Source organism: Clostridium sp., from assembly GCF_018372875.1.
Taxonomy (GTDB): domain Bacteria; phylum Bacillota; class Clostridia; order Clostridiales; family Clostridiaceae; genus Clostridium.
Window position 1 is genome coordinate 1 of the sequence record NZ_JAHAIF010000007.1, and the last position, 57,671, is coordinate 57,671.

Genomic DNA, 57,671 nt, shown 5'->3' on the forward strand with positions numbered 1-57,671 from the left:
GTAACTATGTCTGCCGCTGAAAGTGATCCACCTGGATGACCTGATGCTGATTCTGTTAACATTTCTACTATGTCTTTTCTAATTTGTTTAGAAATTTGGGTTAATTCATCTTTATTTTTTTTCATGATACACCTCTATTTATTTAATTGCTTTTGTACATAAATAACACACTTTCAACTGCGTTATCCCAACCTTTGCATAACTCTTTTCTATTTACTTCATCTATTTTAGGAAGGAATTCATCTTCCCCTCTATCTAAATTTATTATTTCATCTATAGACTCCCAAAAGCATGTTCCTAATCCACCTAAGTAAACTGCGCCCATAGCTGATAGTTCTTCAACTGAAGATCTTATAACCTTTATATCTAATAAATCGCATAAAAATTGCATTAAAAACTTATTAGTTGTAGCGCCACCATCAGCCTTTAGCTCTTTTATTTCAATCTGGCTTTCTTTGCTCATTTCTCTTACTACAGCATTAATTTGATAGGCTATACTTTCTAATGCTGCCCTCATTATATGTCTCTTATCTGAACTTCTTGATAATCCTACAATTGAAGCTTTTGCATTGTGACTCCAGTATGGGTATCCCAAACCTAAAAAGGCTGGTACTAGGTATACTCCTTCATTGCTATCTAAAGATTCTATCCCTTCTTGAAATTCATCAAAATTAGAAAACATATTTAAATTATCCTTAAGCCAATTTAAAGTATCTCCATTGCTATGAATTATTCCCTCTAAAGCATAGTTTGCTCCATCCTTTGTTTTCCATCCCAAAGCAGAAACCAATCCATTTTCAGATTTCATTAACTGACTTCCAGTATTCATAAGCACAGAACATCCTGTTCCAAAAGTTGCCTTAACCATTCCTTTTTCAAAGGCTCTTTGCCCAAATAATGCCCCTTGAGAATCCCCTATAACACCACATATAGGAATTTCTATATCAACTAATCCCTCAATATTTGTATACCCAAAAATATCATCACAATTTTTAAGTTTAGGCAACATTTCCTGGGTAATACCAAATATTTTAATAAGTTCTTTATCCCAAGATAAGTTATTTATATTTAACAACATTGTCCTACTTGCGTTAGTGTAATCTGACACATGAGCTTTTCCATAAGTAAGCTTCCATATTAACCAGCTTTCAATTGTTCCAAGTAATAGTTCTCCTTTTTCAGCCTTTTCTTTTGCACATTCAACATTATCAAGAATCCATTTAACTTTTGTTGCTGAAAAGTAAGGATCTAATACAAGTCCTGTTTTTTCCTTTATCTTCTCTTCTAACCCTAAATTCTTTATCTCCTCACAAATCTTAGTAGTTCTTCTACACTGCCATACTATAGCATTATGAACTGGTTCCCCAGTTACTTTGTCCCATACAACTACCGTTTCTCTTTGATTTGTAATAGATAGGGAAGATATCTCTTCACCCCTTAAACTGTTTTTCTCTATTAACTCCTTTAGTAAAGAAATTACATTTTCATATATCTCAATAGGATTGTGTTCAACATAATCTCTCTTAGGATATATTTGGTTGTGTTTTTTACTATTTTTATAAATAATTTTTCCTTCCTTATTTACTAAAAGAGCTTTAGAACCTGCTGTACTTTGATCTATTGCAATAATATACTTCTTCATAGCCTTGTACCTATCTAGTTTTTTCAATTAATTCTTTAGCCAACTTCACTAAGTTTTCTTTACTTAAGCCATAGTAATTAAATATTTCTTTACTTGTTCCTGTAATTGCTGCTTCGTCCTTAATACCAACAATTTTCATTGGAACTGGTGCATTTTGTACAACTACTTCTGATACAGCAGCTCCAAGTCCACCATAAATGCTATGTTCTTCCACAGTAATAATGTGCCCTGTTTCCTTAGCTGCTTTTATAATAGCTTCTTTATCAAGAGGCTTAATAGTATGCATATTTAACACTCTACATTTAATTCCTAATTCTTTAAGTTCATCTGATGCTTCAATTGCTGGTTTTACTGTTTCTCCTGTTGCAATAATTGTTATATCTTTTCCTTCTCTCATAACATTAGCTTTACCAATTTCAAATTCAAAATCAGTTGATTCATAAACATCATCTACAGGATTTCTTCCTATTCTTATATAAGCTGGTTTATCATATTTAGCTAATTCTCTTACAAGTTTTTCTGTTTCAAACCTATCTGCTGGTAAAAATATATCCATATTAGGAATAGCTCTCATTACAGCAATATCTTGAAGTGAATGATGGGACATTCCTAATGCACCATAGCTTACTCCTCCACTTATTCCTATTAACTTTACATTAGTATTTGAATATGCAACATCTACCTTAACTTGTTCTATACTTCTCATTGTTAAGAAACAAGCAGGTGATGCTGCAAAGCACTTCTTTCCTGTAGTTGCAAGTCCTGCTGCTATTCCAACTAGGTTTTGTTCTGCTATTCCAACTTCAACAAATTGCTTAGGATATTCATTTGCAAAGTTTGTCATTGATGCAGAACCTCTAGAGTCACTTGTTAAAACATATATATCTTTATCATCCTTTGCTAGTTCCATTAATGTATCACAAATTACTTGACGATTAGCTATCTTATTCATTATTAATCCCTCCTATAAACTATTAAGTTCTTTCATTGCAATCTTATATTCTTCTTCAGTAGGTACTCCATGATGCCACTTTGCAACATTTTCCATGTATGATACACCTTTTCCCTTTACTGTATTAGCTATTATCATAGTAGGCTTGTCCTTTTGAATTGAATCTTTTGAAAATGCTTTTAATAATGCTTCTATATCATGACCATTTAAAACAATTACATTCCAACCAAAACTTCTCCATTTATCTTCAAGAGAATTTAAAGCCATAACATCTTCTGTACTTCCTGATATTTGAAGTCCATTTCTATCTATAATTGCAGTTAAGTTATCTAGCTTATAGTGAGCTGCTGCCATAGCTGCTTCCCATACAGAACCTTCTGCTAGTTCTCCATCTCCTAATAATGTAAACACTCTATAATCTTTTTCATCTCTTTTGGCACCAAGTGCCATTCCTACAGATGCTGAAAGTCCATGACCTAATGCCCCTGTATTAATTTCAACTCCTGCATTTTTGTTATTTGGATGTCCAATTAAAGTTGAACCAAACTTACTATAACTCTCCAATTTCTCTTTTGAAAAATATCCTTTATCAGCAAGAACACAATATAATAACTCTGCTGCATGACCTTTGCTCATTATAAATCTATCTCTATCTTCATTTTTAGGATCTTTTGGATTAACATTCATAACTGAATAATAAAGTGTAGTTACTATATCTGCACTAGAAAGTGAACCTCCTACATGTCCAGCTTTTGCGCTGTAAACTAAATTAACTACATCTTTTCTAATTTCTCTAGCTTTTTCATTTAACTCTAATACTAAATTATTCATTACTTTCCCTCCCATATTTTATCCTTTACCCTTATTATAAATATTTAGTACATATTTTTCAATAAATTTAGTAAATATTTTAGTATTTTTAAATAAATTTTTAGTTCAGGCAAACAAAAAAGAGCTGACTTTATTAAATCAGCTCTTAAAACCTTTTATATAACACTTTTTCTTTCAACAATATCAGTAGATATTTGTACTTTTAGTTTTCCTTCATCCTCTTCTTCTATCTTTTCTATTAGTCTATTAATAGAAACCTTGCCTAATCTTTCAACATCTACTCTTACAGTAGTCATTGGAGGATTTATCATATCACTAAATGGAATATCATCAAATCCAACTATGGACACATCTTCAGGAATTTTAATTCCTTTTTCATTCATAGCTTTTATTGCACCTAATGCAATAATATCATTAAATGCAAACAATGCTTTTGGAAGTTTTATATTTTCATTTGATAATATCTCTTTAAAATCTCTATAGGCTCCATCTGTAGTTGGTTCTACCTTATACATATTCTCTTCATGAACCTCTAGGTTATGCTCTTTCATTGACTGAAAGAATCCTTCTTTACGACACTTAAAGTTGCTAATATCTACAGTACTACCTATATAACCAATATCCTTAATACCTCTATCAATTATATATTTAGTAGCTAAATATGCTCCTCTATCGTTATTAATAAGAACAAAATCACAATCCTTAGCTTTAAAATAAGTATCTACAACTACCATTGGAATATTTAGATTTTCAAACTCACTAAAATCTTCTTCTTCCATCTCAGTTCCTAAAAGCAATATTCCATCTACTCTCTTTTGAGTAAATATTTTTTGTATATCTTCCTTAGTATCTTTTCCAGCTTCAACTTGAGTAATTAAAAGTTCATACCCACTATTTCTGCAAGTTCTTTCACAAGATTCAATTAACTTTGAAAAGAATGGAGTATCTGATAATATATATCCATGTTTTTTGAATTTTATCATTCTAATTATTTTATCTTCACTCTTTTTTTGAGTTTTGAAGTATCCTAATTCTTCTGCTATCTTCACTATTCTCTCCTTCGTTTCTTTCCCTACTCCTTTTCTGTTATTAAGGGCATTAGAAACTGTTCCAGGAGATACTTGTGCTAATTTTGCAATATCTTGCATTATTGTCTTCATCTTTTTCTCCTTACCTTCTTATGCTAATTTCTTTTTATTCACTATTATAAGTATATCCTATTTTTAAATAAAAACAAACATATTTACTAAATATTTATCACTTTCATGTATATTTTTAGAGAAATAAAGAGATTTAACAAATGTTAAATCTCCTTTTCTAATATTATTAATCCATCCTGTTCAAAATTATGCATGTGAATAGTTGTTTTTCCATCTACAACTTCATAGTTAGGTATACAAATATTCTTATCTTCTAAATCCATAATTTTAATGTTATAATCCGATAAGTCTAAATCAACTTTAACAGTTGTATTAACTGGAACATAGATAAATATTTTATCTTTTTCTAATGTACCAGCCATTCTAATATCTTTAACTTCGTTTAATATTTTATCCATAGGAACAAGCTCTCCTATATTATACATTTCAAAAATATACTTTATATAGCCATAATCCCAAGCTCCTGGATACTTAACTGCATCGTTCCAAGGATTAGGGGCATCAAAACCTTCACCTATTCCAAGTCCAAAATTTTTATTTATTTTATGCCAGCTATAAATACCGTGGGCTCCATAAGTTACCCCTGCTGATGCACCAGAAAGTATGCTCATCCAAGCTGCTCTTCTAACATCATATCTATAAAACCTACCATACATTCTTCTACTAAATCCCATTTGTTCATAACATGGTTCAGAATTTAATAAAGGCTTTGCTGGATACTTTTTGTATAGAGTTTCTGCTAATAAATATGGCATAGCTAAGTTTTGCGCATTATGACCAGATTGGTACATATAAAAATCTATTTTATCAATAAACTCTTCTGGAATTTCATCTAACCTTCCTTTTATATGAAGTGTTTGCAACAAGTTTGGTGCAATCTTTCTTAATAAATTTGATGCCTTCATATAATACTTTTTAGTATCATCTGTATCAAAATCAGTATCTCCACTAATTACATACATAGGTTCTAAATCTGAGAAAGTACTATGTACTACTTCTACATATTTATCAATAAAATCATATGGCATTATATTTGAGCTATTCATATTGCTTGCCCATGTTCCAGGAACATAATTGCACCATAAAACCACTAAAGCTAATTCAAACCCTTTATCTTTAGCCATTTTGCACATAGTTTTTGCACGTTCAAAATATTCCATATTAAAATCAGTAAATTCAAAAGTCTTTTTATCCTTTGTAGGAAGAGGATAGTAATTAAGATCTGTACCACTAGCATCCCACTGTGGCATAATATTTATTTGTAAAACGTTAAACCCTTGCATCTTTCTTAGGTTTAAGTAATATTCCCACTCTTCAATTGTTATATTTGTAAATGCACTCCAACATGTATCTGCTAAATAAAAAAACTTCTTCCCATCCTTTATAAAGGTTCTTTTGTTGTCACTTACCTTTACAGCCATATTTTATTCACCTCTTAATTGCTCTTTTACTTTTTCTTCTATATTATCATAAAAATCAGGAGTTAAATATCCCAGATACTTACACGCTTCATATATTTGAGGAAGTATATCTGCATGAATTCCCACACAGTGATGAACATATGGACCACAAACCAACTTTTCTTCTAATCTCTTTAAGTTTTCCACTTCAATCCATACATAAGTTCCTTGGTTAAATGGGCCTTCTATACCCTTAGCATGTCCCATTAATAATGAATATTCTCCATTATCACCATCAAATCTAATTATAGACATATCTCCACCAATAAGTTCTCCATGTAAAGCTCCTGGATGAGAATGATTAAATGCAAACGGTGCACCAAAGCTTGGTTTTCCCTTCATTAATGAAACAGGCCATGGACCACAATGTTGTAATAGTTCTCCATTTGGATTTGTTGGATGTGGAACTGTCCAATCTGCAAAGAAAGGTTTAACTTTTCCCATAGTAGCTGCTTGAGCTATTACCGATGTAATAGCTCCATGAATATCTGTTTCACAAGCTACAGGAATTCCATCATCACTTAATAGAGAATTTGCAACGCAAGGGAATATTCCTAATGCATCTTGCATTGAGTTCCAGCATTGAATTGCAACAGCTTTACATCCATACTTGTTAGCAAAGTTTTTCATAGCTATTTTTAAAGCAGCTGTTTTTCTTACTCCATCCTCACTTACATTAATTATCATTTTTTCTTTCATATAATTAACTACATCTTGTAATTCTTGTCCATTTTCTTCTACTAATCTGTTCATTTCTTTTTGAACATCCACCATAGTTACAGGATGAACCTTAATATTAAACTTTTCTAACAACTCACCTTCATTAACCATCATTGTCCAGAATCCAGCTGGTCTAGTTGAAATTTGTAATACTGTTAAGTTTCTAATTTCCTTTACAATATTACTAGTTGCAATAAATCTATTAATTCCATCTTCAAATTGCTTATCTTCTACATCACACATTGTTAAATAAGAAAACTTTACTCTAAATCTTCTTAATATCTTTCCTGTTGCAAAAAGACCACATTGAGAATCTCTAAGTCTTGCTCCATTTTCTAAAGGACTTTCATCTTTAGGACCCCATAAAAGAACTGGAAGATTAAAGTTTTTAGCTACCTTTGCTACTAAATCTTCTGTTCCAAAGTTACAATGTGGGAAAAATAAAGCATCAACCTTTTCACTTGTTAGTTTATCAACTATAGGTTGAACATGACTTTCATCAAATAATAACCCCTCTTCATTTATATCTTTAATATCTACAATATCAATATTCATAGATTTTAATTTATCCAATATAATATCATTGTATTTTATAGCATCTTCTCTACTAAAAATATTTCTTCTTGTTCCTACAACACCTAATCTAATTTTACACTCCATAAATTACCTCTCCTCTATAATTAATAAGAGTTTTCAGCTAATGACAGCCTCAAACTCTTATTGTCTATTATTTTATATTTTGAACACTATTGTGCTAATGTTTCTTCTGATAAAACTTCTTCACTCTTTAAAGCTTGTTTATCTAACACTTTGAAGAATGGGAAGTATACTAACATACCTATAGCTATTAAGACAACTTGAAGAACCGCTACTTTCCACCCACCTGCAAGTACACCATTTACTAATATAGGCATACCAAAAGGAACTTGAACTCCATTCAATCTTGGCACTATATTAGCTGCAATTGCTAAGTAAGCTACTAAAGTTTGAATTAACGGAACAGTTATAAATGGTATTGCCATAATTGGGTTTAATATTAAAGGCAACCCAAATACTATAGGCTCATTAATTGTAAAACATCCAGGTCCAACAGTTAATTTTGCAATTGCCTTATGTTGCTTAGCTTTTGAAAATATAAGCATTACTAATATAAGAGATAAAGTACCACCAGCTCCTCCTATTCCTGCAAATAATCCATAGAAAGTTTTACCCATTATATTAGGTAAATCAGAATTTGCAACTCCTGCCATAACAGCTTCCATATTCATTGTATCCATTGGTAAGTATAAAGCACTTATAAAACTTCCTACAACTAAAGAACCATGTAGACCAAATACCCAAAGTATCATTTGAATTAATATAATAAATAATAATGACCATATTGATCCAGATAGATTTTGTAGTGGTGCTGCGATTATACCATATACAAAATCCGCAAAAGAACCATACTTAGTTAAAGAGAATCCAAAAGCAACAAATACAAATAAGAACCCTACTATAATCGCCGGAAACAGACCTGCAAAAGTATTTGACACTACAGGTGGTACACTCTCTGGCATTTTAATTATTATTTTCTTATCAAGGAATAAGCAATATAATCTACCTGCAATTAAAGCTACTATCATAGCTCCAAATAATCCCTTAGCACCAAGCCAACCAATATCTAAATAGCTACCAGTTTCAAAGTTAGCTAATGGAGTAATAATTAAGAAACAGAATGCTGATATACATCCAGCACCTATAGCTTTTTGCCCTAAGTTTTCAGCTAAACAGTAAGCTACAGTAAAAGATGCATATAAAGCAATAAGACTAGTTGTTAGTGTTGACGCCGCCATTAAATACGTTCTTATACCTGCATCAGTTAAAAATTGTTTCCATGCATCGATAGGTAATACAGCTAATAATAAAGCTATTGATCCAATCATTAATAAAGGCATCAACATCATTAACCCATTTGATATTGCAGAAAGGTAATTGTTAGTTTTCACCTTTTCAGCAAATAGCATAACCTTGTCCATAATTTGTTCTTTGTCTTTCATCTTAACCCCTCCAAATTTATAAATTAGTTCTTCTAATTTTTTAATTGATCAATTATTACAATACTAATTATAAATGGTATTTCTAAATTTGTAAACCTTTTTACAAATAAATATTTACTAAATTTAAACTAAATTTTATTAAATTTGTGCTATTTTCTTTTATTATCCCCTTTCAACTGAAAAAAAACTACATTTTAGTGCTAACACAACCATTTCTATCAACTTAATATTTAGTAAATACTGTATAAACTTCCCTTATCTGTATTTGTATAAAAAAAAGAGTGCTATTCCCTTATGTAATAACACTCTTTTTCTATAAAATATTTATTAATCTATATAATCTGAAAGCCACTCCATACACAAATCAAACCAACGTATTACATGATTATTAAAATGACTTTCCTTTCTAGCTGTTGTTCTATCACACAAAGCAAGTCCATGCTCACCCTTCTCAAAAATATGAAGTTCAAAAGGAACATTGTTTTCTCTTAAAGCTAGTGAATACTTAATTATTCCAGATACATCAACCAACACATCTTCAAATGTATGCCACATAAAAGTTGGTGGTACATCTTTACTTACTTTGTTTACTAAATTAAATTTAATCAAATCCTCTTCAGTTGGGTTATCAACCCCAAAAAATCTTTCATTTTGGCTATATCTTAAGTCAAATATTTTGCTACCAAAACCCTTCTCCCCTGGTTCTGCAGGATTTGCTTCCATTGCTGTGTAACATAAAATAGATGCACATAACTTTAAATCCTCTAGGGTAACATCCGCTTTATCTGCAAGTTCTTGATTTACCATATTTACACTTAAATTTGCAGCTAAATGCCCACCTGCAGAGAAACCACATACTATAACTTTTTCAGTATCTACTAGCCACTTGTCTGCATTTTCCTTTACTATCTTCATACATTTTGCAAGCTCTATTAAAGCATGTTCTGGTGTATTTTTATTTACATCTCCAGTAGTATACCAAAGTACAACACTATGCAATCCAACGCTATTAAATTTTAATGCTATTGGCTCTGCTTCTCTATCACTTGTAAATGCGTATCCTCCACCAGGACAAACAACCACTAATGGTCTTTTCTTACCAACATTATATTCTTGTGATTTATGAAGAATATATGTGTCTAAATAGGCAGTTTCATTAATTTTAATTCTCTCATTATTCATTTTATACTCCTCCTAGCATAACGTATATTAATATATTATCACTATTACAATCGCAAAGACAATATATATTTACTAAATATTTTCTAAATATAACTAAATTTTGTGCGAATTTATATATATATTTATTTACTTATTTTTTATTTTATGGTAATATTTAAAATGTAATCGATTATAAAGAATTCCTATATAGGAAACTAATTTATTTTAGAGTTTTAGGAGGGTAATTTATGAAAAAAAAATTATTTGTATGTATTTTTTCTATCCTTTTAGTTTTTTCATCCCTATCTCACGTTAGTGCTAAAGATAGTATTCAGGCATCCGGCACTTATAGTATGACAGTAGATGTATTTGATTGGGGTCCAAATGTTACTAAAATAATAGTATCTCTGGATACTCCTATTAATGAGATAGATAAATCAAAACTTAATATAAAAGAAAGTAAACAGGCAATGGATTCTACAACGATGACAGAGGGTGTATACGAATTTGATCGTAAAATTTCCGATGCATACTTAAGTGATGAAAAAGGAAATATGGTAGAGACTTCATCAAAATACTTTACTATAGAAATGGACCTACATCCTTCAAATGGCAGTATATTATACTATGATAAATCTACTGGACATAATATTTGGGCAGATCCATACGACTTTATTATAGATCTTAAAGAAGGTGAAGTATTAGAAAGTGGGAAAAATATTGTAGATAAACTTAATATTAATAAAACTGCAGTTAAAAAAATTTTTCCAAAAGCAAGCTTATTTAAAGAAAGTGCCTTTACTTATGGTGATGTAGAGCTAAAATATGGGGCTTATTCACCTCAAGACGATTCCAATAAAAATCCATTAATAATATGGTTACATGGAGCTGGAGAAGGAGGAACTGATACAACAGTAAATACATTAGGAAATAATGTTCCATCTTTAGCTGGGAATAAAATACAAAATTTCTTTAATGGTGCTTATATACTAGCGCCTCAAACTTCAACAATGTGGATGGATGATGGAACAGGAAACTATACAAAAGATGGGACAAGCATGTATACAGAACCATTAATGAAATTGATAGAAAACTATGTTAATAATAACCCAGATATAGATACTAACAGAATATACATCGGCGGATGTTCTAATGGCGGTTATATGACAATGGATATTATTTTTAATTATCCAACTTATTTTGCGGGTGCATTCCCAATTTGTGAAGCTTATAGTAATGAATGGATTACTGATGATATGTTAAACTCAATAAAGAACATTCCAATTTGGTTTACACATGCTGCTAACGACCCAATAGTAAATCCAGAAACAACTACACTTCCTACTTACGATAGACTAATTCAATTCGGAGCAAAAAACGTACACTTATCATACTTTGATGATGTTCACGATACAAGTGGTTTATATAAAGGGGAAGACGAATTACCATATCAGTATAACGGACATTTTACTTGGATATATGCATTAAATAACGAATGTATCGATAACAATGTATCAATATTTGAATGGCTTTCAAAACAAACTAAAGAAGTGCCCCAAGTAACTCCCAGCACCCCGGACTTAGAAACTCCTGGCGAATCTCAAGAAAATAATAATACAATTCCTAAAACAGGAGATAAAAGTAACTTAATCATTTTATTCTCATTAATAATTATATCTAGCCTATATATATACTCTTATTTAAATGAAAATTCAGATAGAAATAAAATTTAAACCAAATCTTTAATCAAGGTGTCGATATATTCGACACCTTTTACTATTTATAATTTGCACATAATGTATTTAAAATATATAACAAGGAATACATCCCTTCCCCATAGAAGGAATTCTCCCCACATAGAAGTATTAAATCAAAATACTTAGTAAATTCATTTTCCGTATTTTCTGTAATAAGAATAGTTTTACCCTTCATTTCAGATACCATTTTCAGATTTTCTTCAATTGTAAAATAATTTCCCTTGAATGAAATAAAAATAGCTAAATCATTGTTAGTTAAAGTTTTCGCTTCCTTTTCAACAGAACTTGTAGGAAAAACTTCAACATATTTTCCTTTCATCATCATTCTACATTGAAATTCTAATGTTATAGCTAGGTTATTTTCAAAACCAAAAATAATAACTCTTTTAGCATCCTTTATAAGCTTAATTGATTTCTCTATAATATCATTAGATAAATTATTCCTTGTAACCATTAGTCCATTTATTATCTTTTCATAATAACCTTCCTGACTAAAAGCCTCATATTTGTAAACTTCATTAGGCATTTCTAGAATTGCCTTTACATTTGTGAAATTCTTTAACCCAATTTCTCTAAAAAATCTTGTTGCTGTTGAAGGTGAACAAGCACATAATTCCGAAAACTTCTCTAAATTCATATCCTTTACTTTATCTATATTATTAATAAGTTTCTTTGCAATAATGATATTAGTATCATTATCTGAATGTTCCCTAATATATTGAAATAATACCATTAAAATATATTCCATAAAAAATAATCCTCCAATAAATTCTTTTGACATTATATCATCTAAACATCAAAAAAACAATTGAAGGACTATTGCAATATATCTTCTAATCTAAATCTGTTCCATTAGATGCGATTACTTTCTTATACCAGTTAAAGGACTTCTTTTCCTTTCTGCTGTAATCACCAGTACCATCATCATATTTATCAACATAAATAAAACCATAACGCTTTGCCATTTCTCCAGTTGATGCACTAACTAAATCTATACATCCCCATGGTGTATATCCCATTAAATCAACTCCATCAATGTTTATAGCATCATCCATAGCCTTTATATGTTTTCTTAAATAATCTATTCTATAATCATCGTTTATACTTCCATCTTCTTCAACCTTATCAAATGCACCAAGTCCATTTTCTACTATAAATAATGGAATTTGATACCTATCATATAGATAATTTAAAGCAACTCTCATTCCTGTTGGATCTATTGCCCATCCCCAATCAGACTCTTCTAAATAAGGATTCTTAAGACCACCCATTAAGTTACCAGATGATTTTTTAGTTCCATCCTCTGGGTTAGCTGATACAGTTAAGGACATATAATAACTAAAGGCTAAGTAGTCAACCTTTCCTTCCTTTAATATTTCCTTATCTCCATCTTCCATTTTTATATTTATACCTTCTCTTTCAAACTCTTTTAGCTTATAAGAAGGATAATATCCTCTACATTGAACATCTGTGTAGAAATAGTTACTACTTGATTTTTGCCAAGCTAATAAAACATCATCTGGATTACAGCTATATGGATAATTTAACATATATGCAAGCATACAGCCTATTTTAAATTCAGGATTAATTTTATGTCCAAGAATTACGGCTTTTGCACTTGCAACAAATTGATGGTGAGCAGCTTGCATAGTAGTTTGCTTATCTCTAGCAATAACACCACCTGCCATATAACTTCCAAGTTCTATACAGTTTATTTCATTAAATGTCATCCAATACTTAACCTTATCTTTATATCTATTAAAAATAGTTTCACAGTATCTTACATAACAATCTACAGTTCTTCTATCTGCCCATGAATTCCACTTCTTAGTTAATCCAAGTGGTGTTTCATAGTGAGATATTGTTACCACAGGTTCTATTCCATATTTTAATAATTCATCAAATACATCATCATAGAATTTTAGTCCCTCTTCATTTGGTGTTTCTTCATATCCAAGTGGGAATATTCTTGACCATGCTATTGATAATCTAAAACATTTAAATCCCATCTTTGCAAATAAAGCTATATCTTCTTTATAATTACTATAGAAATCTATTCCATCATGATTTGGATATAACTTATCATCAAGACAACAAAGTTCTGCACCTTCTGGAATATCTTTTATGTTAAACATAGGCACTCCGCCTGTTGTTCCATCTTGTAATTTATAAGTTACTAATCTAGGTAATGTATGTGTTCCATTTGTAATAACATCATCAGTAGATAATCCTTTACCACCTTTGTTCCATCCACCTTCAAATTGGTTTGCTGCTGTAGCTCCCCCCCATAAAAAGTCTTTTGAAAAAGCCATAATATCTCCTCCTTTTATTTTATATTTTTAGTCTATCACTAAAAGGTAGAAATTTTACCGTCAAAAAATGACGTGTACTTTTTATATTGGAGAATTACAGTATTCACATCTTCCTACACTACCCTTAACTATATTTCTAGCACCACAACACTTACAAATATTGAATTTATTCTATAACTATCTTTATACATATTCATTCTATCATGCCCTTTTTCAATATAATCACTTAATCTTTCTTCTATTGTATATATACTACATAACCAATAATGATATACTTAATATATACAGCTTTTTTAATAAGGGGGACTTTATGACACATGTATTTATTGTAAATCCATTTGCTGGTGGAGGAAAAAGTTTAAAAATACTAAATAAAATAAAAGAAGTATGCAATAAAGAAAATATAGACTACATTGTAAGGTTTACCAAAGCTCCTAATGATGCCACAAAAATAGCAAGAGAATATGAAAACTTAGGAGGTATAATCTATAGTGTTGGTGGAGATGGTACTATGAATGAAGTATTAAATGGTATTGTTGGCTCTAAGAATCTTTTTGGGATTCTTCCAGCTGGTAGTGGAAATGATTTTCATAGAGTACTTATGGCTATGGATGAGATTTCTCCAACTATTGATATAGGAAAAATTAATGATAGATATTTTATAAATATAGCTTGTATTGGAATTGATGCTGATGTTGCTAACAATGTAACCTTAATGAAAAAGACTAAAATTCCACCATCTCAAATTTATAACATTAGTATTCTTTATACTTTCTTTAAGTATAAATATAAGAATCTTGAGTTTAACTTAAATAACTCTCAAATAAAGGACAAGTTCACCTTGCTAGCCATATGTAATGGAAAATATTATGGTGGAGGTTACAAGATTGCCCCAAATGCAGAACTTAGTGATGGTCTTTTTGATATTTATTTTGCTAAAAAAATATCAAAATTAAGAATTCCTAGTCTTTTCTTAAAACTAATTAAAGGTAGCCATGAAAAATCACCAATTATACATAAAGGAAAAAGTGATTCATTAATAATAAAAACTAATGAAGATATTGTATGTAATGTTGATGGAGAACAATTAATAGATAGAAAATTTAATGTTCAAATTATACAAAATGCAATAACACTTTACAATAATAAGGAACTTACAGAACAATTTTTACAGGTAAATTAAAAATGTAGAATAGATACTTACTTTTCTCGTTCCGTCGCAGGCTCCAAGTCACAGAAAAATAAATATCTATTCCCTTTGTACTAAAGGTAAAAAAGATAGAGAAATTGCTTTGCAATTTCTCTATCTTTAAACCTTATTACCCTAATTAATATCCTAAAGTATCCTCATATTCTCTTAATATAGTAGCTTGATCCTTTAACCCTTCATCTGCTACTCCTTGACTTTGTAGCTCTTCCTTTACTTCACCATTTAATACTTGTTCATTTAACTTTTCATTTTTCTTCATATTATGTCCCTCCCATATTTATGATAACGTTTTCTCTTGCCCTCAACTTAATTTTATCATCATTTTAAAAACCTAGCAACAAGAGAATTTTTTTCTTAATTATTTATTAATAGGATTAACCAATGAAGAAAAAATTATTAATTATTATTACTTAACTAAATGAAAAAATACTAGCCACATCAGTTTGAGATAAAGGGATAATTAAATATAATTTGATAACTCTTAAGGTGTTATTTTTTCAAAAGTATTAGAATCAACCTTATATCTAGAGTAAAGTGTAGCATTATCCATAGGACCTATAATTTTATCATTACATATAACCCAATAGTTTGTTTTAGTGCCATCTCTAGGTGTTTGTTTTAAATAGATATTATATCCACTTATTTTATATGAATTAATATATTCAGAAATAACTACTTCTGAAGTTTCCTTTGTAATTACTTTATATTCTTTTGCAGAGGTATTAGTTAGTACATAATAAGAATTTAGTGTAATTGACTTGTCAAAGTTAGCTACTCTATTCAGAGTAACTGATATCATATATTTAACCGCTAAAAATCCTAATATAAAAATGAAGCTTATTATGAAAAATAAGTATTTTCTATTAAAGTGTTTCATATTTATCCTCCTATATATCTATCTCATTAAGATTTTTAGCAACATATATGTAAGATAAAATTCCTATGATAAATACAATAATTGGAAAAATAGTATTTAAAGTGCTTCTTGTTCCAAGCCTATCAGCATAACTTTTTCCAGATACTAAAAGAATAACTAATACAGTTAACAATGTGGACTTGCTCTTATATAATATAAATGTAGCTAAAAGCACAAAGCCTATAGCTGATATTATCCCCATAAAGCAAATAATTGGCCTGCTTATAATATAATTGTATCCTAAGCCTACATAAAAACTAAACACCTTATTACTTACTAAGAATAAAATTAGTTGCAATCCTAAGGTAAATATTATACTTAAAACAACAAAAGCTATAACAGTACAAACCTTAGCTAATAATATTCTTCCTCTAGCTTGAGGATATAAAAATAGAGTTTTTACTGTGCCATCATTAAATTCATCCCCTACTAAGTTACCCACTAGTATTGCACCATAAACAGAAAATATAACTACTGTTACCTGTACAATTTGTTCTATATGATAATAGATCACATTTTCCTGGGAAACATCCTTAAAACCAACTAATATAGCAGTAATTGTTGATGCAATAAATATAGCAATATTGGCTAAAACCACTCCAAAAATATCACTCTTCATTTTGTTCTTCTTAAATTCTATCTTCATTAAATTAAACATTTAAATCCCCCTTACCTTCCTTATGAAATATTCCTCTAGGGAGATTTGAACCATATTAAAGGATAATACCTCTACATCACTTTTTACCAAAGTACTTAATATCTTTTTTCTTTCCTCTAAAGCTTCATAAACTCTAATAGTCCCCTTATTTATAAGCTTCATATTTCTTATATTTAATTCTTTTTCCAAAATAGCTAAAGCCTTTGAAGAATCCTCAACTTCAATTTCAATATAAACTGAACACTTTTCCTTTATCTCTTCTAGTAATCCATCTTCAACTATTTCTCCATTCTTTAAAAACATTACCTTATTTACTAGTGTTTCAAGTTCATTAATAGCATGACTTGATATTATTATTGTAGTATTAAACTCTCTATTAAGTTTTAATAAAATCTCTCTTAGTTCAACTATTGCAATAGGATCTAGTCCGTTGGTTGGCTCATCTAAGATTAAAAGCTCTGGTTCTGTGATAAGTGCATAAGCAATAGCTAATCTTTGTTTTTCTCCAAAGGATAATTCTTTAATTTTCCTATCTTTCTTATTATGAAGACCTACCCTTCTTAATACATTTTCTAACTTTTCCTCATCATAAAACCCTAAGTATTCACAATGTACCTTAAAGTTTTCATAAAGAGTTAACTTTTTATAAAATACAGGCTCATCTATTAAAGCTCCAATATTTCTTAAATAATCATAACTATCTTTCTTAATCTCTTTTCCTAGCACTTGTATATTTCCACTTGTTGGCTTTAGCAAATTAACTATAAGCTTTAAAAGAGTAGTTTTACCTGCCCCATTTTCTCCAATTAAACCATAGATATCTCCTGCTTCTATATTAAAAGAAACACCCTTTAATACAGCTTTATTTTTAAATTCCTTTGTAACATTATTAAAAGAAACCCTATCCATAAAACTTCCTCCTTCCTATGGTTTAATTCTAAAATTAACTTTTAACTATTTTATCTCTTATTTCTTACATAGTTCTTAAGTTAAACAGTGAAGTTCTTAAGAGCAACCCTAAATACAGTTTCCTTCCACTCTTCACTTTCCACTTCTATAGCCCCTTCCATATTTTCAACTAGCTTTTTACTTATAGCAAGACCTAGTCCACTTCCTGAAGCCTCTTTATTTCTTGATGACTCTCCTATATAGCTTCTTTCAAACACTTTCTTCTGCTCTTCCTTTGAAATACCTTTACCTCTATCAATTACTTCTATAAATGTATTTTCTTCATCCTTAATTATGTTGAAACCTAAATACTTACCACTTCCCCCATACTTGTATGCATTATTGATAAGATTATTAATTACCCTCTCAATACCTTCTTTATTTCCTAGAACATAGGTTGCCTCCTCTGGCATATTAATATTAACCTGAAATTCTTCATTGGATAAAATATCATAATAAGATAATATAATTTCCCTGGAAATCTCTCTTAAATCAATTTTTTCAAGGTCTATTTTCTTATCTCCACTTTCAAGTTTTGCAAGAGTAAAAAATTTATTTACTAATTCTAATACATCCTTAGAACGAGTATTTATCTTATTTAAAATCTCATTTCTTTCATCTTCTGAAATAGTAGAATCCTTAATTAAAATTTCTATATACCCCATAATTACTGTTAAAGGAGTCTTTAAATCATGAGATACATTAGAAAGCATATTATTTATAGTAGTTTCCTTATTTATTCTTAAGGTCTTTTCTCTTCTATTAAAGTTGATTAAATCATTTATACCAACTAGTAACCTTCTAAGTTCTAATTTATCAGTAGGAAGCAATAAAGTTTTACACATTTCTTCTTCATTAAATTTATTTAGCTCATCTGAAATAAACTTAATATCCTTTGTTATTCTTCTTAACCTATATTTATCATAAATAATTATAGATAGGAGAATTACTATTACTACCCACAAAACTAAGTTCATTACTCTTTCCTCTCATACTTGTACCCTATTCCCCATAGAGTTTTTATATATTTAGGTTTTGATGGATCTCTCTCTACCTTTTCTCTTAATCTTCTTATGTGGACATTTATTATATTGTCATCTCCCATAAAGTCATCTTCCCATACTTGTCTATAAATCTGTTCCTTGGTAAAAACTATATTAGGATTAGTTAATAAAAGCTTAAATATTTCAAACTCCTTATTTGTTAACTTTAAATCCTCATCTCCTCTTTTTACTGAATAATTATTTATATCTATTGTTAAATCATCTAATTTAATTGTTTTCTCCTGATTTACTTCTTTCTTTGAATATTCAGTAGCTCTTCTTATTGCAGCCTTAACTCTTGCAGATAACTCAACCATAGAAAAAGGCTTGGCTACATAATCATCAGCACCAAAACCTAGACCTAAAGCCTTATCTATTTCACTATCTTTAGCTGATAAAATAATTGCTGGCACATTACTCTTTTCTCTTATTCTTTTTATAACCTCAATACCATCCATCTTTGGCATCATTATATCTAAGATAACTAAAGAATAATCCCTCTGCCTAAATTGAAATAGCCCCTCTTCACCATTAAAAGCAGTATCAACTATATATCCCTCCTTAGTTAAATAATTCTTTACCATTAAAGAAATCTCTTTTTCATCTTCAACTAACAAAATTCTCTTCATAAAATTCACCCTCCTTTATATATTTTACCAAAAAATGTAGCAACTTCATATTTAAAGTCAAATTAAGAATACTAAACTCAATTCTTTTACTTCGCAAAAATTTGTTAAATTTAAAATAAAAAGATGGTACAATTTATACAAAGTTAATTATTCAATTTTTGGTAATTAGATAAAGAGGTTATAGAGAGGAAGTGGTTTTTGTGGAAATAAATTACAAAATAACTGAAGAAGAATGTATAGAAGCAAGAAAAATACTAGATGTTAATAGATATAGAGTTTTTGCTAATATAATAAAGGGGCTTTTTCTTTTGTACTTAATTATAGATAATATATTGTATGAACAAAGTATTTTTAATAAGATTATAAATATAATATGGCCTATGGCTTTATTGTTAATACTAGAGTTTTTTGTATTAAATATAGTAGAAAAATTATCTAATAAATTGTTGGTTCAAAAAGCAAGAAGAGATTTGAAAATGGGAAAGCAAAAGTTAGTAATATTAGATAAAGAAATAAAATATTCAAATGATTGGGAAGAGTGTACTTTTTATAAGGGGAAAGATTGGATATATGTATATAATATCCCGAAGTATTTATATGTAGTTATAATTAGTGATAAATATAATCAAATAATCATTCCTAAAGAGAATTTATCTGAAGAAAGTATAAAATCTATATTAAATTCAGGTAAAGTTAAGTCTTTTGGAAAAAATCCATCTTGAAACCTATCAAGATGAATTTTTTTAATTAGCTGCTACAGAGTGAAGATGAAAGAAAAATTATTATTTCGGAACAATACATTAAATACTTTACTTCTGAAGGAAGTTATGAAGTATCAAAAGATAGAGTTCATGTATATGAAATAAAAGAATATATATATATTGAATTTAAGAAGAATAAGGTATTAATAATTCCTAAAAGTAGAATTTCGCAAGAAAATACAAAAAGAATTTTAAAAATAAATAGATAAAAAAATAAAACCATAATACTTATATTAGAATAAATATTATGGTTTATTTATATTAATTATTTAACCCAGTATCAATATATTTGATTTTAATTTTAGAAATTTCATTTGAATATGGATCTAGTTCATTGGTTGACCATGAAGTCTCTTGAAAAATAGTATTCCTAGAACTCTTAAAGTCATATTTAATAACTAGTGTATCATCATTCTCCCAATACATATCTATTTTAGTGTGATTATTATCTGTAACAAATATCCTATCAAAATATGGATTAAAGCTATCAATATCCTGCTTTATTATTTTCTTTATGCTTGTTCCAGTATTTTCTCTAATACAAAATTGATCATAGAATTTAACAGCCATTCCATCTTCTATATTGTAGTGAATAGCTATATAGTTATTATTTGGTGAAATAAGTTCTTCATATATAGTTATCTTGGGTAAACCTGAGGTTGAAAAAAATTTTATGATTTGTATTGATCCTAATATTAATAAAACAATGAGTATTACTGGAGTTAACAAATAATAATTTTTTGTTTTTTTTATTTTATGTATCATAGTCACCACCTAATAAACTAAGTATAGTATATGAAGATCAAAATAAAAAGATCGGTGCTTTTTATACGTTAAAAATACTTTTAACGAGGTCCTAATCTAATTAGTAATGTTTTCAATAAAGTTTTTATATTGTTCTTCAGAATTAAAAAGATTATTTGGAATCAGAATAGGATATAGAGCTTTTACAAACTTAGGAGATTTTTTTGGTGATATTAAAATAAAAGTGATTTCATTTAACTTTACAATTTCTAGTATTGTTATATCAGGATTTTTTGTTAGTTTTATACTTTTTGTATTATTTGAATAATAATATGAAGTATCTACTTTTTCAATCATTTGTTCACCATTAGAAATAATAGATTTTTTAAATCCACCTAACGATAGCTTTGGAAATAGAAAAAATGAAATTATAGTTAAAATAGCCCAAGTTAAAAAAGGCTTAATATATGAATCCTTCCATAACATTTTTGTAGAAAGGAACAATAATAAATAGCAGACTACTAAAAGAATAAATAGATAGCAAATAAAATTAGTTTTATTTTTATTTACTATCTTCTTGATAGTTAAATTATTATTTATAAAATTATCAATATCATTTAAATATAGTGTATCACTTGAACTGTATTTATAAACCATAATATCCCTCCTAATAATAATAATTTATTACCAATATTATACACTACTCCCCCAAAAATATAAATTATATTATTGTCTATAGCTGGGATAAAGGGCTGTATTTTAAATAATTCTTTTATGTTAAAGTATCATTATTGTAATGTTGGTATTAGGAATATGAACTTACTAACAAATGAATTTATTTTTATAGAACATACTTATTGTTGAATGAACTCAGAAAATAATGGTATAATGGTAAAAATTAGGTGTTAAAGGAGTTTTTCTTATGAAAAAGAAGATAGGAGTTATATTAGTATTTTTATTAATAGTTAGTAATATATTTTTTATTTCACATTCATATAAAGCTAATAATTTATTACAAGAAACTAATAAAGAAGTACTAAGTAATTCAATGGATTTGTTAAATTGCGTACTTGATACTGAGATTAAATATATTGAGAGTGGACAATTTAACAATGATATTAAGAAGGTACTTACAATAGAGATAAATATGATAGCCTTTAATATAGAGAGAATTGCTATTAACATTAAGTCTAAAGAATTACGTGAGCTAAGTATGCTTATTTTTCAGATTCCAGAAAAGCAAAATAATATTAATTATTTAAAAGAATTTCAAGTTAGGATAAGAGAACTTATTAGGATATATTCAGATTCGTTTTTTTCAATGAGTGAGAAAGAATTTTTAAATTTATTTATAGATAGCAATGGTGATGTTTATAAGCAATTAGAAAAGATAACACAAGATATGTAGAGTTGATTTTAATATATACTCTACTGAATGAAAATAAAATTGATGATCAAAGAATTAGATTATATTTTAATTAAGGGGGCTTACATTTTGAAGAAAAAAATATTTATAACCTGTTCTCTAATTTTCATAATAATATTTTTATTTGTTATAAAGACTCTTACTTTTTATAATAAATCTCTAAATTATTATTTAAGTAACAATTTAACTACTATCAGTGCACAATGTGAATATATAGATTTAAACTTTCCTTCTGATAAAAATATTGAACGTTCTAATTTAGAATCTATATTTATGGCATTTCATGATGTTATAAAAAACTATGGAGACTTATCAGAAATAGCATATAGAGCAAATGATGAAATATCCTTATCCTACCTTTCAACTCTTCACTCAAAGTTTAATTCAATTTTAAATGATAAACAAAATGTCTACTTATCAGAAGAAGAAATTAATACACTTAATGAAATACATGAGTTTTGTAATAATTCTAAATTACAAATAGATGAATATACAAAAAAACATGATAATCTTGTTTTTAGAAATAGATGGATAGATTTAGTGAAGCAGACAACTAAGAAAAATTAGCATAAATATCCACTCCACCTTTTTCATTCCAGCATTGCACAAACTTCCTCAAAACATTTCTGAGTCAGTGTTCCTTTCACTGACTCTTTAAATTTTTCCTCATCCTTCTTATCCCTTTTATTACTCTCTCCTTTGTATTACAATTATAATAGCACAAAACTACTAAGGAGGATTTTATGAAGAACAAAGTTAACTTTCACACACATACATATAGATGTAAACATGCAGTTGGAAATGAAGAAGATTATGTAATTGAAGCTATAAATCAAAATCTTACTGCCTTAGGTATGAGTGACCATGGACCATATCCTGATGATAGACTAGATTTTAGAATGAAATATAAAGAACTCCCTGAATATATTTCTACGGTAGAAAAACTAAAGGAAAAATATAAAGACAAAATCAAATTATATTGTGGTCTAGAAATTGAATATGATCCAAATTCTTATGATTACTATAAATACCTATTAAATGAATTACATCTAGATTACTTAGCTCTAGGACAACATGTATTTACTCATAAGGGGAATTTTTGTAACTCATTTGAATTAACTAGTACTGATGAATACATATCTTATGCTAATAGCATAGTTGAAGCATTTGACACAGGATTCTTTAAATTTCTTTGCCATCCCGACTTAATATTTTTAAATGACTTTCCTTGGGATGATAATTGTGAAAAGGCATGTGATATTATAATCCAAGGTGCAAAGAAATATAACATGATTCTTGAGATTAATGGAAATGGTGTAAGACGTGGAATAAATGAATTCTGTGACGGGAAAAGATATCACTATCCTCATGAAAACTTCTGGAAAAAGGTTAGTAAAAGTAATTTAAGAGTAATTATAAATTCTGACTGTCATAACCCTAAAGACTTATGGGATGAAAATATGGATAAAGCCTACGAATTTGCAAATAAATTAAATTTAAATATTGTTTATGATATATTCTAATTAGAATTTATCTCACCAAAATTCATTCAACACCGCATTTTTACTATAACTTCTTAAGTTCTTAACTTCTTAAGTTCTTAAGTTCTTAAGTTCTTAAGAAGCTATATTTTTGCTTTAACAAAAAGAAAGTGTCGCAATAGAAAAACAAAGTTTCTCTATTGCGACAGCTCCATTGATTTTCTAATTTCTTTTAATTCATTGAGCAACTCAAAAAATCTTTCTAAATATTCCTCATATTCATTATGATCTAATATTTCATAATCATCTGATGCATATCTACGACTAAAATAAAAATCCTTTAATTCTCTGCAAAGTCCCTTATATTCTTTAAGCTTTGGGAAATCACTCAAATATAAAGTTTCTAATAATTTCACAAGATTATGTTCCCTATTTACCACTCCATACTTTTTAGTAATTATACCTTTTAAGTTTTTCTCTATACATTGTTGACAGTGTACTAACACTCCATCTTCTAACCCCTCTATATTCTTTGTATTATAAATAAATTTTTCATCTATATCTGCAAAATAAAACATATCTCTCTTTACCAATGTTACCACCTCCTTATATCTATTAAATCCTTAGTAATTGCTTGTTCAAATGATGGGCTTGATGATAATTCTAAAAATCTCCTTTTTGTATATAACTTTAAATCCACATCTCTTTCTACTCCAAGCTCTTCTATCTTATCTTCTAAAAAATGTCTTAACTCTTTTAATTCTCTAATTGATTTATCTCCATCAATTAAAGCTAATATATCTATATCGCTATACTTAGAATACATTCCTTTTGAAATTGATCCAAAAAGATATATATCAGTAACCTTAAGGATTCCTAATATGCATTCTTTTATTTTTATTATTTCATTCTTTAAGCATATATCTAAATTATAATCCACATCAAATCTCATATTATCCTCCACTTATGACTCATAGCTATATTATATTATTTAACCTTATCTATTACAATAATACATATAATTGATATTTCCCCTCTGTATATCACAAATATTAAAACATTTTCTTAATTTTTCCTTATTTTTTGGAAAATTATTGATAAAATAAGCTATAATATTTCATGACATCTTATATATGGAGGATAAATTATGAGCTTTAACTCTTATGAATTTTTAATTTTCTTTTTACCAGTATCCTTAATTGGATATTATGGTTTACGCAAGTTAAATAATAAGAAATCTCTTGTATTTTGGTTATGTCTAGCTTCCCTTTTCTTTTATGGAGCTAATAACCCAAGGGTTATTCTTATGTTTTTCTTATCTATAATAACAAATTATATATTTACCAAAGTAATTTTATCTAAAAATAATACAAGCCTCACCAAGAGCTTCTTAATTTTAGGAATTACTTTAAACATATTATTTTTATGTTTCTTTAAATACTTTAACTTTAAAAATATTGTATTCCCACTAGGAATAAGCTTTATTACATTCCAGCAAATATCCTTGCTTTATGATAGCTACAAAGGAAATGTTAATGATTTTTCATTTTTAAATTATCTATTTTACATAACATTTTTCCCTAAGGTTATTTCAGGTCCTTTAGTTAACTATAATTCATTAACTGAAGAGCTAGATAAAAGCAGTAAAAGTGAAGTAAATTATGCTAGTATCTCTAAAGGAATATTCCTATTTTCTATTGGATTATTTAAAAAGGTAATTATTGCAGATACAATTGCACTAATAGTTACTAATGGATTTGATCTAAGTTCAAATTTAAATTTTCTTGAGGGGTGGATTACAGCCTTAAGCTATACTCTTCAAATATATTTTGACTTTAGTGGATATAGTGATATGGCAATAGGAATAGCTGCACTGTTCAATATAAATTTACCAATGAACTTTAATACTCCTTACAAATCCAGGTCTATAAAGGAATTTTGGCAACGTTGGCATATGACTTTAGGTACCTTCTTTACTAGATATCTTTATATTCCTTTAGGAGGAAATAGAAAAGGACAAGCACGAACATACTTAAACTTATTTATTATCTTCTTCATAAGTGGAATATGGCATGGTACAGGCTTGGGATTTATTATATGGGGTATCTTACATGGAATTGCACGTATAATTAATCAAATATTTATAGATAAAAAAATACATGTAAATAAATATTTATCTATATTTATTACATTTAACTTTGTAAATATTGCTTGGGTATTTTTTAGAGCAACTGATTTAAAGTCTGCATTTAAAATTTTAAAAGCAATGTTTGACTTCTCATTTATCCCAGAAATATTGCCTTTATTTATGGATAACTTTAAGGTTATAACTACAATATTAATAATTGCAGTTCTTCTAGTTACTTTAAGTAAGATAAATAAACTTAATAAGATTAACAATAAATTGATAATAAAAATATCTCTTTCCATATTAATTATATTATTTGGAGCAGATTTCTTTATAAATGGAAACTTTAATTTCTTAAAAGATGCTCTAGCAAACCTAGACTTTGGTTCTGATTTTGTTATTGCTCTAAAGATTGCAATTATAGGCTTTATACTTATATGTGTAGACTTTAAAAATATTATTTCAACTGAGGACTTTAATCCTACTTTTGTAAATTTAGTACTAGCTTCATTATTTACTTTCATTTCAACATTAAACTTTGATAAAGTTAGTGACTTTATTTACAAGAGCTTTTAGGAGGTGCAAAATGAATAAGCATAAAAAATGGTGTATAGGTTTTTTAGGTATAATGTTAGTAAGCTTATTTACAATGGGATTTACAATATACTCTATAGACCCTTATCAAATATATAACTTTAACAATCCATCAAAAGAATTTATGGAATCCAGATCTTTATATATTCAAAGATATCTAGCAGCTGGATTTGCAAAGAACTTGGGTTATGAAACTATTTTAGTTGGAAGCTCTATGAGTGAAAACATGACTGTTAACAAAATGGATGAAGCTTTTAATACAAAATCAGCTAAGCTTTCTATCTCTGGAGGAACCCCTTATGAGATAAAAAATGTGTTAAAAAAAGCAATCTCTACTGGAAAAGTAAAAAATGCAATAGTTTGTGTAGATGGTTATATGTATAAGAACGAAATAGATTTTCATAGAGACCCCTACCCTGAATACTTATATGATAACAATCCTTTTAATGACTTAAGATACCTTTTAAATATTGTTATTTTTAAGGATGCAGTACAATTATATACTAATAATAAATTAACTCCTGAAGGGTTTGATCTAAATAATCTTTATTTAGATAATCCTAATACAATCTATTCTTATGACAGAGTGTTAGATGGTTATGATGTTCCAATTTATTCTGACATAAGAGATAATACTTTAGAGAATGATTTTAAGAGAATGTTAAGCTTCCCTGAGGACAATGAAAACTATATCCTTATGCAAAAAAACTTTGAAGCTAACCTTCTTTCAATAATAAAGGATAATCCTGATGTAAACTTTAAGTTATACTACCCACCAAATTCAATCCTATATTGGAACAGAACAGTTGGTGGTGACCAACATCTAAGATTATTAAGATTTAAGCAATATATGTATGAAACACTTAGAGAATACCCTAATGTTGAGATATACGATTTCCAAGATGTAAAGGAAATAACTTTTAACCTTGAATATTACAAAGATAGTTCTCACTACTCAAAGGAAGTATGTGACAAACTTATTGAAAGAATGGCAACAAAGACTGATTTGCTTACAGATGATAACTATCTTCAAAAGATTGAAAATCTATCAAATCAATTGCAAAATGCTACTTTAAAAGAAATAAGAGAATACTCTAAAAAATAACTGATGGTAAGAAAGAGAAATCCCAGCATGGCGATTTCTCTTTTTAATCTTCTAGAATAGATAACCAAATAAAATTTACTAATAACTTCTTATTGTTTATTTAAGAAAAACATTAACCTATCACCTCTAAGCATATGGTATAATTTTACTATAGTTATGTGGGGGTGTTTATTAATGAAACTTATCTTTGCCTTACTTTTTATACTACTAATTCTAATTCTTACTTATATATTTATAAAAGCTCATCAATTTATTATGCTAAAACTAATAAAGAATCACTTATATGTAAAATAAGATGCTCCTCAAGGACCTCAGTATTCTTTTTAGTATTTTCAATAATAATAATCTTACTTCTAATAGATAAAATAATGAATTTCAGCACATTTACTTTTTATTATTTATTTGCTTTTATGTATTTACCACAATACATCCTATTTTTGCTATCTGATACCACTATATTTATATTCAAGGATAGGATTATTTCAAGTAATAATCCTATAAAATTTAGTAATATATCTAAGATAGAAATTAAACCTACAAAAGGATCTAATAAGTTTTCCTTACTTATTACTCAAGGAAAATCAACCTATGTAGAAACTATTTATAGTAACGGAAGAGAAAAACTTATTGAAATCTTAAAACCTTTGTTAGATGAAAATACAGAATTTATATATTAAGAGGCTGTCTTAAGACAGCCTCTTAACATTTATTTCTTAATCTTCAATATTATAAACAACATTTATACCTAAAATTATTAGTTTATTTCTAACTCTATTTAAATATGCTTGGCATTTAGGTGTAATTCCATTTTTGAAATTAATTAATATTTCTATTCTCTTTCCTTCTGCATCTGGATAATTCTTATACAATTCTCCATTATCAATAAATTCTAAGTATGAATTTATCTTATCTTGAAGAATATTCAAATGATCATACTCATTTCTCCAGGACAAGTCATCATCAATTGTTAAAATAATATTTCCAAATCCACTATCTGTTCCTATACTATCAATTTTATCTTTATCACTTACAGCCATCTTACCCTTCCTTTATTCCAGTAATATATTAATAATATATTTAAAGAGCCCTAAGATGTGTATGATAATGAATTACGAAATTTTTTTCAATTCCTTACTAATCTCTAAATTTTCTAATTACTATTCTTAAAATTCCAAATACAACTATTGAAACTGTTGCAGTTGTTAAGTATATTTGAATACCACTTATTTCTTTAATCATATTACTTAAAACATCATATCCTTGACCTTTTAAGAATGCTGACATCTTTATTGAAGCAACAGTACCTATTGCCATAGGGAATGTCATTCCAGCAAATCCTGGATGGAAGTCAAAGGAGAAAAACCTTGGTAACTTTACAATTATAAATAATAATGTACAGAAAACTAAAGCATACAATGCATATACTACAAACTTATTAGGTTCCTTAATAAAGTTCAAATAACTTACTAAACAAAGACTTGATGGTGCCAATAGTATTGCTTGAGTATGATGTACTGCATCTTTAATATCAGTTGTTGCTAACCTATATAACATAAAAGGCATTATAATAATTAAAACTGCTATACCATAATAAACAACTATCTTTCCTATTGTTGGTTCATTCATAACACCACCAACTACAGTTGAAACCATTATTCCATTATAAGTAACAAACCAACTTGGAAGAAAAGTATCTATATTTACTCCCCTAATTACGTTTCTATATGTAAATATAACTATATGAATTGCATGTAATATTAACCCAATAAACCACATTGCTTTACCAATTGTAGGGTTAAAGTCAAATACATAACTTCCTAAGATCATAGTAATCATTGTAAATCCTGCATATAAACTTGCTGGAACCGTATTTGAATATTCATCTTTAAATACATTAAAATTAGTTACAATCTTTATTATATAAGCTATTAAAATTATTGCTGATAAAATCATTGTTATATGTCTAATCCATGTATACCCTAGTGTTAAATATACATTTGATAGTGTTGCTGCACCAACCATTGTTGGAAGTAATGGTACTGGTATGTTCTTAAACTTATCTATAAAACTATGGTTTTTCATTTGTTTCTCTCCTTAATTATCATATGTAAATTCAAAGTTATCTTTCATATTAAAGAAATCAGAATAATCTATCTTAAATAATGATTTTTTAATCTTTGATACATCTATATTATTCTTAATTAATTGAGTAAGTATTCCTGAATATGATAAATCACCTTGAATAATTGCTCCATATATCTTTCCGTCCTTATGGATTATCTTTTTATAGTTCCCATCATCATCATTTTCAATTAAAACTGTATAGCTATCATCTTCAGGTTCATTTATTCCTAATGACATAGTTGGAATTCCTAAAAAGTTCATAGTTGATTTACTTGCAAAAAAGTCAGTCATTTCAGCCTTTACACCTGTCATATTACTTGCTGCAATTATCCCTTCCTTTGCTGCAGTTGGCCAAATTGGATTTCTTCCTGTTACATCTCCTGCACCATAAATATCTTCCACATTTGTTTTCCCAAGCTCATCTATAACTAATCCAAATCTATCTACTTCTACTCCACTTCCCTCTAAAAAAGCTACATTTGAACGAACACCTGCAGCAACTATTAACAAATCACAAGGAATAGTCTCTCCACTAGTTAATATTATTTCTATTATTTCTCCATTTTCGTTAACTATTAATTCTTTAATTCCTTTTTCATAATATTGCTTTACACCATGCTTTTTAAATCCTTCTTCATAGGCTGATGCTGCTTTTTTATCAAGCTGTATAGATAGCATATGACCTTTCATTTCTACTAAAGAAATATTTTTCCCAGTATGTATTAACCCTGAAATAACATCTATTCCAACAAGACCTGCTCCCATTACAACTATGTTATTACATACCTTTGACATTTCCATAATCTTTTCACAATCATCAAAATTACGGAAACCAATAGCATTTTTAGCCTCTCTTAAATGTGGTATTGGAGGGAAGAATGTGTTAGCACCAGTTGCTATAAGTAACTTATCAAAAGAAACCTTTCTCCCATCTTCTAATACAACCTCTTTTTCTCTAGCATTTAAAGAAGCTGCTCCAATTCCCTTAATCCACTCTATTTTATTTTCTTCTATGAAATTATCTTCAACAAACTCTAACTTTTTAACATCTCTAATGCCTTCCATATAGTGATGAAGTATACATCTTGAATAAATCTTATCATCCTTAGATATTAAAGTGATTTGAGCATTGCTGTCTAAAGCTCTAAGTTGTCTTACCCCATTAATTCCTGCTGCTGAAGCACCTAATACAACATATTTCATAAGATTATACCTCCCCTAATGTAATAGCACCCATTGGACATTTTTCTACGCACATTGGCTTACTTCCATCTTTTTCACTACAACTTGTACACATATCACATTTCATAATTTCTTTATGCTTTAATCTGTCACTCTTTAAAACTCCATAAGGACATGCCATAATGCACATATAACAGCTTGCACAACGCTCTTTATCATATTCTACAAATCCACTTTTTTTATTTTTAAACATTGCACCAGTCATACAAGTATAGACACATTCAGGTTTGTCACAGTGACGACAGAATATTGGAGCTGCCTTTGTTTCACTATCAATAGTTACTCTATTTCTTGAATCTGGACTTTCATGACTTACAACACAAGCAGTAACACATGTTAAACATCCTATACACTTACTTCTATCTATTATTATTCTCTTCATTTGTCTTATTCCTCCTAAAGTCTAGAAATGTTTACTGGTGTAGTCTTATATGAAGGTTCTTTTGAATATGGATCATAAAGAGATGGAGTTAAATTATTACACTCTATATAATGCATTGGAGCATATAATTCACCATATCCTACGTCTTCTGTAGGCTTAGCCATAAATTCAGAAGATTGTCCATTAATAGATGAAACCTTAATCATATCATTTTCTTTAATTCCCATTTCCTCTGCCAGCTCCATATTTATATAAATATAAGCTTTTTCTGAAGATACATCCTCTATAAATCTTACTTCTCTTGTTCTAGTTTGAGTATGCCATTGTCCTACTGTTCCTCTTCCTGTGTTTAGAACATAAGGATATTCCTCTGTAGTTTGTAGTGGATTCTCACGAACATCTTCAAACATAAACTTTGCTTTCTTTGATGGAGTGTAGAATAGGTTATCTTCATATAAACGTCTTTCATCTTCCTTTAATACTTCTCCCTCTTTAAATGGCCATTGAATTCCTTTTGAATCAACTAATCCATCATAATCCACTCCAGTCATATCACAAGGCATATTTCTAGAACATTCCTTCATTAAGTTAAATACATCTCTTGGTGTCTTCCACTTATCTAGTAAAGTTCCCATACCAAGGGCTTTACCTATTCCATATATAACTTCAAAATCTGTTCTTTCATCCTCTCCCTTAGTAAGAGCTGGTCTCATTGCAGAAATTCTTCTTTCTGTATTTATATAGCTTCCTTCCTTCTTAATTCCAGGAACTACTGGAAGATATACATCACATTCCTTTGCACTATCTGTATCATCATAAATATCTTGTACTACAAATACCTCTAACTTATCTATAGCTTCTTGGAAGGTCTTATTGTTACTCCAAGAATGACGTGGATTTGTACAAATTACCCATAGTGCCTTTATTTTTCCTGAATTTATTTCTTCAACTATTACGTTATAAGGCTTAGTTGGTTTTGTTGCTAAAACTTCATCTTCAACACATAAAACTTCTGCTATTCTCTTACGTCTTACTGGATTATCAAAGTCTCCACCACCAAATAATCCTGCTGTATTGCTGTATGCACGGGAGCCCATAGCATTACATTGTCCAGTTAATGAGTTAGCTCCAGTTCCTGGTCTACCTATATTTCCTGTCATTAATGCAATATTTATTATAGCTTGTGCAGTTCTTACAGCTTCATATCCTTGGTTAACTCCCATTGTCCACCAAATAGATACTCTTTCACCTTTATTAATAAGTTCTACTAATTCTAAAATTCTTTCAGATTCTATTCCAGTAGCTTCTACAGCCTTTTCTATAGTATACTTTTTAACAAATTCCTTAAATTCTTCAAATCCTTCAGTGTACTTTTCTATATATTCATGATTTAGGTAGTCTTTTTCTATTAGAATATTAGCTAATGTATATAATAAAATTAAGTCTGACTTACCTTTTATTCCATACCAATAGTCTGCATGCTTTGCAGTTTCTGATTTTCTTGGATCTATTACTATTAACTTCTTATTCTTATTAGATCTTATTCTATCCCATAAAATAGGATGAGCTACCACTGGATTTGATCCAATTAATATAACTGTATCAGATAATTCTACATCCTTTAATGTATATGGAGGAGCATCAAATCCAAAGCTTTGTTTATGAGCTACAACTGAAGTTGCCATACAAAGTCTTGTATTACCATCAACATTTGCCTTTAAAAAGTTTCTCATTACATGTCCATATATTGCAAACTCTTCAAGGGTTAATTGCCCTGTACTAATACCTGCAACTGATTCTTGCCCATATTTTTCTTGAATTGATAAGAACTTATCAGCTACATATTTATATCCTTCCTCCCATGAAACACTCTTAAATGTTCCATCATCCTGCTTTATCTTTGGTAAACTAGATGTTTTAACAACTGTTTGTTGTTTATCTAACGAAAGTCCTTTAATACATGAGAATCCATTATTAACTGGATATCCCTTTGTTGGAATAACTTTTACTATCTTTTCATCTTCCACATAAAAATCTAAATTACAGTCTAATGCACAATAGTTACAAGTAGATTGAACCTTTTTCATACTTTCCCTCTTTTCTCTTTTGCTTAGGTAAAATTCATTTTAATTGTTAAAACCTTCTCATTTACGATAATTTTTTAACAATTGTATGCATAAAAATGCCTTCTTTTCTATCTATTATTAATATAATTAATTTTTTTATATATTACTGTGATATTTATCACAGTTTGTCTTGTCAAAAGAAAGTTTTTTATTTTTTTATATAAAAAAAGAAGCTACCTTTAATAGCTTCTTTTTACTTTAATAGTATTCTATAAATATTTTCTGCTGATGGCATTTCAATCATAAGCATAAAAGAAAATTCTTCTTTTAATCTATAATTCTTATTTATCCCCTCCATAGTACCTTCAACTAATATCTTAAATCATCAAATTTTCTTATATCATTAAACAAATATCTCACACTTCCCCACCTTTTATAATATAATCCCCTTATATGAAGTATATCATAATAACTAGTGAAAAAGCTTATATACTGGTAAAGTTTCCCTCAACTATATTTCTATTCATTTATTAGTTTTATCTCTTCTCCAATTTTCACATGACCACCCTTAAGAACTCTTGCAAATACACCATTCTTTGGCATTATACAATCTCCTACCATCTTAAATATATTGCATTTAACATGACATTGTTTACCCTTTTGAGTTATTTCTAAAAGTGAATCTCCTATGGTAATCTTATCACCAACTTGGATTTTTTCTAAATCTAATCCTTCAGTAACAAAGTTTTCACCAAAATCTCCATACTTAACCTTGCCACCTCTAGCTATAAAATCTTCTATCTTTTCCTTCTCTAATAAAGAAACTTGTCTGTGCCATTTTCCACCGTGAGCATCATTTTCCAAACCAAATTCTTCAATTAAATTAACCTCTTCTATTTGATTCTTACCTACACCTTTTTTCTCACTTATACATATTGCAACTATATTAGCCATTTTATTATCCTCCTATTTGAAACATGAATCTATCATCTTCTGTTTTTCTATCTTCTATAAATCTATGCCCTTGGGGCTTATTATATATTGTTTCTTTTATTCTTTCTTTAATCTCTTCCCTTGCAGTATCTTCTCTTAAAATATTTTTAAGGTCTAAGCCACTCTTAAAATGTAAGCATTGCTTAAGTACACCATCTGGGGTAATTCTTACTCTATTGCAGCTTTCACAAAAATGATTTGATAAAGCAGATATAAATCCAACTCTTCCTTCAGCCCCCTCAATTCTATAATAAAAAGCTGGTCCATTATCCTTATCACTTTTTGCCTCTTTTATATTGAAATTTTCCTTTAATATTTTCTCTAAATCTTTACCATTTACTCCAGTGTATTTAGTCCCTTCCCCTATAGGCATTAATTCTATAAATCTTATATCTAGCTTATGGTGGATACTTAACTTACATAAGTCTAAAAATTCATTATCATTTATTCCTTTAACAATTACTGCATTTATCTTTACCTTAATTCCTTTATTTACAGCCTTTTTTATGGATTCTACTACACTAATTAAGTTGCCACCTCTAGTAATTTTCTTAAATACATCTTCCTTTAAAGAGTCTAAACTTATATTTATTTCATTTAATCCAGCATTAATTAATTCATCAAGGTACTTAGGCAATAGAACTCCATTAGTTGTTAATGCAATTTTTCCTATTTCCTTCTCTTTTGCCTTTGAAACTAACTCTACTATATTTTTTCGAAGAAGAGGTTCTCCACCTGTAAATCTAATTTTCTTTAATCCAATATCTCCAAATATATCAATTAAGTACTTTATTTCATCATCTGTTAATCCATTATCATTTTTAAAGCAAACATCTCCCTCAGGCATACAATATATACATCTTAAGTTACATGCCTCTGTTAGAGAAATTCTTAAATAATCTATCTCTCTATTAAACTTATCTTTCAAGTAAAATTCACCTCTTATTTAAAAATGGAACTCTCCGCTTTTACCACCTGTCTTTGATACAAGATGTATATTTTCAATAACCATTCTCTTATCTACCGCTTTACACATATCATATATAGTTAATGCAGCAACTGAAACTGCTGTAAGTGCTTCCATTTCAACTCCTGTTTTCCCAGTTGTCTTAACACTGCCATATATTATAACTCTGCTGTTTTCTTCATCTAATTCAAAGTCTATATTAGCTCCATTTATCATTAAAGGATGACACATAGGTATTAAATTACTAGTTTGCTTACTTGCCATAATACCAGCAACTCTTGAAACACCAAGAACATCACCTTTTTTTATATTTCCTGTTTTTATAAGATTCATTATTTCTTTACTAACCTTTATGCTTCCTTTAGCTACAGCAACCCTCTTAGTTTCACTCTTTTCTGAAACATCCACCATTACTGCATTTCCTTTTTCATCAAAATGATTTAAACCTGACATATGTTTCCCCCCCTACTTACCAAATGAACAATGTGGGAATGTACAAACTTTGCAGTCTAAACATAATCCACCTTCACCATATAAAGCAATATCTCTTTTTGTTAATTTTTCATCTATTAAAATTCTAGGTAAAACTAAATCAAATACTGTTCTTTTTGAATACATTACACATCCTGGAAGCCCCATTATAGGAGTATCTCCAAGGTAAGCAAGTAAAAACATTGCCCCTGGTAATACTGGAGAACCATAAGTTACTACTTCTCCTCCACAATCCTTTATAGCTGATGGCGTAACATCATCTGGATCAACAGACATACCTCCACTGCACACCACTATATCAGCACCTTTATCAATCCACATTTTTATTGCTTCTGTAATTTTTTCTTTATCATCAGGAAGTATTACTTGCCCTAGTACCTCTGATCCATAATACTCAAACTTATTCTTAATAACTGGTCCAAAGGCATCCTTAATTCTGCCATAGAACACTTCATTTCCTGTAGTAACTATACCAACTTTTTTCTTTTTAAATTTTTCAACACTTATAAATGGCTTTTTAATTACTTTTTTAGCTTCATTAAGTTTTTCTTCTTCAACCATTAATGGAATAACTCTTGTTCCACCAAGCTTTTCACCTTTTTTAACTGGTGTATTATTATGTATTGTTGCCATCATAATATCATCTATCATATTAAGCTCTAAAAGAGCATCTTTATCAATTTTTAATATCCCATCATAAGAAGCAAAGAAATCTATTTTCCCTTCTTTTATTTCACCAAATTCTAATCCATCTCCACAGGAGATACATTTAAGAATTATAGCTGCATCATTTTCATGAACTAATCCTTCTGTCTCTTCCCAAACATATATATTATCCTTCCCTAGAGAAAGTAAAACAGCTATATCCTCTTCCTTTATTACATGACCTTTTTTAAAAGCTCTTCCTTTAAATTCACCTGGAACAATTTTAGTAATATCATGTAAAAGTACTCTACCTACTGCATCAACAGTTTTTATTTTCTTCATATCAAAAACTCACCTACTTATTTTCTTTTAGTAACCTGTTGTATATAAATATTAATGTTGTGCTTATAATTATCACTACCACCGCAAAAAAATTTGCCTTTGAGGAATCCCCTCTTTCTACAGCATAATAAATTGCCATAGGTATATTTTGTGTTTTCCCTGGTATATTACCAGCTATCATCATTGTTGCACCAAATTCACCAAAACACCTTGCATAGCTTAAAACCATTCCACTTAAAATTCCTTTAGAAGCTAATGGCAGTGTTACCTTATAAAATGTTTGAAATTTAGTTGCTCCTAAATCAGCTGCCACCTCTTTATAAGTATCATCTATGGATAACAAAGCACCTTTTGCACTTCCATACATTATTGGCAGGGAGGTAATAACTGCTGCTATTACTGCTCCATACCATGTAAATATAAATGTAAAATCAAAATACTCATATAAAAAGGATCCAATAAAACTTCTCTTTCCTATTATCATCAATAAAATATATCCTATTAATGATGGAGGCATAAATAAAGGAAGCATAATTGCACTTTCAAAAAAATTCTTTAGTTTCCCTTCTATTTTTAATAGCAAATTAGCTAACAATATTCCTAAAATGCTTACTATTATAGTTGAAACTATTGAAGTTTTTAGTGAAATTATTATTGGTCCTTCATACATAAAGTTTATTTCCTCTCAAAATTATATTTTTCAAATATATCTATATTTTCGTTTATAAAATCTTTAAAGCTTTGTACATCCTTATTCTCTACATTAATGTTAGCAAATGTATATATAGTTGGATCGTGAAGACTTCCATCTATTTTTTCTACTAGCTTTGCATCACCTAAGTTATTTATTTCATTAGCATAAACTATAGCATAATCAACATCTCCACTTTTCACATAGTTTAATACTAGTTTTGCATCTTTACAAAAGACAATATTACTTTGAATCTTATCCCATACACCACTATTTTTTAGGGCTTCCCTTGAATAATCTCCTATAGGTACTCCTTCTGCACCTAATGCAATTTTTCCAGTTATAGATGGTAAATCTTTTATTGAATTTATATCTTCCTTACTTCCACTGCTCTTTACAAGCATTAAACCATTAGTTAAGAATTCTTTAACTTCCTCTTCCTTAACCCCTCCACTGGATATAAGCTCATCTGTTTCATCTTTACTAGCAGATAAAAATAAATCTACCTTTCCACCCTCTTGGATTTGTTTTCTTAAGCTTCTTGAACTTCCATAATTTACATTTATCTTTATGTTAGAATTTTCAGCTTCATACTTTTTTATTATCTCATTCATTGGATCCTCTAAGGAAGCTGCTGCACTAATTGTGATTTCCTTAGCTTCTTTATTGTCACTTCCACATCCTAAAAATGTGAAAATCAGCCCTAATGAAAGAAATATACTTAAAACTTTTTTCATTCCTTATCAATCCTTTAACTTACTATTTTCTAGCACATTCCTTAGCTGTTTCATTTAAAATGTCAATTCCATGTTTTATATCTTCAAGAACAAAATCTAATGCTTCTTTGCATGCCTTTGGACTTCCTGGTAAATTTACTATAAGAGTTTTCTTTCTTATACCAGATGCAGCTCTTGAAAGCATTGCTCTTTTAGTTATGTTTAAACTAAACATTCTTATAGCTTCTGAAATCCCTGGTGTTTCTCTTTCAACTATTTCTTTAGTAGCCTCTGGAGTTATATCTCTTGGAGAAAACCCTGTTCCCCCTGTACTTAATACTAAATTAACTCCTAATTCATCAGCTAAATACCTAAACTCTTCCTTTAAAAGTTCTTTTTCATCTGGTAAAACAACGTATCTTTTAACTTGAAACCCTGATTTTTCAACTATTTCTCTAATTACTGCTCCACTTTTATCCTCTCTTTCACCTTTTGAGCCTTTATCACTACTTGTTACTATTGCTACTGTATACATAAACACACTTCCTTTATAAGTATCTTTCTTTTTCAACTATGTCTGCCAATTTCTTGTAATCATTTATATCAACCCACTCTACTCCATCAATTAATGGATCAAAATCACTTGCTACAGCTATAAGTTTATCCCTTGGAGTAATTATATTTCTTCCTTTTTCTTCTCTTGCCACTTCAATTTTTCTAAAGTTACTCTTTTTATAACCTTCTATAATTATAAAATCAGTTCCACTTATATCATTAATAATACTATCTAGTGCTAATTCTTCTTCCACTTCTTTTATCATGGCAAATCTATTTTTTGAAGAAATACATACTTGTTCTGCTCCAGCTTTTCTATGTCTCCAAGTATCTTTTCCCTCTTTGTCCATATCAAATCCATGAACATCATGTTTAATTGTTGAAAGGGAGTATCCTCTTTTCCTTAGTTCCTTTATAAGACCTTCAATTAAGGTTGTTTTTCCTACATTTGAACAGCTTGCTACTATATTAATTATTGTACTTCCCTTTTTACTCTCCTTTAGTATCTTCCTATATTCCTCAGGAGTATTTACATTTGTCATTGCACGCTCATCATTCATTAAAATGTAGGTTACATCTAAGCTTTTTATTAAGCTCTTTAGCTTATAGTTTTTATTGTCTATGTTCTCTTTTATCTTATCTAAAGCTGACTTTCTATACACTCCACATAAAGGCTGCTCTTTTCCATCTACTACAGGTATAAGTGCATCTCCTTTGAAATCAATATTTATTAAAGAATTGATTACATACTCACTTATAAATGGCATATCTGCAGCAATAATTAATGCTTTATCATTTTTTATAGATTTTAAAGTAGAATATATTCCACCAATTGGTCCAATATCCTTAACTTCATCCTCTACTAACCTGCATGTATCTAAAAACTCTTGGTACAAGGATAGATTATTACAAGAGATAATAATATCATCTATTAAATTTAATCTTTTAATTATCCTTTCTATAAACCTTTCGTTATCCAATGATAAAAATGCCTTTGTATTATAATTCATTCTAGAATTTTTACCACCACTTAAAATCACAGCACTTGTTTTTACTTTCATCTCTTTTTCATCCCTTAGTTTTATTATTTAATAACCCAAACCTTTTCTCCAATTTCTAAAACTTTGTTTTCTTCAACTTCTAATAAAGCATTACTTTTAATCATTGTGTTTATTTGTCCTGGACTTTGATAAATGTTATTTATATAAACCTTATTTTCAAGTTCTTCACTAACTCTTACTCTTAAGAATCTTCTCTTAGGAGACTTTTTCTTAAACTCGTCTTGAAGAATTCCTTCTACTTTCCTTATATCAATATCCTTGCAGTTTAACATCTTTGCAATTACTCTTCTAGCTGTTAACTCAAAGGTAGTTGCTGCTGCTACTGGAGTACCAGAAAGACCTATATATATAACTCCATTCTTTACTGCACTAAACATAGGAGAACCTGGCTTCATAGAAATCTTCCAGAATAATCTTCTATACCCTATGGACTCTACAGCCCTTAAAACTAAATCTTTTTCTCCAACAGAAACTCCTCCAGTAGAAATAATTATTTGGCATTCCTTTTCTGCCTTTTCTACTACACTTACTATTCCTTCAATAGAATCCTTAGCAATATCAAAAATCCTAGATTCTGCTCCAAGTTCTAACAATCTTGTATAAAGAAAGGCTTTATTGCTATTAAATATCTTTCCTTCTTTAAGATCTTCACCTGGTTCTTGTAGTTCATCACCTGTTGTAATTATTCCAACTATAGGCTTCTTATAAACTTTAACCTTATTGATACCCAAAGATGCAATTGCAGTTATTATTGATGAAGTTAAGAACTTATCTTTATTTATTATCTTAATTCCTCTTTTGAAATCTTCACCTTGATAAATGAAATTATCATAAGCTTTATGTGATACAAAAATTCTTACTTCATTTTCTTTTAAAGCCTCTGTATCTTCTTGCTTTACTATGCAGTCTGCTCCCTCTGGAATTTTAGCTCCTGTCATTATCCTAATAGCTTCGCCATCTCCAACTTTCTTACAAGATGTCTCTCCTGCAAATACTTTATCTATTACCTTTAAAATTCTTGGATTTTCCTTTGATGCTCCCTCTAAGCTTTTAGCTATAATAGCATATCCATCAAGAGGTGATTTATTAAATGGAGGACTATCTATAGGTGATAGAATCTCCTCTGCTAAAACCCTTCCAAGACTATTAAAAATATTTACTTCTTCTATATCATTTACCTTTGTTTCTTTTAATAAAAGCTCTTGAGCCTCTTCTAAGGTAATCATACTCTCACTCCTAATTTTTTAATTTCCTAATATCTAAAAAAAGCTTATTACTTAATGCATTTTTGGGCATAAGTAATAAGCTTTAAATATTTCTATTTAAAATCAAAAAACTTATTTCCTTCCCAAAAACGTGGAGATAATACCCTTTCGAATATTACCCTGCGAATTAACAATGTAATTCAGGCATAATTCCTTAGAATCTCTTCCTTAGGAGTGTTATGCTCTGGAAATCTTATATTCTTTATATTTTTATTAATACTCTCTATATAAATATTCCACTTAATAAAATGATTTAGTCACTTTATTAATGTTATTATTTTAACACTATTAGATATTATTTGACAATAGATTAGATATTTTTATAATATTTTTTAATTATATAAAATTCACATTCAAAAAAGGGTGATTTTTAACAATCACCCTTTCTTCTAGTTATCTGAATGGAATCTCACCATATCTACCATAATTAATAAACCTACTAAAACTGTAGTATAGTTTTCATCTAATACCTTTAATGTGTATCTATCTCTCCCAAATGTCCACTCTTTATCTATTTCCCCAATGTTAACTCCATCTTTTTCAACTATATAATTTCTCCCGAAAATTGCAGAATCACAACTCATTACAAATCTACCAAGTGCCCCTGATATATTATATTTAGGTACCATAAATTCCTTTTCTATTACTGCTATTTCCATATCATTTGAATCATATACCTTATATTTATGTGCTCCAATTCTTAGCTGTTGCCTAAAATACATTAACTTTCTTGATTTATCTGGTGTATAGATATTTATATTTTTCCCTATATCAAATTTATCAGCCTCTACTAAAAATGCTTCATTTCTATTTTCATCATAAACGTCGAATTTAGCTCCAAAAGCTAATAGTCTTTCCTTAATAAAGTAGTTTTTTGACATAATAATCACCCTTTATATAATATTTTTTATCTTTATATATAGTATATTATACTGCATATAATAAATCAATATAACTCTTAACTTTTAAGCTTATTGTAAGAATAGATATTTATTCCCTTCGTACTAAAGGTAAGGAAATTATAAAATTACTATCCTTTATTTTATATTTTTTAATATGAAAATGTAATAATACTTTTGATTTATAGCTAATTGAAATTTTATAATTTACTAGACAGTAAAGAAAAAAATAGTTATTGCAAAATAAAATTTACAATAACTATTTCTAATGATTATCTATCTAATGGTTTTTTTAATACTCCTAATAGAACCATTGCTACTAAAGAACCAATTATAAGTGATACAATAAACATAAATGGATTTGTCATAACTGGCACTACAAATAAACCACCATGTGGTGCTAATGTTTGGCATTCAAAGAACATTGATAGTCCTCCAGCTATAGCTGATCCTATTACACATGAAGGTATTACTCTTAATGGATCCGCTGCTGCAAAAGGTATTGCACCTTCTGTAATAAAGGAAATTCCCATTATATAATTTGTTATACCTGACTGTCTTTCTCTTGATGTAAATTTATTCTTAAAGAAAGTTGTAGCTAAAGCTATTGCTAATGGTGGAACCATACCACCTATCATAACAGCAGCCATAATATCATTATTACCAGTTGCTAAGGAAGCTGTTCCAAATACATAGGCTGCCTTATTAAATGGGCCACCCATATCTATAGCCATCATACCACCTAAAACTAACCCTAAAAGAACCTTACTTGTAGAACCCATACTATTTAATAAATTAGTTATACCATCATTAAGAGCAGCTACTGGTGGGTTTACAATAAATATTAGTATTGCTCCAATAAGCAGTATTCCAAAGAAAGGATATAATAAAACTGGTTTTAATCCCTCTAAACTATCTGGTAAGCTATCAAATAGCTTCTTTAATCCAACTACTAAATATCCTGCTATAAATCCTGCAAGTAATGCCCCTAAGAAACCAGAGCCACCATCCTTAGCTAAAACTCCTCCAACAAAACCTACTGCCAAAGCAGGTCTATCACCAATAGACATAGCAATATACCCAGCAAGTATAGGCAACATAAAGCTAAAGGCTAAATTACCTACAACATTAAAGAAAGATGCAAATTCTGTACTTGTTCCAAATTGTGGAGTTCCTGCTGCTCTTGAGTCAACTAAAAATGATAATGCTATAAGAATACCTCCACCTATTACAAATGGTAACATATGAGAAACGCCATTCATTAAGTGCTTATAAATCTTATGTCCTATTCCTTCTTTTTCTATATCAGATTCTCCACCTTCAGACTTTTCACCTGATGCATGAAATATAGGAGCCTTCCCACTAACTGCTTCATTTATAAGTTCTTCTGCCTTGTGAATTCCATTTGCCACCTTAGTCTGAATCACTCTTTTTCCATCAAATCTATCCATATAAACATTTTTATCAGCAGCAATTATTATACAATCTGCATTTTTTATTTCTTCATCTGTTAGAACATTTTTAGCTCCACCAGAACCATTTGTTTCAACCTTTATAGAAATACCCATATCCTTAGCTTTATTTTCTAAGCTTTCTGCTGCCATATAGGTATGTGCTATTCCAGTAGGACATGCTGTTACTGCTAAAACTCTATATCCACCTTTTTCTTCCTTCTTATCTTCTACTGGTTCATCAAACTTTTCTGTTTCCTTTTTATCTATAAGCTTTAAAAACTCTTCTTTACTTTCAGCATCTATAAGTTTTTTTCTAAATTCTTCATCCATTAAAATGGTAGATAGTCTTGCTAACACCTCTAAATGAAGATTATTCTCTCCATCTGGAGCTGCAATCATGAAGAAAAGATGAGCTGGAGCACCATCTAAAGAATCATAATCAACGCCATCCTTAACAACCATAGCACTTAATCCTGCATCTTTAACTGCTGTTGTTTTAGCATGAGGAATAGCTATTCCATCTCCTATTCCTGTTGTACTTAATTCTTCTCTTGATAAAACAGCCTTTTTATACTGTTCTTTGTCATTTAACTTGCCTGAATTATTCATTAATTCAACAAGCTTATCAATGGCCTCTTTTTTATTTTTTACTTTTACATCTAACTCTATTGAATTACTACTTAACAAATCAGTAATACGCATTTTTATTCCTCCTTAAAACTAAATTTCATTTAATAATTTTAGTATTTCATCTTTTGTTGCTAAACCTTCTGAAAATGCTGTAGCACTACCTGTTGCCACCCCCATTTTAAAGGCTTCTTTAAAATCATAGTTCTTTAAATATCCTGCTACAAATCCAGCTACCATAGAGTCTCCTGCACCAACTGAATTTTTAACTTCTCCCTTTGGTACCCCACTTCTTATAATTTCTCCAATTTCTGATAAGAAAATTGCTCCATCTCCAGCCATAGATATAAGTACATTTCTTGCCCCCTTATCCTGTAGCTTTTTAGCATATTCAATTATTTCTTCATCAGTTCTTAACTCTACATTAAATATCTCTCCAAGCTCATGATTATTAGGCTTAATTAAGAAAGGTTTAAACTTTAGTACATTTACTAATAGATCTTTTGTAGCATCTACTATAACCTTAATTTCTTTCTTTTCTAGTCTTTCCATAATCTTTTCATATATATCCTCTGGAAGTGACTTAGGTATACTTCCTGCTAAAACTAATATGTCACCATCTTGTAAATTATCTAGCTTCTTATATAAAGAATTTAATGCTTCTTCATTAATGTGTGGCCCTCCACCATTAATTTCACTTTCTTCATTTGATTTAACCTTTATATTTATTCTAGATAACCCTTCATTTAATTTAATAAAATCAGATTTACAACCAAATTCCCATACTCTTCTTTCAATTTCATCACCAGTAAACCCAGCAATAAAACCTAAAGCAGAACTATCATATCCTAAATTTTTTAATACTATAGATACATTAATACCTTTTCCACCTGGATACACATCTTCTTCTTCTGTCCTATTAACTCTCCCCAACTTTAAATCATTAACTTTAACTACATAATCCAGTGAGGGATTAAAAGTCACTGTGTATATCATTTTTATACCTCCAATATTTCTGTATAATCTTTAAATTTATTCTCTCCTATTTCCTTAGTTATTATTTTTGCTCTATTAATTTCTGCAAATGTTATTGGAAATATCTTATTAAACTTGCTGTTATCAACTAATACGTAAGGTGTCTTACTTCTATTTACAGCCTCTTCCTTAACAAGGGCTTCTTTAACATCTGGAGTTGTAAAACCTGCCTCTATACTCACTCCATTGGAACCAAAGAAAGCTTTTGTAAAATTATATTTTTTTAAACTCTTTATAGCTTCTACCCCTATAATAGCTTCTGTTGACAACTTTAATTCTCCCCCTAATATATAAACTGTACATCCTTTTTCAATAAGCTTTTTAGCATGAACAATACCATTTGTAACGTAAGTTGCTTCTTTCTCTTCAATATATTCAGCTAAAATTTCAGTTGTGGTTCCTGCATCAATATACACAAAATCTCCTTTTTCTATTAATGAAGCAGAAAATTTTGCAATACTTATTTTATCTTCTCTATTTAAATCATGCTTGGTTTTGACGTCTTTTTCTTCAGTTGTTAAATTTTTATCAACAACTACTGCTCCACCATGAACCTTATTCAGTTTCCCCAAATTTGCCAAAGCATTCAAATCTCTTCTTATTGTTGATTCAGAGGTATCTAACAAAGCTACTAGTTCGCTAACTGTAACTGCTTTTTTCTCATTTAACATACTTAAAATTCTATGAAATCTTTCTTCCGTTAACATCTACAACACTCCCTTTATTTAAATATTACTATCTGAATATTTCAAAGTCAATCATTTTCATTCATAATCACTCATTTTCTTTCACTCTTATTAAGATATATCCTCTACTTAATTTCACTCTTTCAAATATTTAGAATATTTAAACTCTACATTTTTCTATTGTCTTTCAACATACTTCTATGATATATTCAACTTGTTAAATAATTTACAATCCTGCAATCAAATTATTTAACGTTTACAAAAAGACAATGAGGTGGACTAAATGAACAAAGAACAATGGACAGGCTTCAACGAAGGCCGTTGGGCAAAACACATCGACGTTAGAAACTTCATACAAACTAACTACACTGAATATACAGGTGATGCTAGTTTCCTTGAAGGTGCTACAGAAGAAACAACTAAATTATGGGATGTAGTTTGCGAATTAAGCAAACAAGAAAGAGAAAATGGTGGAATATTAGATGTTGATACAAAGACTATATCTAAAATCAACGCTTACAAACCAGGATATATAAGTGAAGCTTTAGAAAAAATAGTTGGTGTACAAACTGATGCACCACTTAAGAGAGCTGTTATGCCAGAAGGTGGTATAAGAATGGCTGAAAATGCAGCTAAAGCTTATGGATATGAAATAGATCCTTTAATATCTGAAATATTTACAAAATATAGAAAAACTCACAACCAAGGTGTTTTCGATGCTTACACAACAGATATGAGATTAGCTAGAAAAGCTGGTATAGTTACAGGACTTCCAGATGCTTATGGTAGAGGAAGAATCATAGGTGACTATAGAAGAGTTGCTTTATATGGTGTTGATAGACTTATAGAAGATAAGAATGAACAAAAATTAAGCCTTGAAGTAGGAACAATTGATGAAGATGTAATTAGATTAAGAGAAGAAATCTCTGATCAAATAGTTGCACTTAAAGAATTAAAAGAAATGGCTGCTTCATATGGATATGATATATCTAGACCAGCTGCTAACGCTCAAGAAGCTATCCAATGGTTATACTTTGGTTACCTTGCAGCTATAAAACAACAAAATGGTGCTGCAATGTCACTTGGTAGAACTTCTACTTTCTTAGATATATACATAGAAAGAGATTTAAAAAATGGCGTTATAACAGAAAAAGAAGCTCAAGAATTAATGGATCACTTCGTAATGAAGTTAAGATTAGTTAAGTTCTTAAGAACTCCAGAATATAACGATTTATTCTCAGGAGATCCAACTTGGGTAACTGAATCTATAGCTGGTATGGGATTAGACGGAAGATCTTTAGTTACTAAGAACTCATTTAGAGTACTTAATACACTTTATACTTTAGGACCTTCACCAGAACCAAACTTAACAGTTTTATGGTCAACAAGACTTCCTAAAGCATTTAAGGACTTCTGTTCAAAGGTTTCTATTGATACAAGCTCTGTTCAATACGAAAACGATGATTTAATGACTACTTACTGGGGAGATGACTATGCTATAGCTTGTTGTGTATCTGCAATGAAGGTTGGTAAACAAATGCAATTCTTCGGTGCTAGAGTTAACTTAGCTAAGACTCTTCTTTATGCTATAAATGGTGGTAAGGATGAAAAGCTAGGAATGCAAGTTGGACCTAAATTAGCTCCAATAACATCTGAATACTTAGAATATAATGAAGTAATGGATAGATTTGAACAAATGACAGATTGGTTAGCTAACCTTTATGTTAACACATTAAATGTTATCCACTACATGCATGATAAATATTCTTATGAAAGCTTACAAATGGCTTTACACGATAGAGATGTATTTAGAACAATGGCTTGTGGTATAGCAGGACTTTCAGTATGTGCTGACTCACTTTCTGCTATTAAATATGCTAAAGTTAAACCTGTAAGAGATGAAAACGGAATTGCTGTAGACTTCGAAGTTGAAGGTGATTTCCCTAAATACGGAAATGATGATGATAGAGTTGATGATATAGCTGTATACCTTGTTGAAAGCATGATGAATAAGATCAGACAAAACAAGACTTACAGAAATGCATACCACACTCAATCTATCTTAACTATAACTTCAAACGTTGTTTATGGTAAAAAGACAGGAACTACTCCATGTGGTAGAAAGAAGGGAGAACCATTTGCTCCAGGTGCTAACCCAATGCACGGAAGAGATAATTCAGGATCATTAGCATCTTTAAACTCAGTTGCTAAGCTTCCATATGAACATTCTCAAGATGGTATCTCTAACACATTCTCAATCGTGCCAGATGCTTTAGGAAAGACTCCTGAAGATAGAATCAACAACTTAAGCTGCATGATGGATGGATATTTTGGACAAGATGCTCATCACCTAAACGTTAATGTATTTAACAGAGAAACATTAATTGATGCTATGGAACATCCAGAATTATATCCTCAATTAACTATTAGAGTTTCAGGATATGCAGTTAACTTCATCAAGTTAACAAGAGAACAACAACTTGATGTAATAAACAGAACATTCCACGAAAAGATGTAGTTTTATTATAAGAAACAAAAAGCTAGTAAGTAGGTTTATATCTACCTGCTAGCTTTTTATTTAGGCCATAATTCCAAAAAAATACAGCAAGTATACTTTTATATACCTACTGTATTTTTACTTAATTAGCAATTTAAGACACACTTCTATTATACTATCTAACTAACATTTCTGTCTAGCATATAGTTTCAATCATTTAATTTTTTATAAAAAAATTTTATTCATTTTCTTCATGCATCTACAATATTTCTATATAATAATTAAATCAGGAATTATAGTTTTTTATTTACACAAAAGGATATATATTTCTAGTTTACTTTTTTTATATTTGGTTAATATAAGATTGTACAATATTTGTACAATCTTATTAAATTATAAGGAGGAAACAGATATGTCTTCAAACAATAGTGGTAACAGAAACTTAATTCCAGAGGCAAAGAAAGGGCTAAATTCATTAAGAAATGAAGTAGCTTCAAGCTTTGGACTACAAGATTATGAAAATGCTGATAAAGGAAACCTTACTTCTAAACAAAATGGAAGCGTTGGTGGAGAAATGGTTAAAAGAATGGTAGAACAATATGAAAGTGGACTTAAGTAATTAATGTCCTAAAAAATAATTAGTAGAGCATTTCATGCTCTACTAATTATTTTTTTATACAAAGTATAGCGCTATATTTATCTTATTGATTATAATACTATTTATTATCACCAATGCTTAGTTCTGTAAGTGCTGTCTGCCCTTCAACGATTTGTCCTATTGATGCTGAATATATAGCTCTTTGCTCTGAGGCTATATTGGATAATAAATCGGTAAACAAATAACCGGTAACAGTTACATAATCTGCTGTCCATGGTGCTCCAGATGAATTAATTAGTACTGGAGATAATCCACATGGTACATGTGTTTGAATTTCACCACTTGTAACTATGATTCTTATAAGAACCATACTTAATCTAATATTTTTAAAAAGACCAGAGAAATATTTCTCTAGTCTTTTAATTATTATCTTAATTCAAATGATTCACAATCTGTACATTGTGGAACTTTAGGATGTTTTTCATGTGTTCCTACCTTTATTTCATCAAGTGTACAATAACTTTCATCTACTGCATTATACTTACATTCTTGTACTGAACATTTTATTGAACTATTTTTATTCATTTCCATTCCTCCATATAATCAATTTCATAATTATATTAACCTTATATTATAAAAATATTCTTATTTTTTTATAATAAAAATTGGATTTGAAAATGCAAATGGAGCAGTATTTCTAACTCCAACTTCAGTTGATAAAGACTGTCCTTCCTCCTCTTTTCCTTCCACTTCCATCCTAATAAAATCTCCTGGTACTACCCTTACTCTTTCTACCATTTCAAAAGTAGTATCATTAATATCTTTTTCAGAAATCACTTCACCATTTCTTATTAATCTAACTTTAGAAATTCCATCATAATATTCCCCTTTTAAATTAACCTTTATAACTTCTCCCATTGAATTTACTTTATAGTCATCACCCATCATAGCATTATTCACCTTAATCTCTAATGAAGGTCCATTAGTTCCATACATATGCCCCTTCTTTTGTGCTTCAATTATACCTTCTTCAGTAAAACTTTCTGCATATGTTTTTAAGTATACCTTTCCTATATCAACTGGATAATGAGCATCTGTTTCTGCAACTCCATAAAGATGCTTTCCTTCTGTATTTAATTTATCCCATTGAATAAAGGCATCATTATTATATTTATTTTTGGGGCCTCTACATCCATTCCACACTTCAATTCCATTTACCCCATTATAATCAGGGAACTTCCATCCTAACCTACCATCAAAAGGATGAGCAGCATAAATTAAAGTATTATAATTTCCAAGCTCTTTAATCAAATTATCTTTAGATAAAGAACCATAATTCTTATTATCCTTCACATTCATTAAAACTGCATGACCCGAAGATGTAGTATATTCATTTCCTTTTATAATTATTTCTCCATTGCCTTTAGCACTTTTGGATTCCTCATATCCATTACTATTATTATGATCAGTCATTGTCATATAATTTAATCCAACACTTCTCATGGCCCATATGTTTTCTGCTACACTTCCATTCCCATCAGAATAGTTAGAATGAGTATGATTATCTCCCATGAACCATCCCTTACCACTAACTGTAATTCCACCTAGCTTTATATTCTTTATCCCTTTATTAGGTTCCTTAACTTGTACTATAAACCTTGTACCACCACTTTTACATTTTATCTTCCATTGAACATTTCCCTCTTCATTTGGCTCCAAAGTTTCTATTGAAAAGTTATTTTTCCCTAAAGTTTTACTTTCACCATCACAAATTAGCTTCCCCTCTATTTTTCCTTTTTTACTTTCTGTTATATTTTTCACCTTTAAATTAACAATTACTTCATCTCCAGGATTTAATAACTCTCCAGCTTTATCTACACTTCCTTCATATACCATATCATCTTCAGTGGATACTGTAACTGCTTCTATATCTTTTGAAAAGTAAATATAAGCACCCACTCCTATAAGCATTAGTATTAGAGGGAGAATTGCAATAAATAGTTTATAATATTTTTTTCTTCTACTCATTTTACCCTTCCTTTCTCTAATACTATTTTCTTTATTTATTTATAAATTATTCTAATTTCTTTATAATTTCCTAAAGAAAAAAGAAACCGCAAAGCGATTTCTTTTTTACCCTTATAACTTCAATTTATCTTCTTCAAGTTCTATAAAGTTATTTATAAACTCACTAAATACATTTAAGACCTTATCATTTATATCTATTACTGTTACTCTCTTGCTTAGGGAATCATATCTACCTAATGCAATATACACCTTCTCCTCAATATAATAAAACAAATATCCTATTTCTAAATCTTCATAGAATATAATTTCTTTACTATTAATCTTTAAGGATTCAAACAGAAAACTACATTTCTTTGATAATACTCTATGAAATCCCTTACTTTCATTATTATATATGTATCTATTATTGTTTAAATCTAAATATAAGTCATTTTTATGTTTCTTCATACAAGGTATAAAAAGAAAGTTCTTACCATGTAAGAATGCTGCAATATAATCCTTTAATTTATATGTTTCCTTGTCTTCTTCAAGCCTAAATCCAGTTTGATTAAATAACTTTATTATTTCCCCAAAATAACCATTCCACTGAAAATTACAACTTTCCCACTCCATTAATTTTTCCATTAAACTTTTAAAATCTATACTACTATATTTAATATTTGCAAAGGAGCTTTGAATGATTTCACTTTTAAATGCATCTTTTTTCTTATTTTCATTTCCCTCTAATGAAGATGTATTTCCTATTGCTTGTACAAATTCTGCAAGCCTATCTCCAAAACTTGTTGTTATTATTATTTTTAATGTAATCTTATCAAACTTAACAAATTCATTTTTCTCTTTACATTTGTTAACATAACTTTTTGCACAATCTATGCTTTTAAAGGTATATCCATTTTTTATATAATTTCTATATAAAAAATTTTTATTTATGTACTCTTCCTGTAACTTCATATTATATGTGTTACTTTCCTTGTCCTTAATCCCAATTATTAATTCAAATTTATTTTCAAAACACTCATCTAAAGCATACTCCACTGCCTTAATATAAGTTAAGTCTTCTTGCAATATAGATTCATCCATATCATCATAGATTTCATTAATAATATCTTTTTTACATAAGCTTCTTTCATATGATTTACTTACTATTATCATCTTATTTTTAGGAAAAACATAACACTTACCATATTCAACTATATACTCTATACTAACCAAAAAATCCCCCCATTTAACAACCTTGTAAGCAAATTATATAACCACTTCATACTACTAACAACAAGTAAATTATGTAATGGCATTTACTTGACTTTTTGTCAAAAAAAATAGATACTATATAGGGTTAATGGATAATTATAAATGTTAATATATAGCAAAGGAGAATTTTAATGCATACTAAAAAGTACTACTACGATGAACAACTAAGAAAATACTATTTTGAAAAATACTATCAAACTTTTACTAAATGTAAGACTAGTTTAAAGGAATTAAATACTTTAGAACTTTTATCTCTTCAAACTAAACCTACACTTACAGACATAGCTAAAAGATTAGATATTAAAGGATATTCAAAATTAGGTAAAGACGGGTTAGTTAATCTAGTATCTGCTTATATTACTGATAATATAGATAATATACTTTGCGAACTATCTTATAAGGAACTTGATCTGTTAAAGAAATCAGCTAAGGAAGAATTAGTTGAATACTCTTTTTCAATAGATAACTTAAACTTAATTGGAGGACTATCTTCTCTTGGAGTACTATTTAAATTATCTATAAAGGATAATTACTACCTTGTAGTACCAAGTGACATAAAAGAAGGAATAAATTCTTTAACATCTTCTAAAAAATATATTTCTAACCTTAAGGAACGTTCAGAAGGAATTGATCTTATAGATGGATTAATGACTCACTACGGTCTTTTATTAGGTGGAGAATTATATTCCATAATAACTAATAAGGAAAGTAAGGTTTTTAAAGAGGAAAACTTAGATTTTTACTTAAACTATATATTTAGAAGCTATGAAGCTTTTACAGAGGGTAACGCATTAATTCACCCATTCCTTTTCTCACCTGAAGATGTATATGAAGAATTAAGAGTAAGACAAACTATTCAATATAACTTCAGTAATGAAGATTTCTTTGTTTCTTTAGGTAAAGATTTTAAAGCTACTTGGGGTGAAGAAGTTTTAGAACTAAAAAACATTCTTTCTAATACTAAGTTAAAAAAATCTGATATAGACTCATTAATTAGCCAGTTAATATTCTATATTAAAAACGACATGGATACTCAAATAATAGTTGAATTGCTAACTTCTTATAGCTTAGATTTAAGCGATAAGGCTTTAGCCGATTCAATAGTTAACTCCTTCTCTAAGGTCTTTAACAATACACCTATATGGTCTTTAAAAGGCTTAACACCATTAGAATCAACTACTAGACAAAAGACTACTATAATAAAGGATAAAGAACCTGGAAGAAATGAACCTTGCCCTTGTGGAAGCGGAAAGAAATATAAGAAGTGTTGTGGTAGATAACAAGTAAAAATTATAATCTCCTAAATAATAAAAGACTTAGCTCAAAGAAGAGCTAAGTCTTTTTATTAAATTCCTAGTGGAATTCCAAATGTAAAGAATACTATTAATAAGATTGTCCAAGAAACTAAGAATGCTACTGAATATGGGAACATTAACTTAATCATATCTCCTAAAGTATATTCAGGCTTATACTTCTTCATGAACACAAGGATAATACCTGCATATGACATAAGTGGTGATATTACATTAGTTGATGAATCTGCAATTCTATATGCAGCTGATACCATATCAGGAGTTAATGCTCCGTTAACTTGGTATAACATTGGTATAAATATTGGCCCAAGTAACATCCATTTTGAAGTTAATCCACCAACGAATAAATTAATTATAGCAGTAACTATAATGAATCCTATTAATAATAAGATTGGTGAATCAGATAATCCTAATGATTGTAATCCTGTTGCACCTAAATAAGTAATATATGTACCTAGGTTTGAGTAGCTTAATAATGCTAAGAAGTTGTAACAGAAGAATGTTAATACTAATATAGATCCCATTCCACTCATTTGCTTTGACATAGCTTGAACTACATCTATAGCACTATTAAACTTCTTTAATTTCATTCCATATAATAAACCTGGAACAAAGAATACAAATGTAATTATAAGAATTATGTTATCCATAAATGGCTTAACTGTTGCACCCTTATCATCTACATATGTAGCAAGTGGTCCAAAGTAAAGTACTGCTGCAATAGCTAAGGCAATTAATAATCCTAATCCTGCCCATTTTAAAGCTTTATTTTCTTCTTCTTTAACTGTAAAGTCAGCCATATTCATATCTTCAGGAACAATGTATGTTTCTTTTTCTAATCTTGGCTTAATGAACTTAGCAGTAACAAAGTAACCAACAACTGATAATAACACTGTTGAAGCTACTATAAATATGTAGTGCATTGTTGCAGGAGTAATAGCTTGTCCTGCTGCTGTAACAAAAGGTATACCTTGGCTTTCAGCAAATACCTTTGCGTTGTTACCAACGATAACATCTATAGGTGTACCTGGTATTAAGTTAGCACTAAATCCAGCTGATACCCCAGCAAAAGCTGCTGCCATACCTATAAGTGGATTTTTCTTTAATCCAACATATAACATACCAGCTAGTGGTATTAATATTATATATCCTGCATCAGTAGCTATACTACTCATAATTCCTAAGAATACTAAAACTACTGGTAAAAACTTATCTGAAACTTTTAATCCTACTTTTTTAATTAAAACTGATAGTAGACCAGATTCTTCAGCTAGTCCAACTCCAAGCATAACGATTAATATTGTTCCAAGAACTCCTCCACCGTATGCTAACCAGTTATTTAATAATGCATTTCCAAAAATCCATCTAAAGTTCTCAGCTGCAAACATATTCTTAATTTCATAAGATATTGTTCCCCCATCAGCTGCTAATGTTTCGAACTCCATTCCACCCATGAATATACTCGCTATCATAACGATGGCATATAATATCATAAATATAATTACCGGATCCGGTATTTTTTTACCTACTTTTTCTATAAAAGACATTTTTGTTTTATCTTTTTTGCTCATTGGTAGTCCCCCTTTTTCGTCATTTTTTATTTTTTCGATTTAACACGTTAAATTAATTATAAGCATTTTTATAATAATTATCAACAAATATTAAAATTTTTATCATTTTATTAGATATTTAAGCTATTTTTATTCATTTTGTTACTTTTTATAATTTTATTCAACATTTAATTTATAAACTGTAAATTAGTTCCGTATGTATACGTAGATAGTTATTTTGATTGTTCCGTCACAAAGCTCCAAGTCACAGCTTTCCTAGACATTAAAAAAAGGAGCTGCTTTAAATAGCTCCTTTTTTTACTAATTATGTCTTTCTAATAAATTTTCAAATTCTTCTCTAGCTATGGGTTTACTTATAAAGTATCCTTGAATTTTGTCACAGTTTAAAGTCTTAAGCAGTTCTAACTGATCCTGCATCTCCACCCCTTCTGCTATTACATCTAACTCAAGGGTATGGGCAAGCTTTATTAATGTTTCAATTATAGCTACAGTTTTTCTATCATTTTCAATCTTTGATAATAAACTTCTATCTATCTTTATAGTATCAATTGGAAGAATTTTTATATAGCTAAAGGATGAATATCCCACTCCAAAATCGTCTAAAGCAATCATTACTCCTAAATCTTTAATCTCCTTTAATAACTCTACAATTCGTTTTGCATCATCTAAAACTTCATCTTCTGTAATTTCAAGCTTTAATCCATTTGGTTCTAGCCCTACTTCCTCTAATACATTTTTTAATTTATCAATAAATTTATGTTGTTTTAAGAACCTATAAGATGCATTTACTGACACCTGAAAATCCTTAAACCCTTCTTTTCTTTTTTCTTTGCAGAAAATACAAGCTTCTCTTAGAACATAATTATCTATCTCGTAAATATCTCCTGTTCTTTTGGCAATATGAATAAATTTATCAGGAGGCATTTCTTTTCCATCCTTTATCCATCTTACTAAAGCTTCTGCTCCAATTATCTTTTTCTTACTTACGCTATAAATAGGTTGGAAATTAACTACAAATTCTTTATTATCTATAGCCTTTTTTAACAACCCTTCTATTAATATATCTTCTAACATCTCTTCATTAAATACTTCTATAGTATTTCCACCTGAATTTTTGCTCTTATACATAGCAATATCTGCATATCTAATTAATGTTTCTATATCTGTTGTATGATTAGGGAAAGAACTTGCTCCAATACTTGCTTTTAACTCATAATTGAAGTTTTTATACTCAAAGGTCTTATTCAGCTTTCTTAAAATCTTATTGCCTAAATCTTCTGCATCTGTTTTAGAAAGCTCTCCCTTTTTAACTAACAGGAATTCATCTCCCCCTAGTCTTCCTACTTCAATATCTTGTTCTAAATTTTGTAAAGTAAATGCAGCTTGGCATAACACTTCATCTCCACTATTATGTCCTAAGGAATCATTTAAAGACTTAAAGTTATCTAAATCTATAAAGAATATACTAAACACTTCCCCGTCTTCCTTAAGCTGTGCCATGTAATTGTATAAGCTATATCTATTTTGAAGACCAGTTAACACATCATAGTTTCCTAAATATCTCATTTCATCTTCATTTCTTCTATTTTCAGTTATATCTGTAAGCAACATAGCGAAATGATGGTTTTCAATTGGATATACAGCTATTGATGCCCAATTATTATTTCCAAGTGCTATACAATTTTTGCTTAATGTCTCTCCATCTCTTTTACCTGATGATAAAATATCTCTTATAAATTCTTCATCATTAATTTTATCAAAGAAAATTTCTTTAAAAGTCATTCTATATAGATTCTTTTTAGGAATATTTAAAATTCTTGACATGGATGCATTCACATCAAGGAGATTGGCATCAGTAACATTTCCTTCTTCATCCATAATCTCTCCAAAATAAGCGTATCCATTATCTAAGCCCTCTAGAAGCTTACTACTTTTTTCCTCATTCTCCATAAACAAATTATTTGACGTTTCTAAAGCATCAAACATTTCATTTATATCATTAGTTAATTTACTAATTTCATCACTACTATTATCTAACTCAAGCCTCTCTTTCAAATCTTTATGCTCTTTTATCCTGTTTACTCCCTCGCTTATTCTCTCAACTCTTTTTATAACTATATTCTTCATTAGAACTATTAAAATAAAGTTAATAATAAAATTAATAGATATAAAAATAACAGATAAAACAAAAATATTAACTTTCTGACTCTCTTTTACTACTAATGGCTCTGAAACTTTAATATAATAATTCTCTCCATCTACACACTCTATTTTATAGTAAGCATTTACATCACTTTTATTTGTTACTAATTTAATGTCTTCTCCGCTATTTAGCTTGGAATCCTCTACATCTCCAGTAGAGTCTATTTCTTTTAATAATGCAATATTTTTATGCATATCTTTAGAAATTTTTTCTATAACTACATCATCAAAACTATCTATAATCACAACATAATCAGATGAATTGTACTTTTTATTGTATGAAAAAATATAT

Annotated in this window: 54 protein-coding genes, 3 pseudogenes and 1 riboswitch (1 of these 58 running past the window's edge); of the genes and pseudogenes, 11 read left to right on the forward strand and 46 right to left on the reverse strand. The window is 29.2% G+C overall.

Features of this window, described 5'->3' with window-relative positions:
• From KIB46_RS03805 to KIB46_RS03845, 9 genes and pseudogenes are all read right to left on the reverse strand, one after another.
• A pseudogene (locus KIB46_RS03805) lies at window positions 1-125 on the reverse strand (transketolase); the annotation flags it as partial.
• 17 nt (window positions 126-142) lie between these two features.
• Window positions 143-1,642 carry a glycerol kinase GlpK gene (gene glpK / locus KIB46_RS03810; RefSeq protein WP_195966926.1) on the reverse strand — a complete coding sequence of 500 codons (1,500 nt, stop codon included), beginning with the start codon at window positions 1,640-1,642 and terminating at the stop codon, window positions 143-145.
• A 10-nt stretch (window positions 1,643-1,652) separates the two neighbouring features.
• Window positions 1,653-2,594 carry a transketolase family protein gene (locus tag KIB46_RS03815; protein WP_291670909.1) on the reverse strand — a complete coding sequence of 314 codons (942 nt, stop codon included), beginning with the start codon at window positions 2,592-2,594 and terminating at the stop codon, window positions 1,653-1,655.
• Window positions 2,595-2,606: 12 nt separating this feature from the next.
• A complete protein-coding gene (locus tag KIB46_RS03820) occupies window positions 2,607-3,425 on the reverse strand; it encodes a transketolase (protein ID WP_027099743.1) in 819 nt (272 codons plus the stop codon).
• Window positions 3,426-3,580: 155 nt separating this feature from the next.
• The gene (locus KIB46_RS03825) at window positions 3,581-4,585 is read right to left on the reverse strand and encodes a LacI family DNA-binding transcriptional regulator (RefSeq protein ID WP_099327737.1); all 1,005 of its coding nucleotides are present in this window, start codon (window positions 4,583-4,585) and stop codon (window positions 3,581-3,583) included.
• A 143-nt stretch (window positions 4,586-4,728) separates the two neighbouring features.
• Complete coding sequence (locus KIB46_RS03830) at window positions 4,729-6,006, reverse strand: DUF4038 domain-containing protein (protein WP_291670910.1); 1,278 nt, start codon at window positions 6,004-6,006, stop codon at window positions 4,729-4,731.
• A gap of 3 nt (window positions 6,007-6,009) precedes the next feature.
• The gene (locus KIB46_RS03835; RefSeq protein WP_291670911.1) at window positions 6,010-7,425 is read right to left on the reverse strand and encodes an L-fucose/L-arabinose isomerase family protein; all 1,416 of its coding nucleotides are present in this window, start codon (window positions 7,423-7,425) and stop codon (window positions 6,010-6,012) included.
• 86 nt (window positions 7,426-7,511) lie between these two features.
• Window positions 7,512-8,804, reverse strand: coding sequence for a PTS transporter subunit EIIC (locus tag KIB46_RS03840; RefSeq protein ID WP_111937157.1), 1,293 nt, complete (start codon window positions 8,802-8,804; stop codon window positions 7,512-7,514).
• A 327-nt stretch (window positions 8,805-9,131) separates the two neighbouring features.
• The gene (locus KIB46_RS03845) at window positions 9,132-9,986 is read right to left on the reverse strand and encodes an alpha/beta hydrolase (RefSeq protein ID WP_111937156.1); all 855 of its coding nucleotides are present in this window, start codon (window positions 9,984-9,986) and stop codon (window positions 9,132-9,134) included.
• Between the two features lie 227 nt (window positions 9,987-10,213).
• On the opposite strand from KIB46_RS03845, the gene KIB46_RS03850 reads away from it, so the two are divergent.
• Entirely contained in the window at window positions 10,214-11,698 is a 1,485-nt protein-coding gene (locus tag KIB46_RS03850) for a prolyl oligopeptidase family serine peptidase (protein WP_111937155.1), read from the forward strand.
• Between the two features lie 43 nt (window positions 11,699-11,741).
• Here the strand turns inward: KIB46_RS03850 and KIB46_RS03855 are convergent, their stop codons facing one another.
• A complete protein-coding gene (locus tag KIB46_RS03855) occupies window positions 11,742-12,470 on the reverse strand; it encodes a MurR/RpiR family transcriptional regulator (RefSeq protein WP_195617444.1) in 729 nt (242 codons plus the stop codon).
• Window positions 12,471-12,555: 85 nt separating this feature from the next.
• Window positions 12,556-14,034: a family 1 glycosylhydrolase gene (locus KIB46_RS03860; RefSeq protein ID WP_049179736.1), complete on the reverse strand. Its 1,479-nt coding sequence runs from the start codon at window positions 14,032-14,034 to the stop codon at window positions 12,556-12,558.
• A 310-nt stretch (window positions 14,035-14,344) separates the two neighbouring features.
• Between KIB46_RS03860 and KIB46_RS03865 the strand changes: the two genes are divergently transcribed.
• Window positions 14,345-15,217 carry a diacylglycerol kinase family protein gene (locus KIB46_RS03865; RefSeq protein ID WP_049179734.1) on the forward strand — a complete coding sequence of 291 codons (873 nt, stop codon included), beginning with the start codon at window positions 14,345-14,347 and terminating at the stop codon, window positions 15,215-15,217.
• Window positions 15,218-15,362: 145 nt separating this feature from the next.
• Here the strand turns inward: KIB46_RS03865 and KIB46_RS03870 are convergent, their stop codons facing one another.
• The 6 genes from KIB46_RS03870 to KIB46_RS03895 all read right to left on the reverse strand — a co-directional run bounded on the left by KIB46_RS03870 (window position 15,363) and on the right by KIB46_RS03895 (window position 19,438).
• Entirely contained in the window at window positions 15,363-15,503 is a 141-nt protein-coding gene (locus KIB46_RS03870; RefSeq protein ID WP_153246654.1) for a hypothetical protein, read from the reverse strand.
• Window positions 15,504-15,725: 222 nt separating this feature from the next.
• Complete coding sequence (locus tag KIB46_RS03875) at window positions 15,726-16,121, reverse strand: hypothetical protein (RefSeq protein ID WP_099314314.1); 396 nt, start codon at window positions 16,119-16,121, stop codon at window positions 15,726-15,728.
• Window positions 16,122-16,131: 10 nt separating this feature from the next.
• Complete coding sequence (locus KIB46_RS03880; RefSeq protein WP_099314315.1) at window positions 16,132-16,818, reverse strand: ABC transporter permease; 687 nt, start codon at window positions 16,816-16,818, stop codon at window positions 16,132-16,134.
• A complete protein-coding gene (locus KIB46_RS03885; RefSeq protein ID WP_099314316.1) occupies window positions 16,819-17,727 on the reverse strand; it encodes an ABC transporter ATP-binding protein in 909 nt (302 codons plus the stop codon).
• 80 nt (window positions 17,728-17,807) lie between these two features.
• The gene (locus KIB46_RS03890) at window positions 17,808-18,743 is read right to left on the reverse strand and encodes a HAMP domain-containing sensor histidine kinase (RefSeq protein ID WP_291670912.1); all 936 of its coding nucleotides are present in this window, start codon (window positions 18,741-18,743) and stop codon (window positions 17,808-17,810) included.
• Window positions 18,743-19,438, reverse strand: a complete 696-nt coding sequence (locus KIB46_RS03895) for a response regulator transcription factor (RefSeq protein WP_291670913.1) — start codon at window positions 19,436-19,438, stop codon at window positions 18,743-18,745. Before KIB46_RS03895 ends, KIB46_RS03890 begins: the two co-directional genes overlap by 1 nt.
• A 200-nt stretch (window positions 19,439-19,638) precedes the next feature.
• Here KIB46_RS03895 and KIB46_RS03900 point away from each other — a divergent pair, with 200 nt between their 5' ends.
• Entirely contained in the window at window positions 19,639-20,160 is a 522-nt protein-coding gene (locus KIB46_RS03900) for a hypothetical protein (protein ID WP_291670914.1), read from the forward strand.
• A gap of 300 nt (window positions 20,161-20,460) precedes the next feature.
• Here the strand turns inward: KIB46_RS03900 and KIB46_RS03905 are convergent, their stop codons facing one another.
• Together KIB46_RS03905 and KIB46_RS03910 are read right to left on the reverse strand one after the other, a co-directional pair.
• Entirely contained in the window at window positions 20,461-20,964 is a 504-nt protein-coding gene (locus KIB46_RS03905) for a hypothetical protein (RefSeq protein WP_291670915.1), read from the reverse strand.
• 96 nt (window positions 20,965-21,060) lie between these two features.
• Complete coding sequence (locus KIB46_RS03910) at window positions 21,061-21,600, reverse strand: hypothetical protein (RefSeq protein WP_156562828.1); 540 nt, start codon at window positions 21,598-21,600, stop codon at window positions 21,061-21,063.
• A 265-nt stretch (window positions 21,601-21,865) separates the two neighbouring features.
• Here KIB46_RS03910 and KIB46_RS03915 point away from each other — a divergent pair, with 265 nt between their 5' ends.
• The 3 genes from KIB46_RS03915 (at window position 21,866) to KIB46_RS03925 (ending at window position 23,892) form a co-directional block, all read left to right on the forward strand.
• Window positions 21,866-22,351: a hypothetical protein gene (locus KIB46_RS03915; RefSeq protein WP_291670916.1), complete on the forward strand. Its 486-nt coding sequence runs from the start codon at window positions 21,866-21,868 to the stop codon at window positions 22,349-22,351.
• Window positions 22,352-22,438: 87 nt separating this feature from the next.
• Window positions 22,439-22,936: a hypothetical protein gene (locus tag KIB46_RS03920; protein WP_291670917.1), complete on the forward strand. Its 498-nt coding sequence runs from the start codon at window positions 22,439-22,441 to the stop codon at window positions 22,934-22,936.
• A gap of 176 nt (window positions 22,937-23,112) precedes the next feature.
• Complete coding sequence (locus KIB46_RS03925; RefSeq protein WP_291670918.1) at window positions 23,113-23,892, forward strand: histidinol-phosphatase; 780 nt, start codon at window positions 23,113-23,115, stop codon at window positions 23,890-23,892.
• A gap of 155 nt (window positions 23,893-24,047) precedes the next feature.
• On the opposite strand, the gene KIB46_RS03930 is transcribed toward KIB46_RS03925, so the two are convergent.
• Together KIB46_RS03930 and KIB46_RS03935 are read right to left on the reverse strand one after the other, a co-directional pair.
• Window positions 24,048-24,443 (reverse strand): HEPN domain-containing protein, encoded by a 396-nt coding sequence (locus tag KIB46_RS03930; RefSeq protein WP_156562836.1) that lies wholly within the window; start codon window positions 24,441-24,443, stop codon window positions 24,048-24,050.
• Window positions 24,444-24,445: 2 nt separating this feature from the next.
• Window positions 24,446-24,802 carry a nucleotidyltransferase domain-containing protein gene (locus KIB46_RS03935; RefSeq protein WP_156562839.1) on the reverse strand — a complete coding sequence of 119 codons (357 nt, stop codon included), beginning with the start codon at window positions 24,800-24,802 and terminating at the stop codon, window positions 24,446-24,448.
• A 195-nt stretch (window positions 24,803-24,997) separates the two neighbouring features.
• Here KIB46_RS03935 and KIB46_RS03940 point away from each other — a divergent pair, with 195 nt between their 5' ends.
• A complete protein-coding gene (locus KIB46_RS03940; RefSeq protein ID WP_156562841.1) occupies window positions 24,998-26,554 on the forward strand; it encodes an MBOAT family O-acyltransferase in 1,557 nt (518 codons plus the stop codon).
• 10 nt (window positions 26,555-26,564) lie between these two features.
• Window positions 26,565-27,677, forward strand: a complete 1,113-nt coding sequence (locus KIB46_RS03945; RefSeq protein WP_291670919.1) for a hypothetical protein — start codon at window positions 26,565-26,567, stop codon at window positions 27,675-27,677.
• Between the two features lie 713 nt (window positions 27,678-28,390).
• On the opposite strand, the gene KIB46_RS03950 is transcribed toward KIB46_RS03945, so the two are convergent.
• The 19 genes and pseudogenes from KIB46_RS03950 to KIB46_RS04040 form a co-directional block, all read right to left on the reverse strand.
• Window positions 28,391-28,714: a DUF6572 domain-containing protein gene (locus tag KIB46_RS03950; protein ID WP_156562845.1), complete on the reverse strand. Its 324-nt coding sequence runs from the start codon at window positions 28,712-28,714 to the stop codon at window positions 28,391-28,393.
• Window positions 28,715-28,811: 97 nt separating this feature from the next.
• Entirely contained in the window at window positions 28,812-29,759 is a 948-nt protein-coding gene (locus tag KIB46_RS03955; RefSeq protein ID WP_291670920.1) for a TDT family transporter, read from the reverse strand.
• 12 nt (window positions 29,760-29,771) lie between these two features.
• Window positions 29,772-31,004: an FAD-dependent oxidoreductase gene (locus tag KIB46_RS03960; RefSeq protein ID WP_291670921.1), complete on the reverse strand. Its 1,233-nt coding sequence runs from the start codon at window positions 31,002-31,004 to the stop codon at window positions 29,772-29,774.
• A 4-nt stretch (window positions 31,005-31,008) separates the two neighbouring features.
• Entirely contained in the window at window positions 31,009-31,425 is a 417-nt protein-coding gene (locus KIB46_RS03965) for a 4Fe-4S dicluster domain-containing protein (protein WP_291670922.1), read from the reverse strand.
• 14 nt (window positions 31,426-31,439) lie between these two features.
• Window positions 31,440-33,512: a molybdopterin oxidoreductase family protein gene (locus KIB46_RS03970; RefSeq protein WP_291670923.1), complete on the reverse strand. Its 2,073-nt coding sequence runs from the start codon at window positions 33,510-33,512 to the stop codon at window positions 31,440-31,442.
• 498 nt (window positions 33,513-34,010) lie between these two features.
• Window positions 34,011-34,445 carry an MOSC domain-containing protein gene (locus KIB46_RS03975; protein WP_156560416.1) on the reverse strand — a complete coding sequence of 145 codons (435 nt, stop codon included), beginning with the start codon at window positions 34,443-34,445 and terminating at the stop codon, window positions 34,011-34,013.
• A 4-nt stretch (window positions 34,446-34,449) separates the two neighbouring features.
• Window positions 34,450-35,412, reverse strand: coding sequence for a GTP 3',8-cyclase MoaA (gene moaA, locus KIB46_RS03980; protein WP_156560418.1), 963 nt, complete (start codon window positions 35,410-35,412; stop codon window positions 34,450-34,452).
• 18 nt (window positions 35,413-35,430) lie between these two features.
• The gene (gene moaC / locus KIB46_RS03985) at window positions 35,431-35,904 is read right to left on the reverse strand and encodes a cyclic pyranopterin monophosphate synthase MoaC (RefSeq protein WP_291670924.1); all 474 of its coding nucleotides are present in this window, start codon (window positions 35,902-35,904) and stop codon (window positions 35,431-35,433) included.
• Window positions 35,905-35,916: 12 nt separating this feature from the next.
• On the reverse strand, window positions 35,917-36,930 hold the full coding sequence (locus KIB46_RS03990; protein WP_156560422.1) for a molybdopterin-binding protein: 1,014 nt from the start codon (window positions 36,928-36,930) through the stop codon (window positions 35,917-35,919).
• A gap of 13 nt (window positions 36,931-36,943) precedes the next feature.
• Window positions 36,944-37,600, reverse strand: coding sequence for a molybdate ABC transporter permease subunit (gene modB, locus KIB46_RS03995; protein WP_291670925.1), 657 nt, complete (start codon window positions 37,598-37,600; stop codon window positions 36,944-36,946).
• Window positions 37,601-37,605: 5 nt separating this feature from the next.
• Complete coding sequence (gene modA / locus KIB46_RS04000) at window positions 37,606-38,358, reverse strand: molybdate ABC transporter substrate-binding protein (RefSeq protein ID WP_291670926.1); 753 nt, start codon at window positions 38,356-38,358, stop codon at window positions 37,606-37,608.
• Window positions 38,359-38,380: 22 nt separating this feature from the next.
• A complete protein-coding gene (locus tag KIB46_RS04005; protein ID WP_049179671.1) occupies window positions 38,381-38,872 on the reverse strand; it encodes a MogA/MoaB family molybdenum cofactor biosynthesis protein in 492 nt (163 codons plus the stop codon).
• 13 nt (window positions 38,873-38,885) lie between these two features.
• Window positions 38,886-39,365 carry a molybdopterin-guanine dinucleotide biosynthesis protein B gene (gene mobB, locus KIB46_RS04010; RefSeq protein WP_291670963.1) on the reverse strand — a complete coding sequence of 160 codons (480 nt, stop codon included), beginning with the start codon at window positions 39,363-39,365 and terminating at the stop codon, window positions 38,886-38,888.
• A gap of 117 nt (window positions 39,366-39,482) precedes the next feature.
• A pseudogene (locus KIB46_RS04015) lies at window positions 39,483-39,953 on the reverse strand (molybdenum cofactor guanylyltransferase); the annotation flags it as partial.
• 23 nt (window positions 39,954-39,976) lie between these two features.
• Window positions 39,977-41,179, reverse strand: coding sequence for a molybdopterin molybdotransferase MoeA (locus KIB46_RS04020; protein ID WP_291670927.1), 1,203 nt, complete (start codon window positions 41,177-41,179; stop codon window positions 39,977-39,979).
• A 99-nt stretch (window positions 41,180-41,278) separates the two neighbouring features.
• Window positions 41,279-41,420: riboswitch (molybdenum cofactor riboswitch) on the reverse strand.
• 187 nt (window positions 41,421-41,607) lie between these two features.
• Window positions 41,608-42,099 (reverse strand): hypothetical protein, encoded by a 492-nt coding sequence (locus KIB46_RS04025; RefSeq protein WP_291670928.1) that lies wholly within the window; start codon window positions 42,097-42,099, stop codon window positions 41,608-41,610.
• Window positions 42,100-42,389: 290 nt separating this feature from the next.
• A complete protein-coding gene (locus KIB46_RS04030) occupies window positions 42,390-44,273 on the reverse strand; it encodes a PTS fructose transporter subunit IIABC (protein WP_291670929.1) in 1,884 nt (627 codons plus the stop codon).
• Window positions 44,274-44,291: 18 nt separating this feature from the next.
• Entirely contained in the window at window positions 44,292-45,194 is a 903-nt protein-coding gene (gene pfkB / locus KIB46_RS04035; protein WP_291670930.1) for a 1-phosphofructokinase, read from the reverse strand.
• Between the two features lie 2 nt (window positions 45,195-45,196).
• Window positions 45,197-45,940, reverse strand: a complete 744-nt coding sequence (locus KIB46_RS04040; RefSeq protein WP_156560445.1) for a DeoR/GlpR family DNA-binding transcription regulator — start codon at window positions 45,938-45,940, stop codon at window positions 45,197-45,199.
• Window positions 45,941-46,202: 262 nt separating this feature from the next.
• On the opposite strand from KIB46_RS04040, the gene pflB reads away from it, so the two are divergent.
• Window positions 46,203-48,437 (forward strand): formate C-acetyltransferase, encoded by a 2,235-nt coding sequence (gene pflB, locus KIB46_RS04045; protein ID WP_291670931.1) that lies wholly within the window; start codon window positions 46,203-46,205, stop codon window positions 48,435-48,437.
• A gap of 391 nt (window positions 48,438-48,828) precedes the next feature.
• Window positions 48,829-49,035 (forward strand): alpha/beta-type small acid-soluble spore protein, encoded by a 207-nt coding sequence (locus KIB46_RS04050; RefSeq protein WP_156560450.1) that lies wholly within the window; start codon window positions 48,829-48,831, stop codon window positions 49,033-49,035.
• Window positions 49,036-49,210: 175 nt separating this feature from the next.
• Here the strand turns inward: KIB46_RS04050 and KIB46_RS04055 are convergent.
• The 4 genes and pseudogenes from KIB46_RS04055 to KIB46_RS04070 all read right to left on the reverse strand — a co-directional run.
• Window positions 49,211-49,384 (reverse strand): annotated as a pseudogene (locus KIB46_RS04055) (manganese catalase family protein); the annotation flags it as partial.
• A 56-nt stretch (window positions 49,385-49,440) separates the two neighbouring features.
• A complete protein-coding gene (locus KIB46_RS04060) occupies window positions 49,441-49,599 on the reverse strand; it encodes a DUF1540 domain-containing protein (protein WP_156560452.1) in 159 nt (52 codons plus the stop codon).
• 60 nt (window positions 49,600-49,659) lie between these two features.
• Window positions 49,660-51,042: a CehA/McbA family metallohydrolase gene (locus KIB46_RS04065; RefSeq protein WP_291670933.1), complete on the reverse strand. Its 1,383-nt coding sequence runs from the start codon at window positions 51,040-51,042 to the stop codon at window positions 49,660-49,662.
• Window positions 51,043-51,153: 111 nt separating this feature from the next.
• Entirely contained in the window at window positions 51,154-52,254 is a 1,101-nt protein-coding gene (locus KIB46_RS04070; protein WP_291670934.1) for a hypothetical protein, read from the reverse strand.
• A gap of 170 nt (window positions 52,255-52,424) precedes the next feature.
• Here KIB46_RS04070 and KIB46_RS04075 point away from each other — a divergent pair, with 170 nt between their 5' ends.
• Entirely contained in the window at window positions 52,425-53,573 is a 1,149-nt protein-coding gene (locus KIB46_RS04075; RefSeq protein WP_291670935.1) for an SEC-C metal-binding domain-containing protein, read from the forward strand.
• 65 nt (window positions 53,574-53,638) lie between these two features.
• Here the strand turns inward: KIB46_RS04075 and KIB46_RS04080 are convergent, their stop codons facing one another.
• Window positions 53,639-55,177, reverse strand: coding sequence for an AbgT family transporter (locus KIB46_RS04080; RefSeq protein WP_156560461.1), 1,539 nt, complete (start codon window positions 55,175-55,177; stop codon window positions 53,639-53,641).
• Between the two features lie 300 nt (window positions 55,178-55,477).
• Window positions 55,478-57,671, reverse strand: partial view of an EAL domain-containing protein gene (locus tag KIB46_RS04085; RefSeq protein ID WP_291670936.1) — the 3' portion only. The gene runs 470 nt beyond the window's last position; the window shows 2,194 of its 2,664 coding nt (coding positions 471-2,664); its start codon lies off the right edge, out of view — the gene reads right to left on this strand; the stop codon is at window positions 55,478-55,480.

Excerpts from the sequence above, each read along its gene's own strand:
- moaC (WP_291670924.1), bottom strand. The coding sequence starts at position 35,904 with ATGTCAGGTTTAAATCATTTTGATGAAAAAGGAAATGCAGTAATGGTG.
- KIB46_RS03975 (WP_156560416.1), bottom strand. The coding sequence starts at position 34,445 with ATGGCTAATATAGTTGCAATATGTATAAGTGAGAAAAAAGGTGTAGGT.
- KIB46_RS03845 (WP_111937156.1), bottom strand. The coding sequence starts at position 9,986 with ATGAATAATGAGAGAATTAAAATTAATGAAACTGCCTATTTAGACACA.
- KIB46_RS03860 (WP_049179736.1), bottom strand. The coding sequence starts at position 14,034 with ATGGCTTTTTCAAAAGACTTTTTATGGGGGGGAGCTACAGCAGCAAAC.
- KIB46_RS04065 (WP_291670933.1), bottom strand. The coding sequence starts at position 51,042 with ATGAGTAGAAGAAAAAAATATTATAAACTATTTATTGCAATTCTCCCT.
- KIB46_RS03815 (WP_291670909.1), bottom strand. The coding sequence starts at position 2,594 with ATGAATAAGATAGCTAATCGTCAAGTAATTTGTGATACATTAATGGAA.
- KIB46_RS03835 (WP_291670911.1), bottom strand. The coding sequence starts at position 7,425 with ATGGAGTGTAAAATTAGATTAGGTGTTGTAGGAACAAGAAGAAATATT.
- KIB46_RS04025 (WP_291670928.1), bottom strand. The coding sequence starts at position 42,099 with ATGTCAAAAAACTACTTTATTAAGGAAAGACTATTAGCTTTTGGAGCT.
- KIB46_RS03915 (WP_291670916.1), top strand. The coding sequence starts at position 21,866 with ATGAAAAAGAAGATAGGAGTTATATTAGTATTTTTATTAATAGTTAGT.
- KIB46_RS03940 (WP_156562841.1), top strand. The coding sequence starts at position 24,998 with ATGAGCTTTAACTCTTATGAATTTTTAATTTTCTTTTTACCAGTATCC.
- KIB46_RS03960 (WP_291670921.1), bottom strand. The coding sequence starts at position 31,004 with ATGAAATATGTTGTATTAGGTGCTTCAGCAGCAGGAATTAATGGGGTA.
- KIB46_RS03890 (WP_291670912.1), bottom strand. The coding sequence starts at position 18,743 with ATGAACTTAGTTTTGTGGGTAGTAATAGTAATTCTCCTATCTATAATT.
- KIB46_RS03905 (WP_291670915.1), bottom strand. The coding sequence starts at position 20,964 with ATGATACATAAAATAAAAAAAACAAAAAATTATTATTTGTTAACTCCA.
- KIB46_RS03945 (WP_291670919.1), top strand. The coding sequence starts at position 26,565 with ATGAATAAGCATAAAAAATGGTGTATAGGTTTTTTAGGTATAATGTTA.
- KIB46_RS03885 (WP_099314316.1), bottom strand. The coding sequence starts at position 17,727 with ATGGATAGGGTTTCTTTTAATAATGTTACAAAGGAATTTAAAAATAAA.
- KIB46_RS03830 (WP_291670910.1), bottom strand. The coding sequence starts at position 6,006 with ATGGCTGTAAAGGTAAGTGACAACAAAAGAACCTTTATAAAGGATGGG.
- KIB46_RS03850 (WP_111937155.1), top strand. The coding sequence starts at position 10,214 with ATGAAAAAAAAATTATTTGTATGTATTTTTTCTATCCTTTTAGTTTTT.
- glpK (WP_195966926.1), bottom strand. The coding sequence starts at position 1,642 with ATGAAGAAGTATATTATTGCAATAGATCAAAGTACAGCAGGTTCTAAA.
- KIB46_RS03910 (WP_156562828.1), bottom strand. The coding sequence starts at position 21,600 with ATGGTTTATAAATACAGTTCAAGTGATACACTATATTTAAATGATATT.
- KIB46_RS03825 (WP_099327737.1), bottom strand. The coding sequence starts at position 4,585 with ATGAAGACAATAATGCAAGATATTGCAAAATTAGCACAAGTATCTCCT.
- KIB46_RS03840 (WP_111937157.1), bottom strand. The coding sequence starts at position 8,804 with ATGAAAGACAAAGAACAAATTATGGACAAGGTTATGCTATTTGCTGAA.
- KIB46_RS03990 (WP_156560422.1), bottom strand. The coding sequence starts at position 36,930 with ATGAAGAAAATAAAAACTGTTGATGCAGTAGGTAGAGTACTTTTACAT.
- modA (WP_291670926.1), bottom strand. The coding sequence starts at position 38,358 with ATGAAAAAAGTTTTAAGTATATTTCTTTCATTAGGGCTGATTTTCACA.
- KIB46_RS03820 (WP_027099743.1), bottom strand. The coding sequence starts at position 3,425 with ATGAATAATTTAGTATTAGAGTTAAATGAAAAAGCTAGAGAAATTAGA.
- pfkB (WP_291670930.1), bottom strand. The coding sequence starts at position 45,194 with ATGATATACACAGTGACTTTTAATCCCTCACTGGATTATGTAGTTAAA.
- KIB46_RS03870 (WP_153246654.1), bottom strand. The coding sequence starts at position 15,503 with ATGAAGAAAAATGAAAAGTTAAATGAACAAGTATTAAATGGTGAAGTA.
- KIB46_RS03950 (WP_156562845.1), bottom strand. The coding sequence starts at position 28,714 with ATGGCTGTAAGTGATAAAGATAAAATTGATAGTATAGGAACAGATAGT.
- KIB46_RS04005 (WP_049179671.1), bottom strand. The coding sequence starts at position 38,872 with ATGTATACAGTAGCAATAGTAACAAGTAGTGATAAAGGCTCAAAAGGT.
- KIB46_RS04020 (WP_291670927.1), bottom strand. The coding sequence starts at position 41,179 with ATGATTACCTTAGAAGAGGCTCAAGAGCTTTTATTAAAAGAAACAAAG.
- KIB46_RS03880 (WP_099314315.1), bottom strand. The coding sequence starts at position 16,818 with ATGTTTAATTTAATGAAGATAGAATTTAAGAAGAACAAAATGAAGAGT.
- KIB46_RS03955 (WP_291670920.1), bottom strand. The coding sequence starts at position 29,759 with ATGAAAAACCATAGTTTTATAGATAAGTTTAAGAACATACCAGTACCA.
- KIB46_RS03935 (WP_156562839.1), bottom strand. The coding sequence starts at position 24,802 with ATGAGATTTGATGTGGATTATAATTTAGATATATGCTTAAAGAATGAA.
- KIB46_RS03855 (WP_195617444.1), bottom strand. The coding sequence starts at position 12,470 with ATGGAATATATTTTAATGGTATTATTTCAATATATTAGGGAACATTCA.
- KIB46_RS04050 (WP_156560450.1), top strand. The coding sequence starts at position 48,829 with ATGTCTTCAAACAATAGTGGTAACAGAAACTTAATTCCAGAGGCAAAG.
- modB (WP_291670925.1), bottom strand. The coding sequence starts at position 37,600 with ATGTATGAAGGACCAATAATAATTTCACTAAAAACTTCAATAGTTTCA.
- KIB46_RS04075 (WP_291670935.1), top strand. The coding sequence starts at position 52,425 with ATGCATACTAAAAAGTACTACTACGATGAACAACTAAGAAAATACTAT.
- KIB46_RS03970 (WP_291670923.1), bottom strand. The coding sequence starts at position 33,512 with ATGAAAAAGGTTCAATCTACTTGTAACTATTGTGCATTAGACTGTAAT.
- KIB46_RS04040 (WP_156560445.1), bottom strand. The coding sequence starts at position 45,940 with ATGTTAACGGAAGAAAGATTTCATAGAATTTTAAGTATGTTAAATGAG.
- KIB46_RS04030 (WP_291670929.1), bottom strand. The coding sequence starts at position 44,273 with ATGCGTATTACTGATTTGTTAAGTAGTAATTCAATAGAGTTAGATGTA.
- KIB46_RS03925 (WP_291670918.1), top strand. The coding sequence starts at position 23,113 with ATGAAGAACAAAGTTAACTTTCACACACATACATATAGATGTAAACAT.
- pflB (WP_291670931.1), top strand. The coding sequence starts at position 46,203 with ATGAACAAAGAACAATGGACAGGCTTCAACGAAGGCCGTTGGGCAAAA.
- KIB46_RS03965 (WP_291670922.1), bottom strand. The coding sequence starts at position 31,425 with ATGAAGAGAATAATAATAGATAGAAGTAAGTGTATAGGATGTTTAACA.
- KIB46_RS04060 (WP_156560452.1), bottom strand. The coding sequence starts at position 49,599 with ATGAATAAAAATAGTTCAATAAAATGTTCAGTACAAGAATGTAAGTAT.
- KIB46_RS04080 (WP_156560461.1), bottom strand. The coding sequence starts at position 55,177 with ATGAGCAAAAAAGATAAAACAAAAATGTCTTTTATAGAAAAAGTAGGT.
- KIB46_RS03865 (WP_049179734.1), top strand. The coding sequence starts at position 14,345 with ATGACACATGTATTTATTGTAAATCCATTTGCTGGTGGAGGAAAAAGT.
- KIB46_RS03875 (WP_099314314.1), bottom strand. The coding sequence starts at position 16,121 with ATGAAACACTTTAATAGAAAATACTTATTTTTCATAATAAGCTTCATT.
- KIB46_RS03895 (WP_291670913.1), bottom strand. The coding sequence starts at position 19,438 with ATGAAGAGAATTTTGTTAGTTGAAGATGAAAAAGAGATTTCTTTAATG.